The 57,671-nt window shown below is 69.2% G+C and carries 46 protein-coding genes (2 of these 46 only partly in view); 17 read left to right on the top strand and 29 right to left on the bottom strand.

Annotated features, from left to right (window positions below; translation table 11 throughout):
* From G578_RS0106450 to G578_RS0106440, 3 genes are all read right to left on the bottom strand, one after another.
* A protein-coding gene (locus G578_RS0106450) for a bifunctional sugar phosphate isomerase/epimerase/4-hydroxyphenylpyruvate dioxygenase family protein (RefSeq protein ID WP_028793535.1) crosses the window boundary here: on the bottom strand, nucleotides 1-449 show its beginning. It extends 1,444 nt beyond the left edge of the window; 449 of the gene's 1,893 nt are visible here — the first part of the coding sequence; it begins with the start codon at nucleotides 447-449; the stop codon falls past the left edge of the window.
* A gap of 11 nt (nucleotides 450-460) precedes the next feature.
* Nucleotides 461-1,321 carry a shikimate dehydrogenase gene (locus G578_RS0106445; RefSeq protein ID WP_028793534.1) on the bottom strand — a complete coding sequence of 287 codons (861 nt, stop codon included), beginning with the start codon at nucleotides 1,319-1,321 and terminating at the stop codon, nucleotides 461-463.
* Between the two features lie 123 nt (nucleotides 1,322-1,444).
* Nucleotides 1,445-2,020, bottom strand: coding sequence for a histidine phosphatase family protein (locus G578_RS0106440; RefSeq protein WP_051244151.1), 576 nt, complete (start codon nucleotides 2,018-2,020; stop codon nucleotides 1,445-1,447).
* 104 nt (nucleotides 2,021-2,124) lie between these two features.
* On the opposite strand from G578_RS0106440, the gene G578_RS0106435 reads away from it, so the two are divergent.
* Nucleotides 2,125-2,865: a polyamine aminopropyltransferase gene (locus tag G578_RS0106435; protein WP_028793532.1), complete on the top strand. Its 741-nt coding sequence runs from the start codon at nucleotides 2,125-2,127 to the stop codon at nucleotides 2,863-2,865.
* Nucleotides 2,866-2,887: 22 nt separating this feature from the next.
* Here the strand turns inward: G578_RS0106435 and G578_RS0106430 are convergent, their stop codons facing one another.
* The 3 genes from G578_RS0106430 to G578_RS28225 form a co-directional block, all read right to left on the bottom strand.
* Entirely contained in the window at nucleotides 2,888-3,358 is a 471-nt protein-coding gene (locus G578_RS0106430; protein WP_028793531.1) for a hypothetical protein, read from the bottom strand.
* Nucleotides 3,359-3,375: 17 nt separating this feature from the next.
* Nucleotides 3,376-3,780 carry a DUF6152 family protein gene (locus G578_RS0106425; RefSeq protein ID WP_211228874.1) on the bottom strand — a complete coding sequence of 135 codons (405 nt, stop codon included), beginning with the start codon at nucleotides 3,778-3,780 and terminating at the stop codon, nucleotides 3,376-3,378.
* Between the two features lie 109 nt (nucleotides 3,781-3,889).
* Nucleotides 3,890-8,509 (bottom strand): PAS-domain containing protein, encoded by a 4,620-nt coding sequence (locus G578_RS28225; protein WP_051244148.1) that lies wholly within the window; start codon nucleotides 8,507-8,509, stop codon nucleotides 3,890-3,892.
* 247 nt (nucleotides 8,510-8,756) lie between these two features.
* Here G578_RS28225 and G578_RS25070 point away from each other — a divergent pair, with 247 nt between their 5' ends.
* From G578_RS25070 to trxA, 7 genes are read left to right on the top strand one after another with little or no spacing between them, the layout of a single operon-like run.
* Nucleotides 8,757-10,709, top strand: coding sequence for a sensor histidine kinase (locus tag G578_RS25070; RefSeq protein ID WP_051244145.1), 1,953 nt, complete (start codon nucleotides 8,757-8,759; stop codon nucleotides 10,707-10,709).
* The gene (gene tsaE, locus G578_RS0106410) at nucleotides 10,706-11,197 is read left to right on the top strand and encodes a tRNA (adenosine(37)-N6)-threonylcarbamoyltransferase complex ATPase subunit type 1 TsaE (RefSeq protein ID WP_028793529.1); all 492 of its coding nucleotides are present in this window, start codon (nucleotides 10,706-10,708) and stop codon (nucleotides 11,195-11,197) included. The genes G578_RS25070 and tsaE overlap by 4 nt, the downstream gene beginning before the upstream one ends.
* A complete protein-coding gene (locus tag G578_RS0106405) occupies nucleotides 11,190-12,239 on the top strand; it encodes an aminoglycoside phosphotransferase family protein (RefSeq protein WP_028793528.1) in 1,050 nt (349 codons plus the stop codon). The genes tsaE and G578_RS0106405 overlap by 8 nt, the downstream gene beginning before the upstream one ends.
* A gap of 37 nt (nucleotides 12,240-12,276) precedes the next feature.
* Nucleotides 12,277-13,041, top strand: coding sequence for a nucleotidyltransferase family protein (locus G578_RS0106400; protein ID WP_028793527.1), 765 nt, complete (start codon nucleotides 12,277-12,279; stop codon nucleotides 13,039-13,041).
* A 32-nt stretch (nucleotides 13,042-13,073) separates the two neighbouring features.
* Nucleotides 13,074-16,085, top strand: a complete 3,012-nt coding sequence (addB, locus tag G578_RS0106395; protein ID WP_028793526.1) for a double-strand break repair protein AddB — start codon at nucleotides 13,074-13,076, stop codon at nucleotides 16,083-16,085.
* Nucleotides 16,082-19,561, top strand: coding sequence for a double-strand break repair helicase AddA (gene addA / locus G578_RS25065; protein WP_038013742.1), 3,480 nt, complete (start codon nucleotides 16,082-16,084; stop codon nucleotides 19,559-19,561). The genes addB and addA overlap by 4 nt, the downstream gene beginning before the upstream one ends.
* Nucleotides 19,562-19,616: 55 nt before the next feature.
* Nucleotides 19,617-19,937, top strand: a complete 321-nt coding sequence (gene trxA / locus G578_RS0106385) for a thioredoxin (RefSeq protein WP_028793525.1) — start codon at nucleotides 19,617-19,619, stop codon at nucleotides 19,935-19,937.
* Between the two features lie 123 nt (nucleotides 19,938-20,060).
* Here the strand turns inward: trxA and G578_RS0106380 are convergent, their stop codons facing one another.
* On the bottom strand, nucleotides 20,061-20,987 hold the full coding sequence (locus G578_RS0106380; protein ID WP_028793524.1) for a LysR family transcriptional regulator: 927 nt from the start codon (nucleotides 20,985-20,987) through the stop codon (nucleotides 20,061-20,063).
* A gap of 104 nt (nucleotides 20,988-21,091) precedes the next feature.
* Here G578_RS0106380 and G578_RS0106375 point away from each other — a divergent pair, with 104 nt between their 5' ends.
* Nucleotides 21,092-21,991 carry a TauD/TfdA dioxygenase family protein gene (locus G578_RS0106375; protein WP_051244142.1) on the top strand — a complete coding sequence of 300 codons (900 nt, stop codon included), beginning with the start codon at nucleotides 21,092-21,094 and terminating at the stop codon, nucleotides 21,989-21,991.
* Between the two features lie 28 nt (nucleotides 21,992-22,019).
* Here G578_RS0106375 and G578_RS0106370 read toward each other — a convergent pair whose 3' ends face one another.
* Genes G578_RS0106370 through trpB form a run of 4 tightly spaced genes read right to left on the bottom strand, consistent with a single transcriptional unit; the run spans nucleotide 22,020 to nucleotide 26,420 of the window.
* The gene (locus G578_RS0106370; protein ID WP_084618723.1) at nucleotides 22,020-23,411 is read right to left on the bottom strand and encodes a bifunctional folylpolyglutamate synthase/dihydrofolate synthase; all 1,392 of its coding nucleotides are present in this window, start codon (nucleotides 23,409-23,411) and stop codon (nucleotides 22,020-22,022) included.
* Nucleotides 23,380-24,330, bottom strand: coding sequence for an acetyl-CoA carboxylase, carboxyltransferase subunit beta (accD, locus tag G578_RS0106365; protein WP_028793521.1), 951 nt, complete (start codon nucleotides 24,328-24,330; stop codon nucleotides 23,380-23,382). The genes G578_RS0106370 and accD overlap by 32 nt, the downstream gene beginning before the upstream one ends.
* A 27-nt stretch (nucleotides 24,331-24,357) precedes the next feature.
* Complete coding sequence (gene trpA / locus G578_RS0106360; RefSeq protein ID WP_028793520.1) at nucleotides 24,358-25,194, bottom strand: tryptophan synthase subunit alpha; 837 nt, start codon at nucleotides 25,192-25,194, stop codon at nucleotides 24,358-24,360.
* Nucleotides 25,194-26,420 carry a tryptophan synthase subunit beta gene (gene trpB, locus G578_RS0106355; RefSeq protein ID WP_028793519.1) on the bottom strand — a complete coding sequence of 409 codons (1,227 nt, stop codon included), beginning with the start codon at nucleotides 26,418-26,420 and terminating at the stop codon, nucleotides 25,194-25,196. Before trpB ends, trpA begins: the two co-directional genes overlap by 1 nt.
* Before the next feature lie 322 nt (nucleotides 26,421-26,742).
* Between trpB and G578_RS25060 the strand changes: the two genes are divergently transcribed.
* Nucleotides 26,743-27,144, top strand: coding sequence for a GIY-YIG nuclease family protein (locus G578_RS25060; RefSeq protein ID WP_084618722.1), 402 nt, complete (start codon nucleotides 26,743-26,745; stop codon nucleotides 27,142-27,144).
* A 212-nt stretch (nucleotides 27,145-27,356) separates the two neighbouring features.
* Here the strand turns inward: G578_RS25060 and clpB are convergent, their stop codons facing one another.
* Nucleotides 27,357-29,972, bottom strand: coding sequence for an ATP-dependent chaperone ClpB (clpB, locus tag G578_RS0106345; protein WP_028793518.1), 2,616 nt, complete (start codon nucleotides 29,970-29,972; stop codon nucleotides 27,357-27,359).
* Nucleotides 29,973-30,219: 247 nt separating this feature from the next.
* On the opposite strand from clpB, the gene G578_RS0106340 reads away from it, so the two are divergent.
* Nucleotides 30,220-30,978 (top strand): MOSC domain-containing protein, encoded by a 759-nt coding sequence (locus tag G578_RS0106340; protein WP_028793517.1) that lies wholly within the window; start codon nucleotides 30,220-30,222, stop codon nucleotides 30,976-30,978.
* Nucleotides 30,979-31,279: 301 nt separating this feature from the next.
* Here G578_RS0106340 and G578_RS30350 read toward each other — a convergent pair whose 3' ends face one another.
* The 8 genes from G578_RS30350 to G578_RS0106300 all read right to left on the bottom strand — a co-directional run bounded on the left by G578_RS30350 (nucleotide 31,280) and on the right by G578_RS0106300 (nucleotide 42,267).
* Nucleotides 31,280-32,224: a DUF4167 domain-containing protein gene (locus tag G578_RS30350; RefSeq protein ID WP_084618721.1), complete on the bottom strand. Its 945-nt coding sequence runs from the start codon at nucleotides 32,222-32,224 to the stop codon at nucleotides 31,280-31,282.
* Nucleotides 32,225-32,437: 213 nt separating this feature from the next.
* Nucleotides 32,438-33,301: a peptide chain release factor N(5)-glutamine methyltransferase gene (gene prmC / locus G578_RS0106330; protein ID WP_038013737.1), complete on the bottom strand. Its 864-nt coding sequence runs from the start codon at nucleotides 33,299-33,301 to the stop codon at nucleotides 32,438-32,440.
* A gap of 10 nt (nucleotides 33,302-33,311) precedes the next feature.
* On the bottom strand, nucleotides 33,312-34,382 hold the full coding sequence (prfA, locus tag G578_RS0106325; protein ID WP_028793515.1) for a peptide chain release factor 1: 1,071 nt from the start codon (nucleotides 34,380-34,382) through the stop codon (nucleotides 33,312-33,314).
* Nucleotides 34,379-35,635 (bottom strand): glutamyl-tRNA reductase, encoded by a 1,257-nt coding sequence (gene hemA / locus G578_RS0106320; RefSeq protein WP_028793514.1) that lies wholly within the window; start codon nucleotides 35,633-35,635, stop codon nucleotides 34,379-34,381. The genes prfA and hemA overlap by 4 nt, the downstream gene beginning before the upstream one ends.
* Before the next feature lie 138 nt (nucleotides 35,636-35,773).
* A complete protein-coding gene (ispG, locus tag G578_RS0106315) occupies nucleotides 35,774-36,904 on the bottom strand; it encodes a flavodoxin-dependent (E)-4-hydroxy-3-methylbut-2-enyl-diphosphate synthase (protein WP_028793513.1) in 1,131 nt (376 codons plus the stop codon).
* 153 nt (nucleotides 36,905-37,057) lie between these two features.
* Nucleotides 37,058-38,392: a helix-turn-helix domain-containing protein gene (locus G578_RS0106310; protein WP_028793512.1), complete on the bottom strand. Its 1,335-nt coding sequence runs from the start codon at nucleotides 38,390-38,392 to the stop codon at nucleotides 37,058-37,060.
* A 375-nt stretch (nucleotides 38,393-38,767) separates the two neighbouring features.
* The gene (ptsP, locus tag G578_RS0106305; RefSeq protein WP_038013734.1) at nucleotides 38,768-40,978 is read right to left on the bottom strand and encodes a phosphoenolpyruvate--protein phosphotransferase; all 2,211 of its coding nucleotides are present in this window, start codon (nucleotides 40,976-40,978) and stop codon (nucleotides 38,768-38,770) included.
* A gap of 59 nt (nucleotides 40,979-41,037) precedes the next feature.
* Complete coding sequence (locus G578_RS0106300; protein WP_028793510.1) at nucleotides 41,038-42,267, bottom strand: aspartate kinase; 1,230 nt, start codon at nucleotides 42,265-42,267, stop codon at nucleotides 41,038-41,040.
* 164 nt (nucleotides 42,268-42,431) lie between these two features.
* On the opposite strand from G578_RS0106300, the gene ubiG reads away from it, so the two are divergent.
* Nucleotides 42,432-43,235 (top strand): bifunctional 2-polyprenyl-6-hydroxyphenol methylase/3-demethylubiquinol 3-O-methyltransferase UbiG, encoded by an 804-nt coding sequence (gene ubiG / locus G578_RS25050; RefSeq protein WP_084618719.1) that lies wholly within the window; start codon nucleotides 42,432-42,434, stop codon nucleotides 43,233-43,235.
* Nucleotides 43,236-43,244: 9 nt separating this feature from the next.
* On the opposite strand, the gene G578_RS0106290 is transcribed toward ubiG, so the two are convergent.
* The 7 genes from G578_RS0106290 to G578_RS0106260 all read right to left on the bottom strand — a co-directional run bounded on the left by G578_RS0106290 (nucleotide 43,245) and on the right by G578_RS0106260 (nucleotide 51,657).
* The gene (locus tag G578_RS0106290; protein WP_028793509.1) at nucleotides 43,245-44,480 is read right to left on the bottom strand and encodes a phenylacetate--CoA ligase family protein; all 1,236 of its coding nucleotides are present in this window, start codon (nucleotides 44,478-44,480) and stop codon (nucleotides 43,245-43,247) included.
* Between the two features lie 43 nt (nucleotides 44,481-44,523).
* Nucleotides 44,524-45,357 (bottom strand): ABC transporter ATP-binding protein, encoded by an 834-nt coding sequence (locus tag G578_RS0106285; protein WP_028793508.1) that lies wholly within the window; start codon nucleotides 45,355-45,357, stop codon nucleotides 44,524-44,526.
* A gap of 96 nt (nucleotides 45,358-45,453) precedes the next feature.
* Entirely contained in the window at nucleotides 45,454-46,767 is a 1,314-nt protein-coding gene (locus tag G578_RS0106280; RefSeq protein WP_028793507.1) for an ABC transporter substrate-binding protein, read from the bottom strand.
* A gap of 123 nt (nucleotides 46,768-46,890) precedes the next feature.
* A complete protein-coding gene (locus G578_RS0106275) occupies nucleotides 46,891-47,967 on the bottom strand; it encodes a branched-chain amino acid ABC transporter permease (RefSeq protein ID WP_028793506.1) in 1,077 nt (358 codons plus the stop codon).
* Nucleotides 47,968-47,969: 2 nt separating this feature from the next.
* Nucleotides 47,970-48,869 carry a branched-chain amino acid ABC transporter permease gene (locus tag G578_RS0106270; RefSeq protein ID WP_028793505.1) on the bottom strand — a complete coding sequence of 300 codons (900 nt, stop codon included), beginning with the start codon at nucleotides 48,867-48,869 and terminating at the stop codon, nucleotides 47,970-47,972.
* A 14-nt stretch (nucleotides 48,870-48,883) separates the two neighbouring features.
* Complete coding sequence (locus G578_RS0106265; RefSeq protein ID WP_051244139.1) at nucleotides 48,884-49,717, bottom strand: ABC transporter ATP-binding protein; 834 nt, start codon at nucleotides 49,715-49,717, stop codon at nucleotides 48,884-48,886.
* 11 nt (nucleotides 49,718-49,728) lie between these two features.
* Entirely contained in the window at nucleotides 49,729-51,657 is a 1,929-nt protein-coding gene (locus G578_RS0106260) for an AMP-binding protein (protein ID WP_038013732.1), read from the bottom strand.
* Between the two features lie 305 nt (nucleotides 51,658-51,962).
* On the opposite strand from G578_RS0106260, the gene G578_RS0106255 reads away from it, so the two are divergent.
* The 5 genes from G578_RS0106255 to G578_RS29410 all read left to right on the top strand — a co-directional run bounded on the left by G578_RS0106255 (nucleotide 51,963) and on the right by G578_RS29410 (nucleotide 55,478).
* Nucleotides 51,963-52,715 carry an alpha/beta fold hydrolase gene (locus G578_RS0106255; RefSeq protein ID WP_051244135.1) on the top strand — a complete coding sequence of 251 codons (753 nt, stop codon included), beginning with the start codon at nucleotides 51,963-51,965 and terminating at the stop codon, nucleotides 52,713-52,715.
* Nucleotides 52,716-52,797: 82 nt separating this feature from the next.
* On the top strand, nucleotides 52,798-53,325 hold the full coding sequence (locus G578_RS0106250; protein WP_028793501.1) for an RNA polymerase sigma factor: 528 nt from the start codon (nucleotides 52,798-52,800) through the stop codon (nucleotides 53,323-53,325).
* The gene (locus G578_RS0106245; protein ID WP_028793500.1) at nucleotides 53,315-54,151 is read left to right on the top strand and encodes an anti-sigma factor family protein; all 837 of its coding nucleotides are present in this window, start codon (nucleotides 53,315-53,317) and stop codon (nucleotides 54,149-54,151) included. Before G578_RS0106250 ends, G578_RS0106245 begins: the two co-directional genes overlap by 11 nt.
* A 5-nt stretch (nucleotides 54,152-54,156) precedes the next feature.
* A complete protein-coding gene (locus G578_RS0106240) occupies nucleotides 54,157-55,299 on the top strand; it encodes a 2OG-Fe(II) oxygenase (RefSeq protein WP_028793499.1) in 1,143 nt (380 codons plus the stop codon).
* Between the two features lie 11 nt (nucleotides 55,300-55,310).
* Nucleotides 55,311-55,478: a hypothetical protein gene (locus G578_RS29410; RefSeq protein WP_156907223.1), complete on the top strand. Its 168-nt coding sequence runs from the start codon at nucleotides 55,311-55,313 to the stop codon at nucleotides 55,476-55,478.
* A gap of 65 nt (nucleotides 55,479-55,543) precedes the next feature.
* On the opposite strand, the gene G578_RS0106230 is transcribed toward G578_RS29410, so the two are convergent.
* Nucleotides 55,544-57,247, bottom strand: a complete 1,704-nt coding sequence (locus tag G578_RS0106230; RefSeq protein WP_028793498.1) for a sensor histidine kinase — start codon at nucleotides 57,245-57,247, stop codon at nucleotides 55,544-55,546.
* A gap of 86 nt (nucleotides 57,248-57,333) precedes the next feature.
* On the bottom strand, nucleotides 57,334-57,671 hold the 3' portion of the coding sequence (locus G578_RS0106225) for a response regulator transcription factor (protein WP_028793497.1). It continues 358 nt past the right edge of the window; the window shows 338 of its 696 coding nt (coding positions 359-696); its start codon lies off the right edge, out of view; it ends in the stop codon at nucleotides 57,334-57,336.

Genomic DNA, 57,671 nt, shown 5'->3' with positions numbered 1-57,671 from the left:
TCCCAGGCATCGCGGTGGTCGTTGACGTGCCGTCCCCAGGCCAGCGCCTCGTATCCGACGCGCAGGCCCCGTTTGGCCGCCCGCTCGCCCAGCTCGGCTAGGTCGTCCGCCGCCCGGTCGATGCCGCCGAGTGCGGCCTGGGAGGTGTTGGAGCAGATCAGCATGAGGTCGGTGCCGAGCTCCTGCATCACGTCGAATTTCCGTTCGGCCCGGTCGAAGGCGCGCGCCCGGTGCGGTTCGGCCATGCCCTCGAAATCGCGGAACGGCTGGAACAGGGTGATCTCCAGCCCGGCGTCGCGGATCATCTGGCCGACTTCCTTCGGGCCGCCGTCATAGGCCAGGAAATCGTTCTCGAAGATCTCCAGCCCGTCATAGCCGGCGGCGGCGATGGAGCTCAGCTTCTCCTGGAAATCGCCGCTGATCGAGACGGTCGCGATAGACGTCTTCACCCGAATTCTCCTTATCCCGGCCCGAAACTGTCGAAGGTGACGCGCATGGCGTCCGGGTCCGCCGGCAGGCCGCAGAACAGCTCGAACGCCTTCACCGCCTGGAATAGCGCCATGCCGGCCCCGGTGGCCACCCGGCAGCCGGCCGCCTTGGCGGCGCGCACGAACTCGGTCTCCATGGGGAAGTAGATGATGTCCACCACCCAATGCCGCGCCTCCAGCAGGGTGACCGGCAGCGGGGTGCCGGGATGGTCGGCCATCCCGACCGGCGTGGCGTTGACGATGCCGTCCACCTCGCCGGCAACGGCCTCCGCGCCTGGCGCCACCGAAGCCCGGCCGCTGCCGAAGCGGCCTTCCAATGCGGCGACCAGCTTTTCGGCCCCGGCCCGGTTGGTATCGGCGACCAGCAGGGTTCCGACCCCGCAGTCGAGCAACGCGTTGGCCACCGCCGAGCCGGCGCCGCCGGCGCCGATCAGCACCACGCGATCCTTCCGCTCGCCGCCCATGGACCGCCGGAAGCTCTCGGCGAAGCCCCACAGGTCGGTGTTGTGGCCGATCCGCCGTCCGTCCTTCAGGACGATGGTGTTCACCGCGCCGACCGCCCTGGCCTCCTCGGTCATGTCGTCGAGGAACGCCACCGCCTCCTGCTTGTAGGGATGGGTGACGTTCACCCCGGCATAGCCGCAGATCTCGGCCGCCCGCAGCATGTCCTCAAAGGTCGGGGTCGCGGCCATCTCGGCCGGATCGATGCGGTGATAGACGTAGCGCAGTCCCTGGCGGGCGCCCTCGGCCTCGTGCATCCTCGGTGTCCGCGACAGCGCCGTGCCCCGGCCGATCAATCCGACCAGCACCGCACGCCCCAGCGTCCCCGTCATCGACCTCTCCCCGATCCTCGTTCTTGTTCGGGGCAGAGTGTCGGATCGCACGCCTCCCATCAAGAAGACCGTATCGGCCGCGCACGCCCAGCAGGCCGGGACGTCTGCGGCGCGGTTCCACGCTCACCGGCCGACCAGGACCTCGCCGAGAACCTCGACCTCGCCAGTTGGGGTCAGGTCGATGACGACGAACTCGCCCGACGCGGTTCCGCGACCGGTGAGCGCGGTGATGTTCACCTGATGGGTGACCAGGACCAGGCGGTGGTCCTCCGGACGGCTGCGCAGGAAGGCAAGGGTCGCCTCGGTCTGCTCCGCGCGGCGCTGCCGGGCATCGAAGAACGAGTTCAGCGACGGCATCGGCTCCGGCGTCCCCAGGCCGAGCAGCTCGGCCGTCTCCGCCGACCGGCACCACTGGCTGGTCAGCACCGCGTCCACCTCGATCCCGTTGCGTCGGAACGCCTCGCCGATCCGGCGGGCCTGGGCGCGACCCTCGTCGTTCAGGGTGCGCTGGGTCGAGCAGTCGCCAAGGGTGAAGTTGTCCGGATCGCCGGTTCCGGGCGCATAGGCGTGGCGCATCAGGGCGATCGCCCCGGGTCGGCGCATCGCCTCCCAGCCCTCGGCGCCGGCCCGCGCCACGGTGGGGAGCGCCAACGCGGCCAGGAAACAGATCGTGAGCAGGGCGGTCGCACTGCGGGTCATGATGTCCTCTCTCGAATTGCCGCCGGTCCCGGTCACCGAACCTAGGGCCGGCCGCGGCCGGGTCCAGTCGTCGCGCCGACGGCGCCGTCATGGTAGGAAGCCGTATGAACCCGATCTTCGAAGAGCTGGACTACCGCGTGACGCCGATCGGCGCGCTGAGCCTGCGCCGCCGCCACGACCTGCGGCTCGGCCAGGAGGTGCTGGAGATCAAGCTCGGCGACGCCTTCCTGATGTCGAGCCATTTCACCGCCTCGGAGGTCGCCCTGGCGCGGCTGGGCCTCGCCGATTGCCGCACGGCGGCGCCGGACGTGGTGGTCGGCGGGCTCGGCCTCGGCTACACGGCGGCGACGGTGCTGGAGCACGCCCACGTCGCCTCGCTGATCGTGGTCGACATGCTGGACGCGGTGATCGACTGGCACCGCGACGGGATGCTGCCCTTGGGCTCCGTGCTGACCGGCGACGCCCGCTGCCGCCTGCGGCAGGGGGATTTCTTCGCGCTGGCCGCCTCGGAGGCAGGGTTCGACCCCGAGCAGCCGGGCCGCAAGATGGACGCCATCCTGGTCGATATCGACCACGCGCCGGACTTCCTGCTCGACCAGGGCAGTGCCGGTTTCTACACGGCCGAGGGCCTCGCCGCCCTGAGCCGGCACCTGAAGCCGGGCGGGGTGTTCGGCCTGTGGTCCGACGATCCGCCCGACGCCGGTTTCACCGCCCGGCTCGCCGGTGTCTTCGCCGAGGCCCGGGCCGAGCCGGTGATCTTCGACAATCCCTATCTGGGCGACACGGTCACCCAGACCGTCTACATCGCCCGCGCGTCCGGAGCGGTGGCCCAATCGGACGGCTGAACCGGGGGGCTTGGCTGCCGCCTCACCCGCCGGTGAAGGCGATCATCCGGCCGGCGACCAGCGCTCCGACCCAGCACAGCATCGACACCGCGCCGAGCCGCGCCTTGGCGCGTGCCGAGGCCCGCTCAAGCCGACGCCCCCAAAGCCAGTGGGCGCAGAGCGCCGAGGCCACGCCGACCGACACCAGACCGATCTTGGCGAGGAAGGCCGGATTGGCGGCGTAGTCGAGCGGCCGGACGGCGAAGAGCAGCACACCCGACAGACCTGCCAGCACCAGCCCCGTCGTCGCCATCGGGATCAGAACCCGGATCAGGGCGGCCGCCTCGACCCGTGGCCACAGGCCGAGCATCCGCAGGTCCAGCGGCAGGATCCCGCCGACCAGCAGCGCGATGCCGAGGACATGGCCGGTATTCACCGCCGCGTAGCTCCATCGCGAGAAGCGCAGCGCGGTCGCGAGGTCGCTCGACGCCAGGCCGGTCAGCAGGCCTTCCACCGACGGGACGGACCCGGTCAGCTACGGTTCGGATAGAGCGGGTACTCCTTGCCGGAGATAATGATCATCTCGGCCTTGAGCAGCTTCTGGGCCATATCGGCCGAGGGCTCGCCGACGATGGTGATCTCGTTGCCGACGGCGAAATCGCTGTCGCTCAGGCCGGCCCGCTCGTTGCGCCAGGGCTGGCCGACCTCCACGGTCCAGACCTCTCCCTCGGCCTCAACCTTCAACTCCCCGTGGGGGTTGCCGAGCTTGGCCTCGCGGATGATACCGGTCAGCTCGATGTTGCCGCCGGTGGTCCAGCTCCAGCCGTGATGGGCGGCGGCCTGAGAGATCAGGAACGGCGCCAGCAGCAGGGCGGCAAGGGCGGCGAGGGGCAGGGTGGCGAAAGGCAGGGCGGCGGCACGCAGGTGTCGAATCATCTCGGCTCTCCCGGATCGGCGCACGGAACAATACTTCCCCTCAAGATGGGGGCCGACGACGTCATGCCCAGGGGTACCGAGGCCCGGCGGAGCAGAAACGCCAAACCGGTCAGTGTGTCCGCTTCAGGTGGGCGAGATAGTCGAAGACCTCGGCACTGCGGACCTCGACCTCCTCGAACAGCGCAGCGATCCGGTCGGCCTGCTGCGCCGCCGCCGCGCGTTCCAGGGCCTCCAGGGCGCGTCGGAGCCGGTTCGCGCAGGCGTTTGCCGCCGCCCCCTTGGCCGCATGGCTGGTGCCCCGCAGCAGGGCAAGGTCGCCGGCATCGATCGCCGACCGCATCTCCGCGTTCAGCTCCCTGAAGCTTTCGGCGAACAGGTCGAGCATGGAGGCGGTGAAACTCGGGTCGGCGCTGCCGAGGATCTCGCGCAGCTGGGCGAAGTCGATCGGCTCCTCCCCGGCCCGCTCGGCCGGGGCCGCGACGCCCTGCGCGGGAGTTCTACCGCGTGGGGTCGCCGTGCCGTCGAGCCATCGGGTCAGGGTTTCGCCCATGACGGCCAGGGTGACCGGCTTGGCCAGATAATCGTCCATGCCGGCCCGCAGGCAGCGCTCGGCCTCGCCGAACAGCGCGTTCGCCGTCAGGGCGACGATCGGGACACGGCGACCCGACGACCGCTCCGCCTCCCGGATCGCCGCGGTGAGCTGATAGCCGTCCATGTTCGGCATGTGGCAGTCGGTCAGCACCAGGCCGTAGGGCTTCTCGTGCCATTTGCGCAGGGCCTCCGCGCCATCCACCGCGGTTTCCGCCGCGAGACCCAGAATGGCGAGCTGGCTTTCCACCACCAGACGGTTGGTGGCGTTGTCCTCCACCACCAGGATCAGCCGGCCGGCCGCCGCCGCCGCCTCGACGCTCGGCACGCTCACCTCCCGCGGGGCCGGCGCGGCCGGCGCGGCCGCCGAGGTCTCCGGGCTGGCGCGGCCGAGGCAGACAGCGACCGCCCGCAGCAGCGGGCCACGCCGCACCGGCCGCGGAACGGCAAGCGGCGCCGCATCCGGTGCCCCGGCATTCGCGATCCAGAGCTCGCGCGCCTCCGACCCTGCCGTCTCGGCACCCCAGGCGCCTGTGGGGATCAGCCGGCGCAGCAGATCGGTCCCCAGCCGTCCGTCGACGATCGTCACGTCCTGGCGGTCGGCCGCCACCGCATCGTCGCTGGTTTGCGTCACCGCCATGCCCCAGGCGGTCAGCAGGTCCGCGACCTGCGTGCCGAGCGGACCCGGCCGGACGACCAGAAGGGCGTGGAGGCCGGACAGGTCGATGGCGTCGACCTCCGACCCGCCGGCCAGGATCGACGGCTCCACCGGGATCTCGAGCCAGAAGGTCGAGCCCTCGCCGGGCGTGCTGTCCACGCCGATCCTGCCCTGCATCATGCCGACGAGCCGCCGGCAGATGGACAGCCCCAGCCCGGTCCCGCCATAGCGCCGCGTGGTCGATATCTCCGCCTGACGGAACGGCTGGAAGAGCTGCTCCACCCGGTCCGGGTCGATCCCGACGCCGGTATCGCTCACCTCGATCCGCAGGCGCAGGCCGGAGGGGAGGTCGTCGTCCGGCCGGGCCGACGCGCAGATCGCCACCGACCCGGCCTCGGTGAACTTCACCGCGTTGCCGACCAGATTCATCAGGACCTGGCGCACCCGCGTGGGGTCGCCAACGAAGACCGGCGGCGCCGAGGTATCGATCTCCAGGACGAGCTCGAGATCTTTGGCATCGGCGGCCGGGGCCAGGGTGTCGAGCACGGATTCCGAGATCGCCCGGAGGTCGACCATTTCCGACTCCAGCTCCATGCGGCCGGCCTCGATCTTCGAGAAATCGAGGATGTCGTCGATCAGCCGGAGCAGCACCTGTCCGGAGTCCCGGATGGTCGCGATGATCGAGCGCTGTTCGTCGTCGAGGGCGGTCTGTTCCAGCACCTCGGCCATGCCGATCACCCCGTTCATCGGCGTGCGGATCTCGTGACTCATCGCCGCCAGGAAGGCGGATTTCGCCCGTGTCGCATCCTCCGCCGCGTCGCGCGCCTCGAGCGCGGTGCGTTCCGCCTGCTTCTGCTGGGAGATGTCGACGATCACGTTGACCCGACCGCCGTCCGGCAGCGACCCGACGATGTACTGGACATCCAGCCCGGTGCTGTCGAACAGGAACTCCGTGACGTGTTTCTCGTCGGATTCGTAGACCGCCCGGCGATAGTCGACGAATTTCTCGAGGCTCATGTGCCGGCGGCGGTCATGGGCGTCGTAGACGTAGCGCAGATACTCCAGGAAATGTGGCCGGTGGCTCAGGGCCGCGTGCGGAACGCCGGTGAAGTTGCAATACGCGTCGTTCCAGAACTCGACATGCATCCCGGGGTCGTAGACCAGCACGCCGACCGGGATCGACTGGAGGATGGCCCGCAGGCGTTCGCGGGTTCTCTCCGCCTCGTCCCGCGCGGCGACGGCCTCGGCCTCGTCCCACTTGCGCTCGGTGATGTCTGTCAGGGTGCGCACCGTCCCGCCGCCGCGCAGCTTGCGGCCATAGACCAGCATCCAATTGCCGTTCCGGAACTCGCGCTCATGGATGAAGATCTCGTCCGCGTCACCGGCAATCCAGGCGTTCCAGTTCTCCACGAAGGCGGCGACGTTCGGGTCGCTCATGTCGAATTCGCCGAGGCGCTGGCGCACCGCGCGCAGTTCCTCGGTGGTCGGCGCGGCCTCCAGCGTGCCCGCGGGCAGATCCAGGATCTCGCAGGCCCGGTCGTTCCAGAGCGTCACCTGGCCCCGGGCGTCGGTGACAAGCACCCCCTGCTCCATGGCGGCCAGCACGGCCTCCAGGAATTCCGTCTTCTCGATCAGCGCCTGCTGCGAGCGCCGCGCCTCGGTCACGTCGCTGAAGGTGCGGATCTGACGGCCGTCCGGCAGCGACTGGAAGACCCCGTGGATCCAGGTGCCGTTCGGTCCGAGACGGTCGTATTCCAGACGCTCGACCGCCTCCCCGCGCCGCCGCCGCTCGACCCAGTCGTCGATCCGGCGGTTCAGCTCGGGGTCGATCTCGACGTCCGACGCGGCGTTCAGGCGATCGAGCATGGCGACCGACGGGATGTTCTGCTCGTAGAACGCGCGCGGCACGCCCAGCAGTTCCGTCAGCCGGCCGTTGAACACCAGGATGTTGTCGTCGGCATCGCGCAAGATGACGCCCTGATCGATGCTGGCGAGCGTATGCTCCAGCAGGTCCCGGCGCTCGGCGGCCGAGATCTCCGCAAGCTTGCGGCTGGTGATGTCGGTGAAGGTGCGGACATGGCCGCCGTCGGGCAGACGGTTGGACACGATCAGCAGCCAGTTGCCGTTGGGCTGCCGGCGCTCGTAGACGAGGCGCGGCGACGGATCCTCGCCGCTCTCCCACCGGTCGATCCGGGCGGTGAGCTCGGGCGACAGGCCGACAAGCTCGCCCCGCGCCTCCAGCAGCTCGATCATCTCGCTCAGCGGCACGACGCGCCGAATGAACTCCTCGGGCAGGTCGAGCAGCTCGCAGTAGCGCCGGTTGGCGAGTACCTGGTCGCCCTTGGCGTCGATGAAGGACAGTCCCTGGTCGATGCTGTCGAGGGTGAGCTGCAGCAGGGTCGTCCAGCGCTCGGTCTCGCGCTGGGCGGCCCGCTCGTCGGAGACGTCGGTCCAGGACCGCACCCAGCCGCCTTCCGGCATCGGCCGGTTGTCGACCCGCAGCACCCGACCGTCCGACAGGGTGCGCTCGTATCCGAACGGCGGACCGGGCTCGCCGAGCCGCTCCCAGTTCTCGATCTGCTCCCGCATGGGGCCGGGCTCGAGATTGTCGAAATCGCCCCGGCTATGGCGGAAATCGTTGAACCCTTGGTGATCGAGCTCCCCTTCGAGCAGCGCGTCCGGCAGGTCGAACATCCGGCGGAACCGGTCGTTGTGATAGACGACCCGGCCGTCGGCCGCGATCACGGCGATCGCGCTGGGAATGGTCTGCATGACCGAATTCAGCACCGCGCCCTGCTGGGTCAGGCGTTCGGCCATGTCGGTATTCTCGAGCCGGCCGGTGATCTGGTCGATCAGGGCCCGCTGGAACCGCCGCGAAAACCGCAGGAAGAAGATCGGCGTGACCACGCAGAGGCCGGCGATGACGAGCACATCCATGCCGGCGGTCATGTGCCAGGACTGCAGCAGCCGCACGATCAGAGGCGCCGTCATGGCCAGCACGTAGTAAAGGAAGGCGCTCGAATAGGCCGACAGCGTTCCCAGCGCGCCCCCCGCCATGCCCGACAGGATCAGCAGGATCCAGGCGGTCGCCCTTACGTCGCCCGGGTCCAGGAACAGGACCGGCAGCAGCCCGAACATCCCGCCGGACGCAACGGAAATGATCTCGAACCGCCGACGCCACCGCCGCACCTGATCCGCCGACAGCGCGTCGCGCGGGAACCCGCGATAGATCGCCAGCCGCACCGCGGCGACCGACAGGGAGGCGACGAGCCAGCAGGCCAGCACAACATGGTCGACCGGCTCGTTCAGCAGCAGCAGAAAGGCGGCGATCGAGACCACCGTATGGCCGGCCACGGCGTCGCGGGTCTGACCGAAGAAGAACCGGAGCTGCTCACCGAGAACGCGGGTGGCCATGGCGCCATGGGGATCGGCGGGGTTCGCCCGGTCGGCGCCCCCCGCATCGACATCCTCGACCACCGTCATCGCGATTCTCCATCGGGCTCCGGGCACACGTCCCGTTTTGAACTCATGGCGAAAGATACGCCATTGAAGAGCATACGGCACCGCAGCACGGCTACGCTCAGTTGCACATTGTGGGACCGGCTCCGGCGAGCGTCGACTTGCCGATCACGGGCGGCTAGGCTTCGGATGTGAAAAAGGATTCTATTAAAACGCCGTACATCGGCGCGCGGTCCGGATCCGCCCGGCCGCCGGAGGGGAGTACGTGACCATGACCCCGCTTTCATGGGGCGCCATCGCGCTGCTGGGCCTGGTTGCCGGTCTCCTGGGTTGGGTGGCCCATCGGCGACGCCTGAGGATATCCGAGCTCGAATCGGAGGTTGAACAGGTTCGCCGGCTGGCCCCCGACGCCACCCTGGCGGCCCTTCCCAACCCGGCCTGGCGACGGGACCCGACCGGCGCGATCGGCTTCGTCAACGCTGCCGCCGTGCCCCTGGCCAGCGACCTGGAGCGCGGCAGCGGGCTGGCCACCCGCGCCCGCGAGACGAGTCGCGTCCAGAGCGAGAGCCGAAACCTGGTGATCGACGGCGACCGCCGGCTGTTCGAGATCTTCGAGACCGCGCTGTCGGCCAGCGCCGGCGGCGGCACGATCGGCATGGGCCGCGATGTGACCGGCCTGGAGCAGATCCAGTCCGACCTCGCGCGCCATGTCGATGCCCACGCGGAGGTGCTGGAGAAGCTGAACAGCGCCATCGCCGTGTTCGGCCCCGACCGCCGCGTGGTCTTCGCCAATACCGCCTTCGCCCTGATGTGGGAGATCGAGCCGGCCCGCCTGGAGGTCGGCCCGACCCTGTCGGAGGTGCTGGACATGGCGCGGGAGAGCCGGCGGCTGCCGGAGCAGTCCGACTTCCGGGCCTGGCGCGACGACTTCAACCGGCTGTTCACCACCCTGATCGACGCCCATGAGGAGCTGCTGTTCCTGCCCGACGACAGCACCATCCGCATGGTGGTCACGCCGCATCCGTTCGGCGGCCTGCTGATGACCTTCGAGGACGTCACCGACCGGCTGACCCTGGAGCGCTCCTACAACACGCTGACCGCCGTGCAGCAGGAGACCCTGGACAATCTCTACGAGGGCATCGTGGTGTTCGGCGTCGACAGCCGCATGAAGCTGTCGAACCCGACCTTCCGCACCCAATGGGGGCTGCGGGGAACGGAGGAGGAGCCGGTCTTCCTCGAGCCGGAGCCGCCGGCGGAGGTGGTGTTCCAGGCCATGCGCCCGAAATTCCCGACCGACCGGCCCTGGACCGACATCAAGGCGGAATGGATGAGCTACCTGGCCGGACGGGAGGCGACCAGCGGCACCGTGCACCTGACCGACGGCCTCGCCCTCGACTTCGCGGTCGTGCCCCTGCCGGACGGCGCCACCCTGCTGAACTTCCGCGACGTGACCGACACCCTGGCGGTGCAGACCGCGCTGCAGGAACGCACCGAGGCACTGGAGACCGCCGACCGCCTGAAGAGCGAGTTCCTGGCCAACGTCTCCTACGAGCTGCGTACGCCGCTGAACGCCATCATCGGCTTCTCGGAGGTGCTGGAGCAGGAATATGCCGGGCCGATGAACGAGCGGCAGAAGGACTATGCCAACGCCATCCTCGGCTCCTCCAACCGGCTGGTCCGCCTGGTCAACGACATCCTCGATCTCGCCTCCATCGAGGCCGGGTATCTGGAGCTGGAGCGCACGGCGATAGCGCCGGCCGACCTGGCGAGCGCGGTGGAGAACCTGGCCCGCGAGCGGGTGCGGGCGCGCGGCGTCGGCCTGTCGGTGCAATGCCCCGCCGACCTGGCGCCGATCGAGGTCGACGAGCGCCGCTTCACCCAGGCGCTGTACAACGTGGTCTCCAACGCCATCGCCTTCACCCCGGAGGGCGGCGACGTGATGCTGTCGGTGGAGGATCGCGGCGAGATGGTGGCGTTCATCGTCAAGGATACCGGCGTGGGCATCGCCCTGGACGACCAGACCCGGGTGTTCGAGCGGTTCGAGCGCCGCGGCCGCTCCAGTGGGGCCGGGCTCGGCCTCGCCCTGGTGAAGTCGCTGATCGAGCTGCATGACGGCGCCGTCACGCTGACCTCCGCGCCGGGCGAAGGGACGGAGGTGATCTGCACCGTGCCGCGCCATCCCCGCAGACGCGAGACCGACGAGGCCGGAGACGAGACCGAGTGACGTCGCTGCCGCCGCCCCTCTCCCTGGACGATCTGGAGGCCACCCATCGCCTTGCCGCCCTGCTCGCCGGACGGGCGGAGCCGGGCATGGCGATCCTGCTCACCGGGCCGCTGGGGGCGGGCAAGAGCGCGCTCGCCCGCGCCTTCGTGCGCGCCTGGCTCGACGACCCGCAGGCCGAGGTGCCGAGCCCGACCTTCACCCTGGTCCAGCCCTACGAGGGCGAGCGCGGCACCGTCTGGCACTGCGACCTGTACCGGCTCGGCGATCCGGGCGAGGTCGAGGAGCTGGGACTGGCGGAGGGGTTTTCCGAGGCAGTGGTGCTGGTCGAGTGGCCGGACCGGCTCGGCGCGGCCGTCCCGTCGGATCGGCTCGAACTGGCGCTCGAAATATGCCATGGAAGCGACCGGCGGATCGCGCATCTGACGCCCCATGGGCGCTGGGCCGGCCGCCTTGGCGACATCGAGACGGGAACCCTGCCGGGTGAGTGACCGCAAGACCGAGATCGAGACATTCCTGGAAAACGCAGGCTGGAGCGGGGCCGAGGTCACGCTGCTGGCCAAGGACGCGTCTTACCGGGTGTATCACCGCGTGGTGCGCGACGGCGCCCGCGCCGTGCTGATGGACGCGCCGCCGGCCCTGGAGGACGTGCGGCCGTTCCTGGACATCGCCGGACAGCTGCGCCGATTCGGCTATTCCGCCCCGGCGATCCTGGCCGAGGACGTGCCCGCCGGGCTGCTGCTGCTGGAGGATTTCGGCGACCGCACCTTCACCCGCATCCTGGCCGATCCGGACGAGCGGAACTGGAGCGAGGAGGCGCTGTACGCCATCGCGGTCGACCTGCTGGCGGACCTGCACGAGCGCGCGCCGCAGATCGGCTTCGCCGCCCCGCCCTATGACGGCGGCCGGCTGGTCGAGGAAGCCGACCGGATGCTGCGCTGGTACGCCCCGCTGACCCTGGGCGACGTCGTGTCCGATGACGTGGCCGAGGCCTATCGCGGCGCCTGGCGCGACGCCGTGCCGGTGATGACCCACGGCGCGGACACCCTGGTGCTGCGCGACTTCCACGTCGACAACCTGATGATCCTGGAAGGACGGGAAGGCTTGGCGCGCTGCGGCCTGCTCGACTTCCAGGACGCGCTGTCCGGCAGCCCGGCCTACGACCTCGTCTCGCTGCTACAGGACGCGCGCCGCGACCTCGCGCCGGGGCTGGAGGCGGCGATGCTGGCGCGTTATCGCGAGCGCCGGAAGGTCGCGGACTGGGACGCTTTCCTGCGCGCCTATCACGCACTGGGCGCCCAGCGGGCGATCAAGATCCTGGGACAGTTCGGCCGCCAGCAGGGCTTCTTCGGCCGCACCAGCTACATGGTCCATATCCCGCGCTGCTGGGCCCATATCGAGGCGGATGTCGACCGGGCCGGGTTGGACGGCGTGGCGGCATGGCTGGACCGGGAGATGCCGCGGTCGGTACGCCGCATCCCCGAGCCGGACAGGCGCCTGCCCAGCTCGATCAGCCCCGAAATCAAACGATAAATTGATCAAACGATGAAAGACCGGTGAGGACACACGCATGCTGCTGCCCGGACTGAGCCGCCGGCCCGACTGGCTGCCCGAGACCGCCATGGTGCTCTGCGCCGGCCGCGGGACCCGTCTGTCTCCGATCACCGACAACATGCCCAAGCCCATGGTCCCGGTCGGCGGCGTGGCGATCCTCGACCGAACGCTGGAGCACCTGAAGAACGCCGGTGTGCAGCGCGTGGTGGTCAACACCCACTACCTGTCGGACCACGTCGCCCGCCATGTCGAGCGCCGCCGCGACCCGTCGATCACCGTCATCCACGAGGACGCGGTGCTGGAGACCGGCGGCGGGGTGAAACACGCCCTGCCCCATCTCGGCGACGAACCGTTCTTCGTGGTCAACGGCGACAGCGTCTGGCTCGACGGCATGCGCAACGCCCTGCACCGCTTCGCCGATACCTGGGACTCGGAGAAGATGGACATCCAGCTCCTGCTCTATCCCTTCGCCCGGGTGCTCGGCTGGCACGGCTACGGCGACTACACCATGGACGAGATCGGCCGGATCTCCAGCCGTGACGAGGCGCGGGTCGCTCCCTACGCCTATATGGGCGTGTCCATCGTCCATCCGCGCATCTTCGCCGACGCGCCCGTGGGAGCGTTCTCCATGCGCGTGCTGTACGACAGGGCGGAAGAGCAGGGCCGGCTTTTCGGCGCGCTGCATGACGGGCTCTGGTACCATATCTCGACGCCGGCCGACCTGGAGCGCGCCAACCTGCGCTTCGCCGCCGGCCATCTCGCCGACGTGCCCTTCTTCTAGACGCCGCCAAGGGCCAACCACGACGGAGCCGGATGACCGACCGCGTCTACACCATCCCCATCGGCACGCCGTTCCTCGACCGGCTGGCCGCCGGTGTGTGGGAGCGGGTGGAAGGCGATCCGATCGCCCTGACCGACGTGCGCCTGCTGCTGCCGACCCGGCGCGCGGTGCGCTCCGCCGCCGACGCCTTCCTGCGCTTCGGCGACGGACGGCCGATGCTCCTGCCGAAGCTGTCCACCGTCTCCGACGTGGACGAGGACCTGCTGGACGTGGAGGCGGGCTCGGAGGCCGGCGCCGCCGGCGCGCTGGAGATCCCGCCGGCGATCCCCGACCTGCAGCGCCATCTGGAGCTGATGCGGCTGGTCACCGCCTTCCTGCGTGCCGATCCCGACAGTGCGACGCCGGACACCCCGGAACACGCCTACCGCCTCGCGACGGCCCTCGCCCGGCTGATCGACGAGGTGCAGATGCACGGGCTGGATTTCGCCGTGCTCAAGGATCTGGCGCCGGACGCCTATGCCGCCCATTGGGACAAGACCATCGCCTTCCTGAAGATCGTCACCGAGATCTGGCCCGGCCGGCTGGAGGAACTGGCGGCGATCGACCCGATGGCCCGGCGCGACGCCCTGATGCGGGCCGAGGCCGCCGCCCTGCGCGCCCATCCGCCGAGCACGCCGGTCATCGTCGCCGGCTCCACCGGCTCGATTCCGGCGACGACGGAACTGATGCGCGCGGTGCTGGCGCTGCCGGCCGGCGCCATCGTGCTGCCGGGGCTGGACCGGGACGGCGACGCGGCGAGCTGGGCCGCCATCGGCGACGACCCGACCCATCCCCAGCACGGGTTGCACAGCCTGCTGCGCACCCTCGGCGTCGACCGGGATCAGGTGCGCGAGTGGTCCCCGTCGGTGACCGGCGGCCGCGACCGGCTGATCCGCGAGACCCTGCGCCCGGCGGCCACGACCGAGGCCTGGCGCGGCCTGTCGACCGCCGCCGACGCGCCGACGCCGGCCGCCTTCGACGGCATCACCCGGATCGACGCCGCCTCGCCGCGCGAGGAGGCCGGGATCATCGCCCTGCTGATGCGCGAGGTGCTGGAACAGCCGGGCAAGACCGCCGCCCTGGTCACCCCGGACCGCCGGCTCGCCCGCCGGGTCGCGGTCGAACTGCGCCGCTGGCGGATCCAGGACGGTGACGGCGACCGGCTGGAGGTGAACGATTCCGGCGGCGCCCCGCTGTCCAACAGCGCGCCGGCGGTGTTCCTGCGCCTGCTGGCCCGCGCCGCGGTGGACTGCGCGCCGGTCGCCCTGCTCTCCCTGCTCAAGCATCCGCTGAGCGCCACCGGTCTGCCGCCGGATCGGTTCGAGCGGCTGGTGGAGCGCCTGGACCGGGATATCCTGCGCGGCCCCCGCCCCGCCGCCGGTCTCGCCGGGCTGCGCCGGGCGGCGGAAGCCTCCGGCCTCAAACCCGAGCCGCTTGGCGCCCTTCTCGGCTTCTGCGACCGGCTGGCCGATGCGCTGGCGCCCTTGGAAGCCGCCCTGTCCCAGCCCACCGTCGCCGTGCCGGAGATCCTGGACGCCCATCTGCGCGCCGCCGAGACGCTCGCCACCTCCAACGACACCCATGGCAGCCTGCGCCTGTGGGTCGGCGAGGCGGGCGAGGCCCTGGCCCGGCTGTCCAACGAGTTCGCCGACGGGGCCGCCGGCATGGAGCCGATCGGCGGCCGCGACTGGCCCGGCCTGTTCGACGCCCTGCTGGAGGGCCGGGTGGTGCGTCCGCGCTACGGCAGCCATCCGCGTCTGCACATCCTCGGCGTGCTGGAGGCCCGGCTGCTGGCCTTCGACCGGGTGATCCTGGGCGGGCTGAACGAAGGCACCTGGCCGGCGGAGCCGAAGCCGGACCCGTGGATGAGCCGGCCGATGCGCCGGGATTTCGGCCTGCCTTCCATCGACCTCGCCATTGGCAAGGCGGCCCATGACGTCGCCATGGCCATGGGCGGAAGCGAGGTGTTCCTCACCCGCGCCCAACGGGTCGACGGCAGCCCGACCATCCCGTCGCGCTGGCTGCTGCGGCTGGATACCGTCGCCCGCGCCCTGCACAGCGAGGAGACGCTGGCGTCGTGGAAGGCCCCCGGCCATTGGCATGCCTTGCTGGACACCCCCGCCGCCCCCGATCCCGGCCGGCCGCCGGAGCCGCGCCCGCGCCTGGATCAGCGGCCGCGCAGGCTGTCGGTCACCCGGATCGACACCTGGCTGCGCGATCCGTACTCGATCTACGCCCGCTACATCCTGGACCTGCGCAAGCTCGACCCGCTGGATATGGAGGTCGGCGCCATCGAGCGCGGCAACGCCATCCACGAGGCGCTGGACGCCTTCGTCCGGGACTACCCGCGCGACCTGCCGCCAAACCCGGCCGACATGCTGATCGAGTACGGCAAGCGCAGTTTCGCCGCCCATATGGACCGGCCGGGGGTCTGGGCCTTCTGGTGGCCGCGCTTCGAGCGGGTGGCGCGCTGGTTCGTGGAGGTCGAGCGCGAGCGGCGCAAATCGCTCGACTACTCCGCCACCGAACGCCAGGGCGCCGTCACCCTGGCCGGACCCGGCGGACCGTTCACGCTGTTCGGCACCGCCGACCGCATCGACAGGCGTGGCGACGGCACCTACGTCCTCATCGACTACAAGACCGGCGCCAACCCGAGCTTGAGCGATCTGAAGGCCGGCCGCGCGCCGCAGCTTCCGCTGGAGGCGATGATCCTGATGGCCGGCGGCTTTGCCGAGCAGGATCTGCCCGCGGCCGACGTGGCCTCTCTGGAATACTGGCGGGTCGGCGGCGGCACTCCGCCGGGCAAGATCGACGCGGTGGATGTCTCCGTGCCCGAGCTGGTGGAGACCGCCCGTGCCGGGCTTGAGGCGCTGATCGCCGCCTTCGACGACGAGAGCACCCCCTATCACGCCGCCCCGGACCCGCGTCGCAGCCTGCGCTTCAACGACTACGACCACCTGGCGCGCACCGGCGACTGGTCGGCCGGCGAGGAGGGCGAGGGATGAGCACTCTGGGTCCTCTCAGCGCCCCCGCTGGAAACGCCATCGAGGAAGCCACCCGCAACCAACGCGAGGCAGCCGATCCGTCCGTCTCCGCCTGGGTCGCGGCCTCCGCCGGGTCGGGCAAGACCAAGGTGCTGACCGACAGGCTGCTGAACCTGCTGCTGGCCGGCACGAAGCCGCAGCGCCTGCTGTGCCTGACCTTCACCAAGGCGGCGGCGGCGGAGATGGCGACCCGACTTTCGCGCACCCTGGCGAAATGGACCGTGCTCGACGCCGACGCCCTCGGGAAGGAACTCGAGACCCTGGACGGCCGGGTGGCGAGCCAGGACCGCATGGCCAAGGCGCGGCGCCTGTTCGCCGAGGTGCTGGACGCACCGGGCGGGCTGAAGATCCAGACCATCCACGCCTTCGCCCAGTCCCTGCTCGGCCGCTTCCCGTTGGAGGCCGGCGTGCCGCCGAACTTCCGGCTGGCCGACGACCGGGCGGCGGCGACCCTGCTGGAGGATGCCGAGCGGTCTGTCCTGGAGCGGGCGCGCGGCGGGGCGGACGGGGATCTGGCGGACGCGCTCGCCGTGGTCACCGAGCGGGCGGCCGAGCAGACCGTGCGCGACCTGCTGAAGACCATGCTGGTCCAGCGCACCCGGCTGACCCGGTCGCTGGAGGCCGCCGCCGGGATCGGCGCCATCACCGCCCGCCTGCATGCCACGCTGGGCACCGATCCGGCCGACACCGACTGGATCCTGCGCCGGGCGGCCAGCGACGACGCCGCCTTCGACCGCGATGCCCTGCACGCGGCGGCGAGCGCGCTGGCGGCGGGGGGAAAGACGGATACCAACCGCGCCGACACCCTGTTCGCCTGGCTCGCCCTGCCAGATGCCGATGCCCGCGCCAATGCCTGGGACGACTACAAGCGCGCCCTGCTGACCCAGGAGGGTGCGATCCAGGCCCGGCTCGCCACCAAGGGCGTGCAGGAACGCGCGCCGACCCTGCTCGATGACCTGACCCGGGAGGCGGAGCGCATCCTGGGTTTGGAGGAACGGCGCAAGGCGCTGGATACCGCCCTGCGCTCGGCCGCGCTGATCCGCCTGTCCGCCGCCATCATCGACGCCTATGGCCGTGCCAAGTCCCGCCGCGCCCTGCTCGATTTCGAGGATCTGGTGGAGCGCGCCCGGCGCCTGCTGACATCCCCCGGCACGGCGGCCTGGGTGCTGTTCAAGCTGGACGAGGGGCTGGAGCACATTCTCATCGACGAGGCCCAGGACACCAGCCCGGCGCAGTGGGAGATCGTGCGCGCCCTGGCCGAGGAGTTCTTCGCTGGCCTTGGAGCGATGGCCGAACGCGCGCCCGACCGGCCGCGCACCATCTTCGCCGTGGGCGACGTCAAACAGTCGATCTACAGCTTCCAGGGGGCCGACCCCGCCGGGTTCACCGAAGCCCGCGAATACTTCGCCGGACGGGTCACCGCCGCCGAGCAGACGTTCCGCGACGTGCAGATGCAGGTCTCCTTCCGCTCCACCGCGGCCGTGCTGAGCGCGGTGGACGCCGTCTTCGCCCGCGAGGACGCACGCCAGGGCGTGGCGGAGATCGTCGCCGGCGTCACCCGGGAGATCGCCCACCGGGCCAGCCGCACCGGTCAGGCCGGGCGCGTGGAGCTCTGGCCGGTGGTCGAGCCCGAGGACGAGGAGGCGGGCGATCCCTGGTCGCCGCCGCTGACCCGCGCCTCCATGGACGCCCCGGTCACCCGGCTGGCCCAGACCATCGCCGGCCGCATCGCCGGCTGGATTGCCGCGGGCGAGCCGCTGGAGGCCAAGAACCGGCCGATCCGCCCCGGCGACGTCATGGTGCTGGTGCGCCGACGCGGGGCCTTCGTCGCGGAACTGGTGCGGGCGCTGAAGGCGTCGGATGTGCCGGTGGCCGGCGTCGACCGCATGGTGCTGACCGAGCAGATGGCGGTGCGCGACCTGATCGCGCTGGGCGAGGCGCTGCTGCTGCCCGACGACGACCTGACGCTCGCCACCGTGCTGAAGAGCCCGCTGGTGGGGCTGAGCGAGGAGGACCTGCTCGACCTCGCCCAGGGACGCAAGGAGCGCCGCCTGTGGGCCGAGCTGTGGCGCCGGGCTGAGGAGCGGGACGTCTTCGCCCGGGCGGCCCGGCGGCTGTCCCGCTGGTCGGGGATGGCCCGGAACCTGCCGCCGCACGCGTTCTACCAGCAGATCCTGTCGGCCGAGCGCGGCCGCGAGCGGCTGGTCGCCCGTCTCGGCCCCGACTGCGAGGACGCGATCGACGAGTTCCTGGCCCAGGCCCTGGACGACGAGCGCGAGAACCCGCCCTCGCTGCAGAGCTTCCTGCACGCGGTCGTCGCCGGCGAGCAGGAGGTCAAGCGCGAGCTGGAGGGCGGCGAGGTCGACCAGGTCCGGGTGATGACCGTGCACGGGGCCAAGGGCCTGCAGGCGCCGATCGTCATCCTGCCCGACACGGTGCGGCCGCCACAGCTCCGCGATGCCGTGGTCTGGCATGGCGACGGGCTCGACCTGCCGCTCTGGGCGCCGTCCAGCGCCAGCGCCGATGCCGTCTCCGCCGGTGCGCGGGCGAAGGCGCGCGAAGCGATGGAGCAGGAATACCGCCGGCTGCTCTACGTCGCCATGACCCGGGCCGAGGACCGGCTGATCGTCTGCGGCTGGAAGGGCAAGCGCGATCCCGTGGACAAGGGCTGGTTCGGCCATGCCCGCGCCGGCCTGCCCGCCATCGCGGCGCAGGACGAGGACGGCACGCTGGTGCTGGCCACGCCGCAGGAAGCGGCGGCCCCCGCCGCGCGTGCCGGCACGGCCGCCCCGGCTCCGGCGTCGCTGCCCGGCTGGGCCGGTAGCGCCGCTCCGCGCGAACCGACCCCGCCGCGACCGCTCGCCCCGTCGCGCCCGGCCGCCGACGAGCCGCCGGTGCGCTCACCGCTGCAGCGCGACGGCACCGACCCGTTCAAACGCGGCGTGCTGCTGCACCGTCTGCTCCAGCTTCTCCCCGACATGGAGCCCACCCGCCGCCACGAAGCCGGCCGCGCCCTGCTGACCCGCCCGGTCCACGCCCTGAGTCCCGACCAGGTGGAGTCCTGGCTGGCGGAGGTGCTGGCGGTGCTCGACGACCCCGAGTTCGCGCCGGTCTTCGCCCCCGGCTCCCGCGCCGAGGTGCCGATCGTCGGCCAGGTCACCGGGCCGGAGGGCCTGCAGATCGTCTCCGGCCGAATCGACCGGCTCGCCGTCGGCCCGGACGCGGTGCTTATCGTCGATTACAAGACCAATCGGCCGCCACCCTCTTCAATTGATGCCGTGGCCGACACATATATGCGCCAGATGTCCACATATCGCTCGCTGGTGGCGTCCCTATATCCCGGCCGGGCGGTGCGATGTGCGCTGCTTTGGACCGACGGTCCGACCCTGATGCCCATTCCGGACCCGTTGCTTCAAGGGTTTGGCGCATTGCCTTGACCATGACCGGCGGCGTTCCTAATCTCCGCCGGAGGAACCGCGAAAGGATGAATCGATGACGACGAACCCGGTTTCCGACGCCTCGTTTGACGAGGACGTCCTGAAATCCGACACCCCTGTGGTCGTCGACTTCTGGGCCGAGTGGTGTGGCCCCTGTAAGATGATCGGCCCGTCCCTGGAGAAGATCTCCGACGAGCTCGGCCAGCAGGTGAAGGTCGTCAAACTGAACATTGACGACAATCCGAAGACCCCGGCCGCCTATGGCGTGCGTGGCATTCCGACCCTCATGGTGTTCAAGGACGGCCAGGTGCACGCCCAGAAGATCGGCGCCCTGCCGGAGACCCAGCTCAAGCAGTGGATCGAATCCTCGATCTGAGCCTCGATCCGAGCGCCCCGATCCGAGCGACGAGCGACACAGTTTGCCTATCAGGACGGCCCCGCTTCGGCGGGGCCGTTCGTGTTTGGCCGTCCCGCCGTCCGTCCCTAAACCCATCCCCCCTCAACCCAGCCCGAGACGAAGGTCGAGGCGTCGTTCGAACGCAGCCAGCGACCGCTCGAACCGGTCCAGGATCTCAGTCACGATCGGTGACGGCTCGCGCCGCGCGGCAGACACCGCCATGACCTCCAGCGCCAGTCCGTCAAGGTCGAGCGGCCGCACGCACATCGCCGCGCTGTCGATCTCCGGCGCCACCATGACAGCCGGAACGATGGTCACGAAATCGCTGTTCTGAACGAACTCGAGGGTGCCGAACATGCTGTCCATGTCCATCAGCGCATCCAGCTCCACCCCCCGGGACCGCAGGTAGGCCAGCACCCGGCGGCGGCGGATGCTTCCTTCCGACTGGAGGATCAGCCGCATCGGCGACACCGCCCGGACGTCGACCGGACGCATGTGGAGGCCATCGCCCGCCGGTCGGGCGATCAGGGCCTCCCGCGATCGGCCGAGCAGGCGGCAGCGAAGCGAGGGCGGGGCGTCGAAGACCGGGACGATGGCTACATCCAGCCTGTCGCCCACCACCTCGTCGATGAGTTCTGAACTCGCCCGCTCCACGAGGTTGATCGTGACGTTCGGGTTCTCGGCCAGATAGCGCCTCAGGACGGGACCGGCCTCCGAGCGGGTCAGGGCCGGCATGACGCCGAGCGTGACGCTGCCGGTCGCCCCGCGCCCGAGATCGACGATCCCGCGCTCGACGGTCGAGATCTCCCGGAGTAGCGCGATCGATCGGGCATAGAGCTGCCTGCCCGCCGGCGTGGCGACGGCGCCGCGCGCGCCGCGTTCGAGCAGCTGCGTGCCGAGCGCCCGTTCCAGTCGGGCGATCTGCTGCGACACGCCGGACTGGGTGGCGTTCAACCGCTCCGCCGCCGCGGTGAAAGACCCCTCCTCGAAGACGGCGGCAAAGACGCGCATCCGGTCGATGGACAGCATCACATCACCAAATATGATGAAGATTAGAAATTAGTATAATTTCAAATTCTACCCGGTGCCAAGCAAGCTTCCCTGAAGGACACAGAACCAGGGAGACCACCGCCATGTCCGTCGCTCACGCGCATTCCGACAGCATCACCGCCGAAAAGCGCCATCCGCATATCGGCGCCACCGTCCGGGGCGTCGACCTCTCGCAGCCGCTCGACGGCAGCACGGTCGAGGCCATCCATGCGCTCTGGATGGAGCACCTGCTGCTCGTCTTTCCCGACCAGCGGATCACCGACGAGCAGCATATCGCCTTCGGCGAGCGGTTCGGCCGGCTCGAGATCCATCCCTCGGTCGCCCACCGGTCGTCGCGCAACAAGGCGATCTACCGGGTGTCGAACGTGGACGAGAGCGGAAACATCGTGCCGCCGACGGATACGGCCTGGCAGTACCTGAACCAGTCCTGGCGCTGGCACACCGACAGCTCGTTCCGCGAGATCCCGAGCAAGGGCTCGATCCTGCACGGCATCGAGATCACCCGCGAGGGCGGCAGCACCCTGTTCGCCAACATGTACGCCGCCTATGACGCGCTGTCGGAGGCCATGAAGGCCCGGATCGAGGGCCTCTGGGTGATCCACGCCCACGACTACATCCTCCGCACCGCCCCCGAGCTCGCCGGCAAGGTCGATCAGGGCACGTATGACGACCTGCCGCCGGTCCGCCACCCGCTGGTCAAGCGCCATCCGGTCACGGGCCGCAAGAGCCTGTTCCTGTCCCCGCACACCATGGTCACGATCGAAGGCATGGAGGAGAACGCGGCACGGGCGCTGCTGGACGACCTCACCGCCCATGCGACCGACGCCGCCTTCGTCTATCGCCATGTCTGGGAGCCGCACGACGTCATCATGTGGGACAACCGCTGCACCATGCATTCGGTCGAGCCGTTCGACAACCGGACGACCCGCCGGATCATGCATCGCGTGACGCTGGTCGGCGAGGACGCACCGACCCCGGCTTGAGCCGAACCGACGCTGCGGGGAACGGTGCCTACCCGTTCTCCGCCAGCACCCGGCCGGCGAGGTACAGCGAGCCGGCGATCAGCACGCGGCCCGACGATCCGCCGCCGGCGACGATGCCGGACAGCGCCTCGGCGACACTCTCCCGCGCGGCCGCCGCGACGCCCGCGGTGCCGGCCATCGCCGCCACCGCCTCGGCCGACAGGCTGGCCGTCTCGCCGGGAATGGCCACCGTGGACACGCTGGCGGGCAGGCCGGCGAAGGGGCGCAGGTAGTCGTCCGCCGCCTTGGTGTTCAGCATGCCGACGATCAGGTGCACCGGCTCGTCCGGCCGCTCCCGGCGCCAGGCCGCGACCTGGGCGGCGACCGCACGGCCGGCATCGGCGTTATGCCCGCCGTCCAGCCACAGGCTCCAGCCCGCCGCCAACAACTCCACCAGCGGACCGCGCGTCAGGCGCTGCATCCGGGCCGGCCAGGAGGCGGTACGCACCCCCTCGGCCCGGTGCACGGCGGTATTGGCGAGCGAGCCGGACACCGCTGTCGCGACGGCGACCGCCACGGCCGCATTGTCGATCTGATGCGCCCCCGGCAGGGACGGCAGCGGCAGGGCCTCGGTCTCGCTCCCGGTCTCGACCACCAGCCCCTCGCCTTCGCGCCGGACCGAATAGTCCCGCGCGAATACGGTCATCGGCGCCTCCAGCGCGGCCGCCCGGTCGGCGATAACCCCGAATGCGCGCGGATCCTGCGGCCCGACGATCACCGGGACGCCCGGCTTGACGATCCCGGCCTTCTCGAACGCGATCTTCTCGATGGTGTCGCCGAGGAACGCCACATGGTCGATCGAGACCGGCGTGATGACGCAGGTCAGCGGCCGGTCGATCACGTTGGTGGCGTCGAACCGGCCGCCGAGCCCGACCTCCAGCAGCAGCACGTCGGCCGGTACGCGCGAGAAGGCGAGGAAGGCGGCGGCCGTGGTGATCTCGAACAGGGTGATCGGCTCGCCGCCGTTCGCCGCCTCGCATTCCTCCAGCACCGCGGAGAAGGCGGCGTCGTCGATCAGGTCGCCGGCCAGGCGGATACGCTCGTTGAACCGCACCAGATGGGGCGACGTGTAGACGTGGACCCGATGGCCGGCCGCCTCCAGGATCGCCCGCAGATAGGCGATTGTGGAGCCCTTGCCGTTGGTGCCCGCCACATGGATGACCGGTGGTACGGCGCGCTCGGGATTGCCGAGGCGGTCGAGCAGGGTCTGCAGGCGGCCGAGCGACAGGTCGATGGCCTTGGGGTGCAGGGTCTGCAGGCGCGCAAGGATCGCGTCCGGAGCCTGGGTGTCGGCGCTGGCGACGGGCGACGGGGCGGTTATGGCCGTATCCTCCGAACGGAGCGGGCGATCAGGTCTTCTGGGCGTCCGCCATCTCGGCATCTTCGGCCTCGTCATCCCGGCCGGGAATGTCGAGATCGGGCTGCGGCAGGGCGACCACCTCGGCCGAGGGCTCGCGGAACATCATCAGGCCGAGCAGACGGCCCAGCATGGCCTTCAGCTCGCGCCGATGGACCACCGCGTCGACCATGCCGTGCTCGCGCAGATACTCGGCCTTCTGGAAGCCCTCGGGCAACTGCTCGCGGATGGTCTCCTGGATCACCCGCTGACCGGCGAAACCGATGATCGAGCCCGGCTCGGCGATGTGCAGGTCGCCCAGCATGGCGAAGGACGCGGTGACGCCGCCGGTGGTCGGGTCGGTCAGCACGACGATGAAGGGCAGCCCCTTCTCCTTCAGCCGCTCGACCGCGGCGACGGTGCGCGGCATCTGCATGAGGGACAGGATGCCCTCCTGCATGCGCGCGCCGCCGGAGGCCGGGAACACGACAAGGCCGGCGTCCTGGGTCTCGGCCAGCCGCGCGGCACGGACCAGGCCGTCGCCGACGCCAGTGCCCATGGACCCGCCCATGAAGGAGAAGTCGAACACCGCGCAGACCGCCGGCGCGTTCTCGATCGTGCCGTGGGCAACGATGATCGCGTCGTTGCGCCCGGCCTTCACCTGGGCCTCGCGCATGCGATCGGTATAGCGCTTGCGGTCGCGGAACTTCAGCGGGTCGGCTGCCGTCTTCGGCAGCTCGATGGTCTGGTACTCGCTCTTGTCGAACAGCATGGCGAGCCGGTCGACGGCGTTCATCCGCAGGTGATGGTCGCAGGCGGTGCAGACCTGGAAGTTCTCCTCAAGGTCCCGGTGGAACAGCATCTGGCCGCAGGACGGGCACTTGTGCCACAGGTTGTCGGGCACCTCGCGGGCGCCGACCCAGGCCTTGATCTTCGGCAGGACCGAGCTGGTGAGCCAGTTCATTTCCGCCTCTCTACTCCGCTTCCAGGATCAGGTGCGCGCGCCGCGCACGCCGTCGGCCAGTGTCTTAACAAAATCCAGGGTCGTCGGCACGGTCTTGTCGGTCGCCCGGCCCTCGCCGTCGAGGGAGTCCTTGATCGCGTTGACCACCGCGGTGCCGACGATGGCCCCGTCAGCGACCTTCGCCACGTCCGCCGCCTGCTGCGCCGTCTTGATGCCGAAACCGACGCAGACCGGCAGGTCGGTATGGCGCTTCAGCCGCTCGACCGCGCTGGTGATCATATCGTTAGACGCCGAGGCGGTGCCGGTAATTCCCGCGATGGAGACGTAATAGACGAAGCCGGCTGTGTTGGTCAGCACCTTGGGCAGCCGCTTGTCGTCGGTGGTCGGCGTGGCCAGCCGGATGAAGGCCATGTCCTTCTTCAGCGCCGGGATGCACAGCTCGTCGTCCTCTTCCGGCGGCAGGTCGACGACGATCAGCCCGTCCGCCCCGGCATCCAGCGCGTCGGTCAGGAAGGCGTCCACGCCGTAGGCATAGATCGGGTTGTAGTAGCCCATCAGGATGATCGGCATGTCCTGGTTGTCCTGGCGGAACTCCCGCACCAGGGCGAGGGTGCCCTTCAGGGTCATGCCGCCCTTCAGCGCGCGCTGGCTCGCCTCCTGGATCGCCGGGCCGTCGGCCATCGGATCGGTGAACGGCATGCCGAACTCGACCATGTCGGCCCCCGCACCCGGCAGGCCCTTCAGCAGCGCCGCACTGGTCTTCGCGTCCGGATCGCCGGCGGTGATGAACACGCCCAGGCCGGCCCGGCCCTGTTCCTTCAGCGACGCGAACTTGGCGTCGATGCGCCCCACACCAGCACCCATCAGACCAGACCCTTCGCCTCGAGCTTCGGAATGACCGCGTCGACGTCCTTGTCGCCGCGCCCGCAGAGATTCATGACCACGATATGGTCCTTCGGCAGGTCGCCGATCATCTTGGCCACATGCGCCAGGGCGTGGGACGGCTCCAGCGCCGGGATGATGCCTTCCTTGCGGGTGCAGAGCGCGAAGGCCTCCAGCGCCTCGTCGTCGGTGACCGAGACGTAGTTCACCCGGCCCAGCTCGTGCAGCCAGGAATGCTCCGGCCCGATGCCCGGGTAGTCGAGGCCGGCGGAGATCGAGTGGGCCTCGGTGATCTGGCCGTCCTCGTCCTGCAGCAGGTAGGTGCGGTTGCCGTGCAGCACGCCCGGACGCCCGCCGGTGAGCGAGGCGGCGTGCTGGCCGGTGTCGATGCCGTAGCCGCCGGCCTCCACGCCGACCAGAGCGACGTCGGTGTCGTCCAGGAACGGGTGGAACAGGCCCATGGCGTTGGACCCGCCGCCGATGGCGGCCACCAGCGTGTCCGGCAGCCGTCCCTCGGCCTCCAGCATCTGTTCCCTGGTCTCGATGCCGATCACCGACTGGAAGTCGCGGACCATGGCCGGGTACGGGTGCGGTCCGGCGACGGTGCCGATGATGTAGAAATGGGTGTCCGGCTTGGAGACCCAGTAGCGCAGGGCCTCGTTCATCGCGTCCTTCAGGGTCGACGAGCCGGAGGTCACCGGATGGACCTTGGCGCCGAGCAGGCGCATGCGGTCCACGTTCGGCTTCTGGCGCTCGACATCGACGGCGCCCATGAAGACCTCGCACTCCATGCCGAACAGGGCGCAGGCGGTGGCGGTGGCCACGCCGTGCTGGCCGGCGCCGGTCTCGGCGATGATCTTGGTCTTGCCCATGCGCCTGGCGAGCAGCGCCTGGCCGATCACGTTGTTGATCTTGTGCGCGCCGGTGTGGTTCAGCTCGTCGCGCTTGAAGTACAGCTTGCCGCCGCCGAAGTGGTTGGTCAGCCGCTCGGCGAAGAACAGAGGGCTCGGCCGGCCGATGTAGTGCTTCTGGTAGTACTCGAACTCGCGCTGAAACTCCGGATCCAGTTTGGCGGCGGTATAGGCCTCTTCGACCTGCAGGATCAGCGGCATGAGCGTTTCGGCAACGTAACGGCCGCCGAAGATACCGAAATGCCCGTCCTTGTCGGGACCGGATCGCAGGCTGTTCGCAGGAGCTGGGCTGGCCATGCCGAAACCTCGTGAAAGCGTTGGTGAGGCACGGTCTTAAGGCCGCAGGCGGGGGGATGCAAGGGAGGAGCGGGGGCCGCGGTAGTGCCGGGGGGTGCGGTGGGGCTCGGGTTACCGCATTTGGGGTTGCGCTGAGTGCAGCGGGCGCGTTGTTGCTCGGTCCCGGGCAGCTCCCGGATCAGGTCCGGGTTCTCCCGGGATGACGACCGCCTGTGTTTGTCCCCCTCTTAGCCCGTCATCCCGGACGAGACCGGGCTTGATCCGGGCTCGGGCCGGGACCCAGCGACTCGGAAAACAGCCCTGGCACGTCCATACCCCGACCATGCGCGATCCGATCCGGCCCTGCGTCTACATCCTCGCCTCCCGGCGCAACGGGACGCTGTATACCGGCGTGACCGGCGACCTGGTCAGGCGGGTTGCCCTGCATCGCGCGGCGACGGCAGGCTTCTGCGCAACCTACGGCGTCCACCGGCTGGTCTATTTCGAACTCCACGGCCGGATGGAGGACGCGATCCTGCGGGAGACGCGGGTGAAGCGCTGGCGCCGGGCCTGGAAGCTGGCGCTGATTGAGGGGGTGAATCCCGGGTGGGAGGATCTTTATCAGTCGCTTAGGACCGGAGATCTGAACCTCGCACCCTTCGCTGCGCCACCGATCAGGGGCGACCGGAGGGATGCGCTGGGTCCCGGCCCGAGCCCGGATCAAGTCCGGTCTCGTCCGGGATGACGCAAGAAGGAAATATTGAAAACAAATTCAGTATCTTAGCCCGTCATCCCGGGCGGCTCCGGACTTGATCCGGAGGCGGCCCGGGACCCAACTCGCGGCAGGGCGCAAGAGAACGACACGAAAGAGAGAACCATGCGAAACGGATAAAGGGACGGCCGAAACCGTCCCCCTTCCGAAACGAAACGGCGTATTAGCGAGACCCGGCGGCAGCTCTACTCCGCCGCCTCGATCGCCACGTCGCCGTTTGCCGCGGTCTCGCCGTCGATGACCAGCGCGCCGTCGACAGCCGACACGATCACCACGTCGCCGTCCTTGATCCGACCTTCCAGGATGCGGTTGGCGAGCGGGTTCTGCAGCGAGCGCTGGATCACCCGCTTCAGCGGCCGCGCCCCGTAGACCGGGTCGTAGCCGGTCTCCGCCAGCCAGGCCAAAGCCGCGTCGTCCAGGGCCAGCTTGATGTCGCGGTCGGCGAGCATCTGGCGCAGGCGGCCGAGCTGGATGTCGACGATGCCCTTCATGCTCTCCCGCGCCAGGCGGGTGAACAGCAGCACCTCGTCGATCCGGTTCAGGAATTCCGGCCGGAACGACGCCCGCACCACCTCCATCACCTGCTCGCGCACCGAGTCCACGCCCATGCCGTCCGGCATCGCCGCCAGAGCGTCGGCGCCGAGGTTCGACGTCATGATGATCATGGTGTTGCGGAAGTCGACGGTGCGACCCTGACCGTCGGTCAGGCGGCCGTCATCCAGCACCTGCAGCAGCACGTTGAACACGTCCGGATGCGCCTTCTCGACCTCGTCGAACAGCACGACCTGGTACGGCCGGCGGCGAACCGCCTCGGTCAGGGTGCCGCCCTCTTCGTAGCCGACATAGCCCGGAGGGGCGCCGATCAGACGGGCGACGGCGTGCTTCTCCATGAACTCCGACATGTCGAGCCGCACCATGGCGTGCTCGTCGTCGAAGAGGAACTCCGCCAGCGCCTTGGTCAGCTCGGTCTTGCCGACACCGGTGGGGCCCAGGAACAGGAACGAGCCGATCGGCCGGTTCGGATCCTGCAACCCGGCGCGCGCCCGGCGCACCGCGTTGGCGACGGCCGTGATGGCCTCGTCCTGGCCGACCACCCGCTTGTGCAGGTTGTCCTCCATCGCCAGCAGCTTGTCGCGCTCGCCCTCCAGCATCTTGTCGACCGGAATGCCGGTCCAGCGCGACACCACCGAGGCGATGTCGTTGTCCGACACCTCCTCCTTCAGCATGCGCTTGGACGAGGCGTCCTCGGCATGGGCCAGGGTCTGTTCCAGCTGCGGAATGACCGAGTACGTCAGCTCGCCGGCCCGGGTCAGGTCGCCGGCACGCTTGGCCACCTCCAGATCCTGGCGGGCCGCGTCCAGCTTCTCCTTCACCTTATGGGCGCCGGTCAGCATCTCCTTCTCGCCCTGCCAGCGGGCGGTCAGCTCGCCCGAGCGCTCCTCCAGACCGACCAGCTCCTCCTCGAGCGTCTCCAGACGATCGCGGCTGGCCTTGTCGTCCTCCTTCTTCAGGGCCTCGCGCTCGATCTTGAGCTGGATGATCTTGCGGTCCAGCTCGTCGATCTGCTCGGGCTTGCTGTCGACCTCCATGCGCCGCCGGCTCGCCGCCTCGTCCATCAGGTCGATGGCCTTGTCGGGGAGGAAGCGGTCGGTGATGTAGCGGTTGGACAGGTTGGCCGCCGCCACCAGGGCGCTGTCGGTGATCCGCACGCCGTGGTGCAGCTCGTACTTCTCCTTAAGCCCGCGCAGAATCGACACGGTCTCCACCACGCCCGGCTCGGACACCAGCACCGGCTGGAAGCGCCGGGCCAGGGCGGCGTCCTTCTCGATATGCTTGCGGTATTCGTCGAGGGTGGTTGCACCCACGCAATGCAGTTCGCCGCGCGCCAGGGCCGGCTTCAGCATGTTGGAGGCGTCCATCGAGCCTTCGGCCGCACCGGCCCCGACAAGGGTGTGCAGCTCGTCGATGAACAGGATGACCTCGCCGTCGGTGTTGCCGAGCTCGTTCAGCACCGCCTTCAGGCGCTCCTCGAATTCGCCGCGGAACTTCGCGCCGGCGATGAGCGCACCCAGGTCGAGCACCAGCAGCCTGCGGTTCTTCAGGCCCTCCGGCACGTCGCCGTTGACGATGCGCTGGGCCAGGCCCTCGACGATGGCGGTCTTGCCGACGCCGGGCTCGCCGATCAGCACCGGGTTGTTCTTGGTGCGCCGGGACAGGACCTGGATGGTGCGGCGGATCTCCTCGTCGCGGCCGATGACCGGGTCGATCTTCCCGTCGCGCGCCGCCTCGGTGAGGTCGCGGGTGTACTTCTTCAAGGCGTCGAAATTGCCTTCCGCATTGGCACTGTCGGCGGTGCGGCCCTTGCGCATGTCCTGGATCGCCTTCTCCAGGTTCTGCGGCGACAGCCCCGCCTCGGTCAGCGCCTTGGATGCATCGGTTCCCGACGCCAGCGCGATCGCCAGCAGCAGCCGCTCGACGGTGACGTACTGGTCGCCCGCCTTCTTCGCGACCTCCTCGGCCTGGGTCAGGATCTTCGCCAGTTCCGGCGACATGTAGACCTGACCGGCGCCGCCGCCCTCGACCTGGGGCATCTTGTTCAGGATTTCGTCGACCCGCGCCAGGGCGGCCTTGGAATCGCCGCCGGCGCGCTGGATCAGCGTGGCCGCCAGGCCCTCCGAATCCTCGATGAACACCTTGAGCAGGTGTGCCGGCATCAGCCGCTGATGACCGCGGCCGAGCGCCATGGTCTGCGCCGCCTGCAGGAAGCCCTTGCAGCGGTCGGAAAGCTTCTCGAAATTCATGTCCCAATCTCCACGAGTACCGCGTTTCGCCAGTACGACCGCCGACGCCCCATCAGGCGACCTCGACGGCCTGGTCCGATCCAGGAGAAGAGTACTCCCGATCGGCATTTCAAGGCGGCCCAATGAGGCACCGCCCCTCCTCGGATCAGAGATAGGTGTTGCACTGCGGCAACACAAGAGACCGGCCGGCGGATATCGGCGGCACGCCCGCGTTGACAGCGACCTTTGACGGGCGTTCTGTCAGGTCATGAACGCGCGCGTCACATCGATCCATCGCTATCCGGTGAAAGGCCTGTCGCCCCAGGCGCTTGACTCCGTCGAGCTCGCGGCGGACCGGCTGATCCCGTTCGACCGCCGCTTCGCCATCGCCCACGGCTCGGCCCCGGTCGATCCGGCCGCGCCCGACTGGCACTCCAAGGCGCATTTCCTGCAGGTGATGAGCGTGCCGAAGCTGGCGGCGCTGGAGACCGTGTTCGACGATGCGACGACCACCCTGGAGATCCGTCGCAACGGCCGGCAGATCGCCCGCGGTGACCTGACGAGCCGCACCGGCTGCGCGGTGATCGAGCAGTTCTTCGCCGCCTATGCCAAGAACGACCTGCGCGGCGCGCCCAAGGTCGTGGACCTGGGCAAAGGCGGCTACACGGATGTGGACGCACCGTTCCTGTCGATCATCAACCTGGCCTCGGTGCGGGATCTGGAGCGGGTGGTCGGCAAGCCGGTCGACCCGATGCGGTTCCGCGGCAACCTGCTGGTCGACGGACTGGAGCCCTGGGAAGAGATGGGCTGGGTCGACAGCAGCCTCACCATCGGGACAGCGCGCGTGCGGGTGGAGGAGATCACCGGGCGCTGTGCGGCCACCAACGCCAATCCGGCGACGGGCCAGCGCGACCTGACCATCCCACATGACCTGCAGCGCGGCTTCGGCCATACCCAGTGCGGTATCTATGTCCGGGTGACCGAAGGCGGCCGGGTGGCGGCGGGTGATGCGCTGAGCGTGGATTGAGGGTCCCGGACCCTTCTTCTGCTTGCTCCGCCATCCCGGGCGAGCCCGGACCTGCACCGGAGTCGGGCCGGAGTCGGGCCGGAGTCCGGCGGATGGTTCGGCGGCCTGGTCCTGACATGCGTCAGGATCGAGCCGCGGGCGGCGGAACCGTCCGGTAGGTCCGGTGCCCAGCCGGAGCCCTCGTTCCGCTCGGAGCCCGGATCCAGTCCGGGATGATGAAGAGCGGTGGACTGGAATCACCCCGAAAAGAAGAAGGCCCGGTCGCGCGACCGGGCCTTTCTTATGCTTTAGGGGGAGACGGTCAGCTCGCCGCGGCGGCGCCGTCGTCGTCGGTATTGGCCGGCTGGTCGGCGCTGGCGGCGCGGCGGCGGCGGCGCGGACGCGGCTGCTCCTCCTCACCGGACGCCTCAGCGGACGCCTTGGCGGAGGCAGTCTCGCCGCCGTCCTTGTTGGCGCCGTCCTTGTTGGCACCGTCCTTGTTGGCACCGTCCTTGTTGGCACCGTCCTTATTGCTGGCGACCCGAAGCGTGCGGCGGATGCCATCCTCCTCGACCGCCGGAGCGGCATCGTCGGAGGCGGCTGCACGGCGCGGACGGCCGCGCGGACGGCGCGCCGGAGCGGCCTCTTCCTCGGCCTGCGGCTGGGTCTGCGGCTGGGTCTGGGGCTGAGCCTGCGCCGGCGCGGCGGACGGCTCGTCGGCGCTGTTGTCGTGACGGTCGGAACCGGAAGACTGATCCTCCGCCGCCCGGCGCTCGCCTCGACGGTCCTCGCGCTGGTCGCCGCCGCGGCCTCCGCCCTGGGTGCCATCGTTCGACCGGTTACCGTCCTGGGAGCGGTTGCCGCCCTGATTGCCGCCGCCGGAGTTGCCGCCACCATTGCCGCCGTTGTTGCCGCCGGCGCGATAGTCGTCGCCGTCGTCATCGTCGTCGTTCCAGTCGCGCGGGCCGCCATTGGGCTGCTGGCCCTGGCCGCTGCGGTTCTGGCGATCGGCGTCGTTGTCGGCGAAGGCGCTGACGATCCGGTAGTAGTGATCGGCGTGCTGGAAATAGCTTTCCCCAAGCACCCGGTCGCCGGCAGCCGTGGCGTCCCGGCCGAGTGCCAGATACTTTTCGTAGACCTGATTGGCGTTGCCGCGGATGCGGACGTCGGGCCCGTTGCTGTCGAAGGTCTGATTGCGGTTCGGCGTGTTCGGGCGACGGTTGTTACCCCGTCCGCGACCACGCTTCTGGTGTGGGCCTTGTCTCATGCCAACCACATTTCCTGTTGTTTCGAAGCGGACCCCGTGTCCGGTTCGCAGGCCACATGTTCAAACAATTCAGCCAGTGTCCCCTGGGGCACCGGGTGGACCGCGCTCTGCGATCACCATGTTGAATGTGGCTTCGGCTTGGGCCAAATGAGCCCCCCGCCTGAACTGCACACTATCTTGCTTCCCCATGTATTCCAAGCGGTTTTCCGACTGCTAGGGGGTACCCGAACGGGTGTCATTCCATTTCAGAACCAGTGTTCTTTCAATGCCGGCCAGATCGGCTTTCCGAGCGACCTCCGCCAGGCCGGCGCCCACCATGATCGCGGCGACCGCATCGCCCTGCCCGATCCCCAGTTCCAGAACCGCCAGCCCGTCCGCCGCCAGCATGCGGGCCAGCACCGGCGCGAGCGCGCGGTAGGCGTCGAGCCCGTCCGGGCCGGCGGCCAGCGCGCCGATCGGATCGTGATCCCGCACCTCCTCAGCCAGCGTCGGCACCTCGGCTTCGGCGATATAGGGCGGGTTGGACAGGATCAGCTCGAACCGGCCGTCCTCGGCGATTTCGTCCCAGTCCTGGCAGCGGATCTCCACCCGGCCGGCGAGGCCGGTCGCCCCGGCATTGCGCCGCGCCACCTCGGCCGCCGCCGGCGAGCGGTCGATGCCGATGCCGGTGGCGCCCGGAAACTCCGACAGGGCCGCCAGCAGCAGGCAGCCGGTGCCGGTGCCGAGATCGAGAATACGCCGGGGCGGAGCGCGGCCGCGGAACGAGTCCAGCGCCGCCTCGATCACGGTCTCGCTGTCCGGACGCGGATCCAGCGTGTCCGACGTCACCGCCAGGTCCAGCGTCCAGAAAGACCGCCGACCGATGATCTTGCTCACCGGCTCGCGGGCGATGCGGCGCGCCACCAGCGACCGGTAGCGCGCCAGCGCCGCGTCGTCGAGCGGCACCTCCTCATGCGGCCAGACCTCACGCCCCAGCACATGGCCGAGCAGCAGCCTTGCGTCCAGTCGCCCGCCCTCGATCCCGGCGCGGGAGAGCTCCGCTGCCGCGGCCTTCAGGGCTTCGCGAATGCCGGTCACCGCCCGGCCGTCAGGTCAGCGTCGCCAGACGCTCGGCCTCGTCCTCGGCGATCAGCGCGTCCAGCACCTCGTCCAGGGCCTCGCCGGTGATCACCCGGTCCAGCTTGTAGAGGGTCAGGTTGATGCGGTGGTCGGTGACCCGGCCCTGGGGGAAGTTGTAGGTGCGGATGCGCTCCGAGCGGTCGCCGGAGCCGACCTGGCTCTTGCGGTCGGCAGCGCGGGCATCGTCGGCGGCCTGGCGCTGCAGGTCGTACAGCCGGGCGCGCAGGATGCGCATGGCCTTGGCCCGGTTCTTGTGCTGCGACTTCTCGTCCTGCTGGGTGACGACCACGCCGGTGGGGATGTGGGTGATGCGCACGGCGCTGTCGGTGGTGTTGACGTGCTGACCGCCGGCGCCGCTGGAGCGGTAGACGTCGACCCGCAGGTCCTTGTCCTCGATATGGATGTCCACCTCCTCGGCCTCCGGCAGCACGGCCACCGTGGCGGCGGAGGTGTGGATACGGCCCTGGCTCTCGGTCACCGGCACCCGCTGCACCCGGTGCACGCCGCTCTCGAACTTCAGCCGGGCATAGACCCCGCGTCCGGTGATGGAGGCGACCGCCTCCTTGTAGCCGCCGACTTCGTTCTCGGAGACCTCCATGACCTCGACCCGCCAGCCGTGGTTCTGGGCATAGCGCTGGTACATGGCGAACAGGTCGGCGGCGAAGAGCGCCGCCTCGTCGCCGCCGGTCCCGGCGCGGACTTCCAGGATGACGTTCTTCTCGTCCGCCTCGTCCTTCGGCAGCAGCAGGACCTGCACCTCGCGCTCCAGATCCGGCAGGCGGGATTCGATCTCGTAGATTTCGGCCTCGGCCAGCTCCTTCATCTCGGCATCGCCGCCATCGGCCAGGGCCCGGGCCTCGGCCAGCTCGGCCCGGGTGCGCTTCAGCGCCTCGACCTTCGCCACCACCGGCGCCAGTTCCGACAGCTCGCGCGACATCTTCTGGAACGCGCTGGAGTCCAGCTTCTCCGGGCTGGACATCAGCGATTCCAGCTCCTTCGCGCGATCGACCACCCGGTCGAGGGTCGCCTCAAGGCTCACGTCTCGTCTCCTCCCTGCGGGTCCGGCATGTCGAACAGCCGGAACACCATGTCTTTCGTCTGCCGGTCGAGCCGGCCCTGTTCCGCCAGGTCGCGCAGCATCACCGACGGCGCGTGCGCCAGCCGGGCGGCGATACGCCGGGCGAGATCCTCGTCCGCGCCCGTGACCTCGGCCACCATCGCCTCCACATGGGCGCGCAGGGCGGCGATATCCGGGGCGGCATCCCGGCCCGACCGGTCGCGGGTGAAGGCGGCGACGGCCTCCTCCACCATCATCTCCGCCCGGGCGGCCTCGCCGGCGCGGTCGGCCAGCCCGGCACGGGTGATCGCCTCCAAGTCTCCGACATCATAGACGTAGGCCTCGTCCAGCCGGTGGACCGCAGGCTCTACATCGCCGGGCACCGACAGGTCGAGCAGGAAGAACGGACGGCGGCGCCGGCGGCGCAACGCGGCCTCGATCATCTCGGCAGTGATCAGGTACTGCCCCTCGCCCAGGGTGGTGACCACCACATCGGCCCGGTCCAGGGCGGCGCCGAGCTGATCGAGCCCGCCGTGATGCGCCTCGAGGTCGCGCGCCGCCAGGGCCGCGCGCCGGGGGAAGCGGTCGAGCACCTCCATCCCCTCCATGCCGGCCGACGCCATGTGCTCGGCGATCAGCAGGCCGAGCTCCCCGGTGCCCGCCAGCAGGCCGCTGCGCCCGTCGAGATCGCCGAACAGGTCGCGCACCCGGGCGACGGCGGCGGCGGCCAGCGAGACCGGCCCCTCCCCGATTCTGGTCTCGCTGCGCACCCGCTTGGCCACCGCGTAGGCGGCGCGCATGGTGTCCTCCACCACCGGACCGGTGCCGCCGAGATCGCGGCACAGCCGGTGGGCGGCGCGGACCTGGCCCAGAACCTGGGGCTCGCCGACCACCTGGCTGTCCAGCGAGCAGGCGACGCGGAACACATGGCGCACCGCCTCGTCGCTGTCATGGGCATAGAGCAGCGGGCGCAGCACGGCGCCGTCGAGATCCACCGGGCGGCCGAGTTCGGCGGCAACGGTGTCGGGGGAGATCCGCGGGTCCTGGAAGCGCCCGATCACCTCCACCCGGTTGCAGGTGGACAGCACCAGCGCCTCCCGGGCGCCATGGGCCTTCAGCGCGTCGAGCATGGCCGGCATCTCGGCATCGTCGACGAACAGCTTCTCGCGCACCCCGTCGGGGCAGGTACGATGATCGACGCCGATCACCTGGAGCGGCGGAGGGGCGGCGGGCATGGCGCGGCCCTAAAGCGCGGGGGTCCGCGTCCCGTCGGTCCGGTCGAGTCCGCGCTCCAGAAATCGTCGTGCCAAATTCCGGCTCCCACCGCGACCGGGCGTGCCGCCCGGCTTCCGGTCCAGTCTTCTCGGGCGAGTCTACTCCGCCGCGACGCCCGCGTCCGCAGCCGCCTGTTCGGCTTCGATCTCCGCCGCTTTCTTCTCGATCAGCTCGACCATGTGGTCGACCACGTCCTTGCTCTTCAGGCGGTGGTCCGGCTGGCCGGCGATATAGACCATGTGGGTCCCGTTGCCGCCGCCGGTGATGCCGATATCGGTCTCGCGCGCCTCGCCGGGGCCGTTCACCACGCAGCCGATCACCGAGACGGTCATCGGCGTGGTGATGTGGGCCAGCCGCTCCTCCAGCACGCGCACGTTCTCGATGACGTCGAACTGCTGGCGGGCGCAGGACGGGCAGGAGATCACGTTGACGCCGCGGTGGCGAAGGTTCAGCGACTTCAGGATATCGAAGCCGACCTTCACCTCTTCCTCCGGCGCCGCCGACAGGGAGACGCGGATGGTGTCGCCGATGCCGCTCCACAGCAGCATGCCGAGCCCGATGGAGGACTTCACCGTGCCGACGCGCTGGGCCCCGGCCTCGGTCACGCCGAGATGCAGCGGGTAGTCGCAGGCATCCGCCAGGCCCTGATAGGCGGCGGTGGCGAGGAACACGTCGGAGGCCTTCACGCTGATCTTGAAGTCGCGGAAGTCGTTGTCCTCGAGAATTTTGGCGTGGTCGAGTGCGCTCTCGACCATCGCCTCGGGGCAGGGCTCGCCGTATTTCTCCAGCAGGTGCTTTTCCAGGCTGCCGGCGTTGACGCCGATCCGCATGGAGCAGCCATGGTCCTTGGCGGCCTGCACCACCTCGCGCACCCGCGCCGCCGAACCGATATTGCCCGGGTTGATGCGCAGGCAGGCGGCACCGTTCTCGGCCGCCTCGATGGCCCGTTTATAGTGGAAGTGGATGTCGGCGACGATCGGCACGGACACCTGGGCGGTGATCTGCTTCAGCGCCCGGGCGGAGTCCTCGTCCGGGCAGCTTACCCGCACGATGTCGGCGCCGGCGGCCTCGCAACGCTGGATCTGCGCCACGGTCGCCTCGACGTCGGCCGTCAGGGTATTGGTCATGGTCTGGACGGTGATCGGCGCCCCGTCGCCCACCGGCACGGATCCCACATTGACGCGGCGGGATGGACGCCGGTGGATGTCGCGGTACGGTCGGACACTCATGGTGGCCTCGGCTGTCGGTGCAGTGGGGGGTTCTGCTTCGCGCCCCTTATAGACGATGACCGGCCGCCACGAAAGCCGGGCCCGACTCCGGGCGGCCGCGACCGGCTGCCGATCCCGGCCGCTACCCCCTCTGCTGCCCCCTGCGGATCGGGGCTAGTTGCGTCCGGCGATCGCCGTGCCGGCGGCAAGCCGCGAGGGGTCGAGGGCGATGTTACGCACCACTTCGCCGAAGGTGCCCAGGCTCGGGGCCGGCGCGCCGTCGACCACGATCTCCAGCGCACCGGCATTGCCGGTCGCCAGGGTCAGACCGGGACGGTCCGGCACCCGATAGACGTCGCCGTTGCGCAGAACGCGGGTGAACAGGGTGGTGCCGTCGCCGGCGCGGACCTGCACCCAGCTCTCGCCGGTGGCGCGAACCACGACCCGCTCGATCGCAGCCGGGGTTCGCTCGGCGGCACCCGCACCAGGAACCGCCGCTTCGGAGGCGCCGATCAGTCCGCTCAAGCGCGGCGCGCTGGGCACCGGGTTGGACGGCTGGCCTGCGGTGCCGGTAGTGTCGGCGGTCGCCAGGGGCTGACTCGCCGCCAGGGCCTGGGTCGGCTCCGGCGCGGCGGAGGCTAGGGCGGTCGCACTCGGCTCCGGATCGGCCGCCTGGGTGTCCTCCGCCGTGGCGGCGGGTGTGTCGGCAGGAGCGGCAGTGGTTTCCGGCGCCTGAGCGGCGGTCACCGTGACCGGGGCGACGGGCGCCGGGGTCGCCGCCGGCGCGTCGGTCGTCGGCCGGGTGATCGCGGAAGCCGGTGCCGCCGCCGACTGAGCGGTCTCGGCGGCCGGCGCGGTGGGCGTGATCGGCGCGAGTCCCGTGGCCGGCGCTTCGCCACTGCTCGACCGGGCCGTGACCGGAACGCTGGTCGGGTTGGCGGCGGTATAGGTATCGGCAGGCGCCGCCGAGGACGTCCCCTGGGAGTCGGTCGCAGCCGAAGAAGTCGCCGTCGGCGTGGCGGGCGGCGGTGCCGGCATCGTCGTCTGCGCGTTCTGCCCCTCGATCAGGGCGGCGAGCCGCTCGGGCACGTCCGGAACCATGTCGTAGACCGACATGCCGCGTTCGGACAGCCAGTACCAGCCGCCATAGGCGAGGCCGGCGAGCAGGACGGAGGCGAACATCAGGCCGACGCCGGGGACGCGCCCTTCCGGTGCCGGCGACGGGAACACGAGCTGGGTGCGCTGGTCGAGGCCGGCGGCCTCGTGCTTGAAGCGGGTGACCGCGCGCTCGACATCGAGGCCGAGGAAGGCGGCGTAGGTGCGCACATAGCCGATGGCGTAGGTCGTGCCGGGCAACACGTCCGGCCGGCCCTCTTCCAGGGCGGCGAGGAATTCCTTGCGGATGCGGAGTTGGGCGGCGACATCGTCGATCCCCAGACCGGCGGACTCGCGCGCCTGCATCAGTTCCTGCCCGATGGTCGGGTCCGATCCGGAGTCTCGATAAGGCATCGCGTCTCCCTCCTGGGCGGACGACCCTTCCGCAGGCCGGCCAAACCCGATGCCGGACACCGGACGGGCACTCCCACTGCCCGTGCCCCGGGATCCGGCTTCGTTCGCGGCCTCCCGGGTTCGGGCCCGGCCGGCTTGCGTCAGCGACTCGATCTCGGTCAGCCGCAACTTTGTCCGTGCCGTCTTAAGCGTCATGGTCGCCTCGGCCAAGTAGCGGTATGGCACTTTCCGGCTCGCGTCTCCGCCCCCGCGCGAACCGCTCTCATCACCGGGCGACGATACTTCAATGTTTTATGTAATTCAATTACCTATTCAGGAGAGCCGCCTTGACGTCTTAGAAAGGCGACGGAAAACCTCGGCCGGAACCCGCGGGTTTCAGCGATGGTCCGACAGGTAACTCTTCAAGTGATTTCGTAGGGAACCTGTCTTTTTTTTCATCGAATACAAAATAAAGTCTGATAACTGATTGATATTCGAAGAAAGTATGGCCTCCTTTACCGGACCGATCGAGACGGCGGACATCGAGAGTGTGCGGTAACCGAGTGCCGACAGGGCGAGCGCCTCGAGCGGCCGGCCCGCCATCTCGCCACAGACGGACACGTCGATGCCGGCCCGCTTTCCGGCCTCCACGATACGTCGCATGGCATCGAGAAATAACACCGAAAGCGGGTCATACCGATTCGCCGTCCGCTCCCCGCTTCGGTCGGCGGCGAACAGGAACTGCAGCAGGTCGTTGCTGCCCACGGACAGGAAATCAGCCTCGCGCGCCAGCTCGTCGATCGCCAGCAGGGCGGACGGCACCTCCACCATCGCGCCGACGGAAATCGTGCTGGGCATGGCCTCGGGCCGGGCGGCGGCGCGGGCGATCTCCAGGTCGACGATGGCGCGGGCGGCGCGGAACTCGTCGACGGTGGCGACCATCGGCACCATGATCCGCACCGGCCGCTCGCCGGCCGCCTGGATCATCGCCCGGACCTGCTGGCGCAGGATCGCCGGCTGGTCGAGCCCGATGCGCAACGCCCGCCATCCGAGTGCGGGGTTCTCCTCCACCTCATGGACGAAGGAATGCAGCCGCTTGTCGCCGCCGGCATCCAGGGTGCGGAAGGTCACCGCGCGCCCGCCGGCGCTGTCGAGAATGCGGCCGTACAGCTCGGTCTGGGCGTCCACGTCGGGATATTCCCGGCGCACCAGGAACGGGATCTCGGTGCGGTACAGGCCGATGCCCTCGGCGCCGACCGCCTCGAGCTGGGAGACGTCCACAAGCAGGCCGGCATTCATCTGCAGCGACAGCCGAACCCCGTCGCGGCTGACCGCCGGGGTGTCGCGCAATGCGGCGTAGCGGGCGCGGGTGGCCTCGCGGACCGACAGGCTCTCGCGGAACTGGGCGCGGGCGTCGTCGCCCGGCCGTACCAGCACCTGGCCGTGGTCGCCATCGACGATCAGCGGGTCGCCCGGATCGACCTCCTCGATCAGATGGGCCAGCCGCCCGACAACCGGAATGTCGAGGGCGCGGGCCACGATGCCGACATGGGCGGTGGCGGAGGCCTCTTCCAGCACCAGCCCCTTGAGCTGGGCGCCGGCATAGTCCAGCAGCTCGGCCGGCCCCATGGAGCGGGCAACCAGGATGAACGGCTCGTCCGGCGTCGCCGGTTCCTCGGCGGCCTCCCCGGCGGCCAGGCGGCGCAGCAGGCGCAGGGCCACGTCCTCGAAATCGGCCAGCCGCTCGCGCAGGTACTCGTCCTTCACCGCCGCCATGCGCGACCGGGTGTCGTCGCGCACCTTCTGCACGGCGGCCGCCGCGGTCAGGCCGCTGTCGATGGCGTCGCGGATGCGGCCGATCCAGCCGGTGTCCCGTGCGATCAGCCGGTAGGTCTCCAGCACGTCGCGATGCTCGCCGGCCGCCGACAAGGCCTCCGACTCCATCACCCGGTCCAGGGACTCGTGCATGTCGGCCAGCGCCGCCCGCAGCAACTCGTGCTCGACGGCCGAGTCCTCGGCCACGACGCCGCCGATCACCACCCGCGGCTGATGCAGCCGCGCCCTGCCGATCGCCACCCCGTCATGGATACGGATGCCGTGGATCACCAGCGGCCCGCGGTCGCGGCTCGGATCGCCGCCCGGCAGGCTCATGGTCGTCAGCACCTCGGCCAGGACCATGGCCAGGGTCTCCAGCGACTCCACCTCCTCCTCGTCGAGCTCGCGCATCGACACGTGCTGCACGACCAGCACGCCGAGCACCCGGTCGGAGCGGCGGATCGGCACGCCGGCGAAGGACTGGAACGCCTCCTCCCCGGTCTCCGGGCGGTAGGCGAATTTCGGATGCCTCTGCGCCTCGGCCAGGGTCAGCGGCAGACGGGTCTCGGCGATATGGCCGACCAGGCCTTCGCCCGGCTGGAAGAACAGCCGGTGGACCGCCTGCGGGTTCAGGCCCTGGGTGGCGCAGAGCTCCAGCACCCGGCCCGGGCGCTGGACATAGATCGAGCAGACCTCCGCGCCCAGCTCGTGGGCGATCACCTGGACGGTGCTGTCGAGGCGCTGCTGCGGCGTGCCGACCCCCGCCATGACGTCGCGCAGACGGCGCAACATCTCACGGGGACCACCCCCCGGTCCGGTTTCACGGGCTCCGGTGGGTGCGTTCATGACACTTAGCCGTCACCGTCGGCGTCGAGGCCGTAGGCGGTGTGCAGGGCGCGCACGGCGAGCTCCGTGTAGTCGGCGGAGATCAGCACGCTGACCTTGATCTCGGAGGTGGAGATCACCTGGATGTTGATGCCCTTGGCGGCGAGCGTCTGGAACATGGTCTTGGCCACGCCCGGCTGGCTGCGCATGCCGACGCCGACGACCGAGATCTTGCACACACCCGGATCGGAGACGATGTCGGAATAGCCGAGTTCGCCCTTCAGACCCTCGAGCACCTGGTGGGCGCGGTCGAGATCGGTGGACCCGACCGTGAAGGTCAGGTCGGTGGACTTACCGTCCTGGCTGACGTTCTGGACGATCATGTCGACATTGACCGCGCTGTCGGCCAGCGACCCGAAGATGGCGCCCGCCACACCCGGCCGGTCCGGCACGCCGACCAGCGTGACCTTCGCTTCATCGGGGCTGTAGGCGATACCGGTGACGACTTGCTGCTCCACGATTTCTCCCTCGTCGACGACCATCGTGCCGGGCTTGTCCTCGAAGCTGGAGAGGACCTGCACGCGCACGCCGTGCTGCATGGCCATGGCGACCGACCGGGTCTGAAGCACCTTGGCCCCCTGGGAGGCCAGCTCCAGCATCTCCTCATAGGTGATGCGGTCGATCTTGCGCGCCTTGGCGGTGATACGCGGATCGGTCGTGTAGACCCCGTCCACGTCCGTATATATGTCGCACCTGTCGGCGTCCAAGGCGGCGGCAAGCGCCACCGCCGAGGTGTCCGACCCGCCTCGCCCGAGCGTGGTGATGCGGTTGTCCGGGCCGATGCCCTGGAAGCCGGCGACGACGGCCACCTGGCCCTGAGTAAAGCGCTCGCGCATGAGGGTGGTGTCGATCTCGCCGATGCGGGCCTTGCCGTGGATGCCGTCGGTGCGGAACGGGATCTGCCAGCCGAGCCAGGAGCGGGCGTTCACGCCGAGATCCTGCAGCGCCAGCGCCAGCAGGCCGACCGTCACCTGCTCGCCCGACGCGACGACGACGTCATATTCGCGGGCGTCGTGCAGGCGCGCGATCTCGTTGGTCCAGGCGACGAGCTGGTTGGTCGTGCCCGACATGGCCGAGACCACCACCGCGACCTCGTTGCCGGCATCGACCTCGGTTTTGACGCGGCGCGCCACGTTCTTGATCCGGTCCGTCGTGCCGACGGACGTGCCGCCGAACTTCATCACGATGCGCGCCATCGTCTGTCCGCTCCGAGTCGTCTGGATGCCCTGTCTCTTCAGGGTGCCCTGCCCGATGCGCCTTTCGGTCGCAAAGCCTTGCCGGACAAGGGCGGCGCTATCCATAGTATGGGGACTCCCAAGGAGCAAGCGGCAGGACCGCTTAATGATGTGAGGATTCTATCATGCTGAGGTCTCTGTTGCGCCGGACGGCGGATGCACGGGCCGAACGGGCGGCACGCGCCGGTCGACCGGCCCCGGCACAGGGCACTGTCGACCGGGCGGATATTGACCGTTTCGCGCAGCTCGCCGAGCGTTGGTGGGACCCGGACGGACCGCACGGGCCGCTGCACCGCTTCGTGCCGGTGCGCATGCAGGTGATCCGCGACGCCCTGGCGCCGCTGGCCAAGGGGACCACGGGGCGGCAAGTGCTGGCCGGGCTGACGGTGCTGGATATCGGCTGCGGCGGCGGGCTGCTGTCGGAGCCGATGAGGCGACTCGGCGCCACGGTGACCGGCGTGGATGCCGACGCCGCCGGCATCGCCGCCGCCATCGCCCATGCCGGCGAGATGGGGCTGGAGATCGACTACCGCGCCGGCGCGGCGGAGGATCTGGCCGCCGCCGGGCTGCGCTTCGACGCGGTGGTGGCGAGCGAGGTGGTCGAGCATGTGGCCGACAAGCCGGCCTTCGTGGCGGCGCTGGCGGCGCTGCTGAAGCCGGGCGGGGTGCTGGTGCTGACGACGATCAACCGCACCGCCAAGTCCCGCGCCCAGGCGATCGTGGCGGCGGAATACATCCTGCGCTGGGTCCCGCGCGGCACCCATGACTGGACACAGTTCCCCACGCCGGCGGAGCTGACCGCCTTGCTGCAGGACGCCGGTTTCGAGGTGGATCCGGCCCTGGGCCTAGTGTTCGACCCGATCGACGGGACCTTCGCCCTGTCGGCGGATCCGCGGGTGAACTACGCGCTGGTGGCGCGGAAGGTTTAGGCGCCCGCCCTACTCGTAACTCCGCTGGTCGTCGATCACCTTGCCGTCGTTCGGCAGGCTGCCCGGCGCCACCAATGTCACGCCGCCGCGCATCTTGGTGACCGCCTGCAGGCTCTCGGCGATCCTCACGCGCAGGGCCTCGCCGCCGCCGGAGACCTCGACCGACAGGGCCATGGCGTCCACACCCTTCTCCCCCGTCACCGTCAGCCGGGCGCGGGCGATCTCCTTGTGCCGGGCGGCGATGGCGGCGACCTGGGAGGGATGCACGAACATGCCCTTCACCTTGGTGGTCTGATCGGCGCGGCCCATCCAGCCCTTGATCCGCAGGTTGGTGCGCCCGCACGGGCTCTCGCCCGCCAGCACGGCCGACAGGTCGCCGGTGGCGAACCGCACCAGCGGATAGTCCGGGTTCAGCACGGTCACCACCACCTCGCCGACCTCGCCGTCGGGGACCGGGTCGCCGGTGCCGGGGCGCACGATCTCGATGATCGCACCCTCGTCGGCGATCATCCCCTCGCGCGCCGGGCTCTCATAGGCGATCAGGCCGAGATCGGCGGTGGCATACGCCTGGGCGCAGCTCACCCCGAGCGCCTCGATCTCGGCGCGCAGGCTCGGCGGCAGCGCCCCGCCGGAGACCAGCGCCTTGGTCAGGGACGAGACATCCGTGCCCACCTCGGCCCCCTTCTCCAGCAGGGTCTTCAGGAAGGCCGGTGTGCCGACATATGCCACAGGCTTCAGGGCGGCGATGGCGTCGAGCTGCTGTTCGGTATTGCCGACCCCGGCCGGGATCACCGGACAGCCCAGCGCCTCGGCCGCCGACTGGCCGATCCAGCCGCCCGGTGTCAGGTGATAGGCGAAGGTGTTGATCACCAGGTCGCCGCGCCGGAACCCGGCGCCGAACAGGGCGCGGGCGAAGCGGTAGTAGTCGGCCGAATGCCCCTCCGGCTCGAAGATCGGCCCCGGCGAGATCAGCACCCGCGCCAGGTCCGACAGCGGGGTCGCGTTCAGCCCGCCGAAGGGCGGCATCTTCTGCTGCAGCTCGATCAGATCGGATTTGCGCAGGACCGGCAGCCGGGCCAGGTCCGTCCGGCTGCGCACCGTATTGGCGTCCACGTCGGCCAGGGCACGGGCGAAATAGGCGGTGTTGGTCTTGGCATGGGCGATCTGCGCCGGCAGGCATTGCGCCAGCGACGCCGCCCGTTCGTCGGCGCTGCGGGTCTCCAGCGCGTCGTAATGGTCGGCCATGTGTCCTCCGACGGATTGAGTATGGCGACGGGCGAAACCCGGATCAGCCGATCCAGCGCTTGCGGCGGCGGTAATGCTTCACGTCGCGGAAGCTCTTGCGGCCCTCGCCGCCGAGGCCGAGATAGAACTCCTTGACGTCCTCGTTGTTGCGAAGCTGCTCGGCCTCGCCCTCCATGACCACCCGGCCGCTCTCCAGGATGTAGCCGAACTTCGCGTAGCGCAGGGCGATGTTGGTGTTCTGTTCGGCCAGCAGGATGGTCACCCCCTCCTGCTCGTTGATCTGCTTGACGATCTCGAAGATCTGCTCGACCAGCTGCGGGGCGAGGCCCATGGACGGCTCGTCCAGCAGGATCATCTTCGGCCGGCTCATCAGCGCCCGGCCGATGGCGACCATCTGCTGCTCGCCGCCGGAGGTGTAGCCGGCCTGGCTGGTGCGCCGCTCGCGCAGGCGCGGAAAGTAGTTGTAGACCATCTCCAGGTCGCGCTGGATGCCCTGGCGGTCGCCGCCGCGGGTGAAGGCCCCGGTCAGCAGGTTCTCCTCCACCGTCAGGTGCTCGAAGCAGTGCCGGCCCTCCATCACCTGGATACAGCCGCGCTTGACCAGCGCATTCGGGCTGGAGGATTCCACCGACACCCCGTCGAATTCGATGCTGCCCTTGGTGACCTCGCCGCGCTCGGTGCCGAGCAGGTTAGAGATCGCCTTCAGGGTGGTGGTCTTGCCGGCACCGTTGGCGCCGAGGATGGCGACGATGCCGCCCTTGGGCACCTCCAGCGAGATGCCGCGCAGCACCAGGATCACGTGGTCGTAGATGACCTCGATGTTGTTGACCTTGAGCAGCGGCTGGGCCGCGCCGGGGGCCTCGGAAACTACGCTCATGGCTTCTCGTCCTGGGTTCGGGTCGGCTCGGAGTCGGGCTTGGGAGAGGCGCCGGGCGGTGCCGGCGCCTCTCGGTTCGTGTGCGTCGTCAGCCGTTTACGAGCAGCTGCGCGGGGTGATGCTGCTCTCCTTGGCGTACTGCTCGGCGTCCTGCTCGATCAGCGGACGGGTCAGGGCGGTGTCGGCCTTGATCCAGTCGGTCTTGATCTCCCATTCCTTGCCGTTCCACTGCTGGATCTTGATCGCCGGATTCTGACCCTCGTGGTTGTCGCAGGTGATGCTCACCGGCGGCATCAGGCCGGTCATGCCGAGCTCCTCGATCCGCGCGTCGGTGACGTCCAGGTTCTCCATGCCCCAACGCATCTCCTCGCCGGTGATCACCCGGTTGCCGTACTCCGCCTGGGCCGTGCGGATCGCCTCGACCACATAGGCCGCCGCCGCCATGCCGCGGGAATACAGCACGCCGCCGATCTCCTCGCGGTTCCAGGACCCCTTGCCCGCGTCGTAGAGGGCGTTGATGTCCTCGTAGACCTTGAAGTCGGTGCCGACGCCGTTGAACGTGGCGCCCTTGTAGCCGATCGCGCCGTCACCGGCCGGGATGACGTCCGGCTCGGCCGCCGCCCACCAGTTGCCGATGAACTTCTCCATCGGATACTTCACGTTCGAGGCCTCGTTGATGGCGGTCGAGTTCATCGCCCCCCAACCCCACATGATCATGTAGGCCGGACGGGCGCGGCGGACCTGCAGCCAGATCGACTTCTGCTCGGTCATCGCCGCCGGCGGGACCGGGTACTTGTCGTAGGTGAAGCCGTACTTCTCGGCCAGGATATCCAGGGTCGGGATCGGCTCCTTGCCATAGGGATGGTCGAGATAGATGAAGCCGAGATTCTGGCCCTTCAGCTTGTCGTACCCGCCCTCCTGCTCGGCGATGTACTTGATCACCGCCGTCATCTGGTTCCAGTAGGTCGAGGGGAAGTTGAAGACGTAGGGGAAGACCCGGCCGTCGGCCGCCGAGGTGCGGCCATAGCCCATGGACAGCAGCGGGATCTTGTCCGCCGTCGCCTTTTCGATCAGGGCGTAGGTGATGCCGGTCGACCACGGGTTGATGACCGTGGCGCCACCGTGTTGGTTCTTCACGCGGTCGTAGCACTCCACGCCGCGGTCGGTCTTGTAGCCGGTCTCGCACTCCTCGTAGATGATCTCGACACCGTTGATGCCGCCATCGCGGTGATTGACCATCGCCAGGTAGTCGGCGAAGCCGTGAGCCGTCGGGGTGCCGCTCGGCGCGTAGGGGCCGGTCTTGTAGACCAGGTTCGGGATGAACTGGCCTTCGGCCTGCGCGGCGCCGGTCAGCCCGAAGAGGCCGACCGCGGCGGCTGCCATGGTCATGGTAACGGAACGGAAGTTCATCTTCCTATGTCCTCCCTGTTTGCAAAGCGGTGCTTTGCTTCTGTTGGCGGCGGCCGGAGCGGTGTCTCCCGCCCTTTGCCGTCGCCGAAACGACACGCCCGCGCGTTTTCCCTACCAGTTGGCCTAGTACGGGAACGGCCACAGGCGCAGTTTCTCCTTCGTGATCGCCCAGAGCCGGGCCAGGCCGTGGGGCTCGACGATCAGAAAGAAGACGATGAGCGCACCGAACACCATGAACTCCAGGTGGCTGATGAGTTCGGTGGGCACTTCCAGGCCGACCCATCCGGGCGCGCTGTTCAGGAAGATCGGCAGCAGGAAAATGAAGAAGGCGCCCAGGAAGCATCCCAGGATGCTGCCGAGCCCGCCGATGATCACCATGAACAGCACGGAGAACGACCGGAAGATGTCGAACGCGGTCGCCTCGACGGTGTTGATGTAGCAGAACGACCAGAGCACGCCGGCGACGCCGCAGTAGAACGAGCTGACGGCGAAGGCCGAGAGCTTGGTCGGCAGCGGCTTGATGCCGATCAGCTCGGCGGCGATGTCCATGTCGCGGATCGCCATCCAGGTCCGCCCGATCCGCCCGCGCACCAGGTTGGCGGCGATCAGCGCCAGCACCACGGTGAAGGCGAGGATGAACAGATAGCGTGCCTCGACCGTGGCCTCGGCCCCGGTGACCAGATAGCCGAACATCTCGCGCGGCGGCGCCGTCGGCACGCCGGCGATCGAGTAGTTCACGAACCACGGCACCTTCTGGAACAGCCAGAGCAGGAAGAACTGCGCCGCCAGCGTGGTGACCGCCAGGTAGAAGCCCTTGATGCGCAGGCTCGGCAGGCCGAAGGCGACGCCGATCAGTGCCGCGGACAGGCCGCCGAGGATGACCACCGCCCAGATCGGCATCCACGGGAAGGCGGTCGCGATCTTGTAGCCGAGGAAGGCGCCGGCGGCCATGAAGGCCCCGGTGCCGAGGCTGAGCTGGCCGCAATAGCCGAGCAGGATGTTCAGTCCGATCGTGGCGATCGCCATGATCAGGGTCGGAATCAGGATCGAGCCGAGCCAGTACTCGTTGCCGATCACCGGGATCACCAGGGCGGCGAACAGCACCACGGAGATCACGAAGATGCGGTCCAGCGGGATGCGGAACAGGGCCTGGTCGGCCGCGTAGCTCGTCTTGTAGATGCCGGCTTCGCGATAGAACATCCTCAGACCCTCTCGATGATCTTGTCGCCGAACAGGCCCTGGGGCCGGTACAGCAGGAACAGCATTGCCACCACGTAGGCGAACCATTCCTCGATTCCGCCGCCGATATACGGGCCGAGATAGATCTCGGCGACCTTCTCCCCGACGCCGATGATCAGCCCGCCGACGATGGCGCCCGGCACCGAGGTGAAGCCGCCGAGGATCAGCACCGGCAGCGCCTTGAGCGCCAGGATCGACAGCGAGAACTGCACGCCGAGGCGCGAGCCCCAGATGATGCCGGCGACCAGCGCCACCAGCCCGGCGACCGCCCAGACGATGATCCAGATCTGGTTCAGCGGGATGCCCACCGACAGCGCCGCCTGGTGGTCGTCGGCCACCGCGCGCAGCGCCCGGCCGATCCGGGTATAGGTGAAGAACAGGGCCAGCACCGCGACCAGGCCGCCGGCGATCACGGCGGCGGCGACGTCGAACTGCTGCACCATCATCACGCCGTCGGGACCGACGAACCACGCGCCGTCGGGGATACCGATATCCAGCGGATGCACGTCGGCGCCCCATAACAGCTCGCCGAAGCCTTCCAGGAAGAAGGCGATGCCGATCGTCGCCATGAACAGGATGATCGGCTCCTGGTTGACCAGATGGCGCAGGACGAAGCGTTCCACCGCGAAGGCCCAGGCCACCATGATCGCGGCGGCGATCACCAGGGCCAGAATCAGGGGCACGCCCATCTCCAGGAAGCCGACGAAGCACAGGGCCGCGAACAGCACCATGAATCCCTGGGCGAAGTTGAACACCCCCGACGCCTTGAAGATCAGCACGAAGCCGAGGGCGATGAGCGAATACATCGTGCCGGCGAACATCCCGTTCAGCACGACCTCGATGAAGAACCAGAACTCCAGCATGCCGTCTCCGCCCGTCAGTCTTCGTGGGGAACGCCGAGATAGGCGTCGATCACGTTCTGGTTTCTGCGCACCTCGTCCGGGGTGCCGTCGGCGATCTTGCGGCCGTAGTCGAGAACGACGACCCGGTCGGAGATGTCCATGACCACACCCATGTCGTGCTCGATCAGCACGATCGTGGTGCCGAACTCCTCGTTCACATCGAGGATGAAACGGGACATGTCCTGCTTCTCCTCCACGTTCATGCCGGCCATCGGCTCGTCGAGCAGCAGAATGCTCGGCTGCATCGCGAGCGCGCGGCCGAGTTCCACCCGCTTCTGCAGGCCGTAGGGCAGTCGGCCGACCGGCGTCCGGCGGATCGACTGGATCTCCAGGAAGTCGATGACGGTCTCGACGAAAGCGCGGTGTTCGATCTCTTCGCGCTGTGCCGGGCCCCAGCGCAGCGCCTGCCAGAAGAACCCGCGGTTCATCTTCAGCACCCGGCCGGTCATCAGGTTGTCGAGGGTCGACATGCCGCGGAACAGGGCGATGTTCTGAAAGGTGCGGGCGATGCCGTTGGATGCGGCGAAATGCGGATCCATGGCGGACATGGTCTTGCCGGCGAAGGTGATCGTGCCCTTCTGCGGCTTGTAGAAGCCGTTGATGCAGTTGAGCATCGACGACTTGCCGGCGCCGTTCGGCCCGATGATCGCGCGGATCTCGCCCTTGCGGACCTCGAAGCTCACATCGTTGATGGCCTTCACGCCGCCGAAGCCCAGCTCGATATTCTCCAGCTTCAGGACGACCTCACCCACCTCCCGGTCCGGCAGCTCCGCCTCGTCGGAGACCGTCTCCGGTTCGAACCCTTGCACTGCAGCCACGGTCAGCCCGCCTTTCTGAGGTCGCCGGACGGCGCATCGCCGCCGACTTCCATGATCGTCATGTCCGCCTGGACCCGCGTGCGCCGGCCGTCCTCGAACATCACCTCGGTATCGAGACGCGCGGTACCCGCGTCGCCGTACAGCGCGTCGATGAGCTGGCCGTAACGCTCGGAGACCACGCCGCGGCGCACCTTGCGGGTGCGGGTCAGCTCGCCGTCATCCGCGTCCAGCTCCTTGTAGAGCAGCAGGAAGCGGCGGATCCGCTGATGCTCCGGCAGACCGGCATTGACGTGCTCCACCTCACCGCGAATCAACTCGTAGATCCGCTCGTCGGCAGACAGGCCGGTATAGGAGGTGAAGCCGACCCGGTTCTTCTCCGCCCATTTGGAGACGGTGGAGAACCGCACGCAGATGATCGCGGTCAGGTACGGATGGCCGGATCCCAGGATCACCGCCTCGCCCACATAGGGCGAGAATTTCAGCTTGTTCTCGATGTATTGCGGCGAGAACTTCACTCCGGTGGAGGTCTCGGCCATGTCCTTCACCCGGTCGATCACCGTCAGACGGCCCTTGGCGTCGAAATACCCGGCATCACCGGTATGCATCCAGCCGTCGCGCAGGTCCGAGGCCGTCGCCTCCGGGTTGTTGTAGTAGCCGGTGAACATGTTGGGATGGCGGGTGACAATCTCGCCCACGCCCTCCGGATCCGGGTTCTCGATCTTCACCTCGCAGCCCTCGAACGGGATGCCGACCGTGTCGACGTCGAGCTCCTTGCCGTCCTGCAGGGTGTAGGCGCCCAGGGTCTCGGTCTGGCCGTAGAGCTGCTTCAGCGGAACCCCCATGGCGAGGAACAGCTTGAAGGTGTCCGGCCCCATCGCGGCACCACCGGTCGCCGCCGACGTGACATTGCCGAAGCCGAGCCGGTCGCGCAGGGCGCCCATCACCATCATGTTGGCCAGGGTCGAATGCCGGCCGTGCTCGACCGCGTCGACCGCGATCTTCAGCCCCTTGTCGAACAGCCACTGGTTCAGGGAGGAGGCATCCATCATCCGGGCGCGCATGTCGGCGGCGATCTGTTCCAGCACGCGCGGGGCCAGCAGCAGGAAGGTCGGACCGATCTCCCGCAGGTCGGCGAAGCTGGTCTCCTCGCTCTCCGGGAAGTTCACCTTCATGCGCGAGACCAGGCCGAAGCCGAAGACATAGACCTGCTCCATGATCCAGGGCAGCGGCAGCACCGAGACATATTCGTCGTGCGGGCCCTTCGGATCGGCGGCCAGGTAGGTGTGGATGTGCCGCACGAACCGGCCGTGGGGCAGCATCGCCAGCTTCGGATTGGAGGTGGTGCCCGAGGTGGTGCACAGGATCGCCACATCCTCGGCCTTGGTGGCGGTGACCATCTGGTCGAAGGCGCCCGGCGCCTTGCGGTCGGCCTCGGTTCCGGCGGCGATCAGCGTCTCGAGATGGACCAGCCGCGGGTCGGAGCGTTTGCGCATGCCGCGGTCGTCGGCATAGACGATGTGCTTCAGCGTCGGCAGCCGGTCGCCTAGGGCCAGGAACTTGTCCACCTGCTCCTGGTTCTCGGCGTAGACCAGGGCGACCTCGGCGTATTCGGCCAGGTAGCCGACCTCCTCCTCGAGCGCGTCGCGGTAGATGCCCATGGTCATGGCACCGGCCGTATGCGCCGCGATCTCGAACGCCGTCCAGTCGCTGTCGTTGTCGCCGATCATCGCGACCACGTCGCCGCGCGTCACCCCGAGATCGCGGATCGCCAGAGCGATGTGCTTCACCTTGGCGCCGTACTCGGCCCAGGTGCACTCATGCCAGATGCCCAGATCCTTCTCGCGCACCGCGATGTCGGAGCCGTGGTGATCGACGTTGTACCGCAGCAGCTTCGGAAGCGTGTCGTAGACCGCCGGATCGGGATAAGACATCAGCCCTTCGTCCTCCACGTCGCACGCAGGGACTAACGGCCTGTCACTCCGCACGCACGACTCCCTGTTCGGCAGTCGCAAGCGGACGCGTTCCCGGATCCATCCCTGACCTTGCCCCGCCCTTTTGTCCTCCGCTTTGCGCGGATGGCCGGATCGGTGGCTTTATTTTTTCGACCCGCCGAAGCAGGGTCGTGATTTGGATACGCGAATTCCTGTTTCCCCGCAAGACACAAGCCATTGCCAAATCCGCACTAGACAACCCTTGCTGCGCTGCAACAACGACGGCATCTCCAGGAATGGTAAGCATGAGCGAACGACCTCTCGCCCGCATCGACGGCCCCGCACCGGAGATCGTGTTTCTGCACGAAGGACTGGGTGCCGCGACCATGTGGCGGGGGTTTCCCGACGCCCTGTGCGCGGCCCTCGGCCGGGGCGGAATCCTGCCCGACCGGCGGGGCCACGGCACCGCCCCACCCTTCGACGGTCCGGTGCGCGGCGGGCACCGGCTCGACTATCACGAGCGCGAGGCCGAGGCGCTGATCGCCCTGCTGGAACGGGAGCGAATCGTCCGTCCGATCCTGTTCGGCCATTCCGATGGCGGGACCATTGCCCTGCTCGCCGCGGCCCTGGCCCCGGACCGGATCGCCGGCTGCGTCACCGAGGCGGCCCATGTCTTTGTGGAGGAGGTCACGCTCGCCGGCATTCGAGACGCGGTCACCGCCTACGAGGCGCCGGACAGCCGACTGAAGGCGGCCCTGCTGCGCCACCACGGAGCCGAGCGCGCGGACAAAGTGTTCTACCGCTGGGCCGACGCCTGGCTGTCGCCGCCCTTCGCCGCGTGGAACATGGAGCACCGTTTGCCGGAGGTCCGGTGCCCGGTGCTGGCGATCCAGGGACTGGACGACGAGTACGGCACCCCGGCCCAGGTCCGGGCCATCGTCGACCAGGTCGCCGGCCGCTCCGAGCCCCTGCTGATCGAGAACAGCGGTCACGCCCCGCATCTCGACAGCCAGGACGCGGTCATCGATGCCGTGCGAACGTTCGCCGCAGCGCTCTGAGCAGAAATTTATTTTGATGGTGCCGGGATAAACACGGAACGCGGCGGCGTATACCCTTCGTTACCTTCTGGAGAAGGCCGCGATGGTCACCAGTTCCGAGATCCTCGATCACGTCCATCAGCTTCGGCGATACGCGCGGCTGCTCTGCGGCAGCCCGGTCGACGCCGACGACCTGGTCCAGGCGACCCTGGAGAAGGCCGTGCGCAATGCCGGCCGGTTCGTCGACGGGCGGAACCTGCGGGTCTGGCTGTTCTCCATCATGCACAACACCTTCCGCTCGACGATCCGCGAGAGCCGGTCGCGGCGCGACCGCGAGACCTCCTGGTTCGCGCACGCGGCCAGCACCGTCGCCGGAGGCCAGGAGGCGAGCGTGGAGCTGAGCCGCGTGCTCGGCGCGATCGCCCAGCTTCCGCCGCAGCAGCGCGAGGTGCTGCTGCTGGTCTCGGTGGAAGGCTTCGGCACCGACGAGATCGCGCTGGCCATGGACATTCCGGTCGGCACCGTCCGCTCGCGCCTGGCGCGCGGCCGCGAGGCGCTGCGCCGGCTGCTCGAAGACGACGACTCATCTGTCACCCCCTTCACCGTGGTTGGAGGACGCGATGTCCACTAGGAACGGCAACGGTAAGAACGGCTCCGGCAGCATCGAAGACTGGGAAATCGGCGCCTATGTCGATGACGAGTTGTCCCCGCAGCGGCGCCGCGAGATCGCCGCGGCTGCCGGGGCTTCGCCGGAACTGGCCGCCAGGATCGAGGTCTATACCCGACACAAGTCCCTGCTCGCGGGCCTGGCAGGCAGGCCGGTCGACGATGAGATCCCCGAGCAGATGCGCGCCGCCGCGACCCGGCTCAGCCGGGCCACCACGTTCCATGGCTGGATGCGGCGGGGCCGTCAGGTCATGGTCGCCCAGGCCCGGATCGCCGCCGTGCTGGTGATCGGCGCGGTGGTCGGCTGGACGGCGCAGGAGATCCTCGCCCCCCGTCCCGGCAACGCCACCGACGGGCCGCTGGCCTTCATCGACGAGGCGACCGAGGCGCACCGGACCCTCGCCCTGGCGCCGATGTTCGCCACCGATGTGGGCTCGGTCGATTTCGCCAAGCTGTCGGAGATGTTCTCCGAGGGGATCGACCCGGCGGGTCTGAGGGCCAACGGACTGATCCTGTCCAAGGTCGACATGGCCTCGACCGATCAGGGCCCGGCCGTCCAGTTCCTGTTCTTCGACCGCGAGGCCCGCCCGGTTTCGCTGCTCCTGTCGGTCAACAGCGCCAGCCTGCATTCGGTCGGCGTGCCGGACGGGGAGATGGTCGTCACCAGCTACAACGACTTCGCCGTCGCCTTCGGCCGACGCGACTCCATCGCCTTCGTCGTCACCGCCGCTCTGCCCGAGCGGCGGGTCGGCGAGATCGCCCGCCAGCTCGTCGCCTCCGCCGGATTCTGAGACCCATGACCGCGCACCAGCATCCAACCTTCCGCCCCGGCGACTTCCTGCCGACCTTCATCGCCGACACGCCGATCAATCCGCGCTTCGAGTTCGACGCGGTGGCCGGCCGCACTGTGCTGCTCTGTTTCCTCGGCAGCGGCACCAGGGGCAAGGCCGCCGAGGCGGTGAACCTCTTGCGCTCCATGGAGAAGACCCTGCATCGGGCCGGGATCCTGATCTATCTGGTGACCGCCCATCCGCAGGACCGCCAGGCCGACACGCTGATGTCCGACGACCGGCGGACGCTGCCGTTCTGGGACACGGACCTGAAGATCCATCGCGCCTACGGCATGGTCGAGGACGCCCGCACGCCGGACCAGACCTATCGCGTCGTCCGCAACGGCTGCTTCGTGGTCGGCCGCAATCTGCGCATGACCGATTTCCTGAGCTTCGCCCCGCTCGACACCTTCCTGGACCGGCTGGCGGCAGCGGTGTCCAGGATCCCCGCCGCCCCGCCGGTGGCGCAGGTCGGCGGCCACGCCCCCGTGCTCTACGTCCCGGACGTGTTCGAGCGCGATCTGTGCCGACGGCTCATCGACGAATACGAGGAGAACGGCGGCGGCCCCAGCGGCGTGATGCGCGACGTGAACGGAGTCACCACCGGCTTCTTCGACGACTCCGTCAAGCGCCGGCGCGATGCCCCGATCCGCAACCGGGACACCCTGGCGTGGATCCGGCGCAATCTGATCAACCGGCTCACCGGCGAGATCAAGAAGGTCTACAACTTCGACGCCACCCATATCGAACGCTTCATGGTCGGCTGTTACGACAGCGGCGACAGCGGGTTCTTCAGCGCCCACCGCGACAACGGCGGATCCGGCACCGCCCATCGCCGCTTCGCCGTGTCGATCAACCTGAACGCCGAGGAGTTCGAGGGCGGGGAGCTGTGGTTTCCGGAATACGGGCCGCATCTCTACAAGCCGGCGACCGGGGGCGCGGTGGTGTTCTCCTGCTCGATGCTGCACGAGGCCCGCAAGGTCACCGCCGGCCGCCGCTACGCCTTCCTGCCGTTCCTGTTCGACGCCAAGGCGGCGGCGATCCGCGACGCCAACCGAGGGTTCCTGAGCCAGGTCCCGCCGGTCCAGGTGAAACACTCGGCGGCCTGACGCCTGGTTCCATGACCGTGCTCACCCTGTCCCTGGATGCCGATCAGCTCGACCGGCAGATCGGGGATCTCCGGGTCATCCTGAGGCTGCCCAGACTGTCCCCCCGGTCCCGGGCAGACCTGACCCAGCTTCTGATGCTGCTCCTGATCCTGAAGCGGGCAGTGTCGGAAGCAGGGTGAGCCGCAGAGGTGGGGCGGAGAGGCCCGCTCCGCCCCACCTCATTTGTTCCGCCGAAGCCGCTGCCTCAGTCGTCCGCCGCCGGCAGCCGGATGAGGAAGCGCGCGCCCAGCGTCCTGCCGTCCGGGCTCTTGCGGTTCTCGGCGCGCACCGTGCCCTCGTGGGCCTCGATGATCTGGCGCGAGATCGACAGGCCAAGGCCGGAATGGGTTCCGAACTTCTCGCCCTCGGGCCGCTCCGAATAGAACCGGTCGAACACCGCGTCGAGCTTGCCCTCCGGCAGGCCGGGGCCATCATCCTCGACCACGATCACCACCTCGCCGTTCTCGCGATAGGCGCGCAGCCGCACCGAGCCCTCCGACGGCGAGAAGCTGACCGCGTTCTCGATCAGGTTGCGCAGCACCTGCACCAGCCGGCCCTCGTGGCCGTTGACGAACAGCTTCTCCGGATCGGTCAGTTCGGCGCGGACCGGCGGGCCGCCGTGATCCTCCTGGGCCGCCTTGTAGACTTCCGCCAGGGCGCCCAGCAGCCCGCCGACATCGACCCGCTCCTCCTCTTCCCGGCTGATCTCGGCGGCAATGCGGGAGGCCGAGGAGATGTCGGTGATCAGCCGGTTCAGCCGCTCCACGTCGTCGACGACGACGGCCAGCAGACGGCGCTGACGCTCCGGATCGTCGATCCGCGCCGCCGTCTCCACCGCGCTGCGCAGGGAGGTCAGCGGGTTCTTGATCTCGTGGGCGACGTCGGCGGCAAAACCCTCGATGGCGTCGAGCCGGCGCCACAGTTCCTCGGTCATCGAGCGGATCGAGCGCGACAGGTCGCCGATCTCGTCCTTCCGGCCGCCGAAGTCGGGAATCTGGATCCGTCGGTGCCGGCTGTTGCGCACCAGCACGGCGGCATGGGCGAGGCGCTGGATCGGCCGGGTGATGGTGCCCGCCAGGTACAGTGACAGCAGGATGGTGACCAGCAGGGTGAAGGCGAAGATCGACAGGATCTCGAACCGGACCTCGCGCACGGCGGTGTCGATCTCGTCGCCGTCCAGCGACAGCATCAGCGCGCCGAGCACCTGCTTGTAACGCTGCACCGGCACCGCGGTGGACAGGATCAGCCCGCCCTGCTCGGTCTTGCGGACGGCCCGTTCGGTGGTGCCGGCGAGCGCGGCGGTGACTTCCTTCAGCACGCCGCCGTCCGACGGCTGCTCGCGCCAGATCGGGAGCTGGCCGCGGCGCGGCAGCCAGTTGACCATGGCGTTGTAGAGATCGATGGCGAGCCGGGCCAGGGGCTCGTTCTCCATGGGCGGGGGCAGCGGGACGATGCGCACGGTGCCGGCCGGCCCGGCGAGCCGTCGGCTGTCGGCCAGCATCGCGCCGGTGGGGTGATAGACCCGGATGCGCGAAGAGGTGACGACCGACAGGCGCCGCACGATGCGCTGCACCCGCACCGGATCGAGGCCCTCGTCCTGGATCACGTTCGGCTCTATGCCGAGCTCGCCGATCGCCCGGGCGATCACCTCCGCCTGACGGGTCAGCGCGTCCAGCTCGCCGCGGATCAGGGCGTTCTGGTAGCGGTCGAGATAGAGTACGCCGACGAAGAGGATGGCGATCGACACCAGGTTGATCGCCAGGATGCGCGCGGTCAGTCCCGATACCGACGGCCAGCGCAGAGCGAAGACCTTGCGTCGCCTGGGGGTCGCCCGGCGGGTCCGCCCCGCGTCGGACGCGCCGCGCCCATGGCCTGTCGATTGCGGCTGATCGCTCGGATCGGCCCGCAAGCCGTGTCGGCTCCCGTCATTTCGGCCCGTCGCCGCCATCGGTTCCCCTTAGTCCCCGTCATCCCCGGCCCGTCGCCCGGCCCGGGTCACTCCCGGTACCGGTAACCCACGCCGTAGAGGGTTTCTATCTTGGAGAACTGGTCGTCGGCCGACTTGAATTTCTTGCGTATCCGCTTGATGTGGCTGTCGATCGTGCGGTCGTCGACATAGATGTTGTCGCCATAGGCCGCATCCATGAGCTGGTCGCGGCTCTTCACGTGGCCCGGCCGCACCGCCAGCGCCCGCAGGATCAGGAACTCGGTCACCGTCAGCGGCACCGGCTTGCCGGCCCAGGAGCAGATGTGCCGGGCGCCGTCGAGCACCAGCTCGCCGCGCACCAGCGGCGCCTCCGACTGTGGATTGAACTCGTCCTGGGCCAGGTCCT

The sequence above is a fragment of the Thalassobaculum salexigens DSM 19539 genome, assembly GCF_000423805.1.
GTDB classification, from domain to species: Bacteria; Pseudomonadota; Alphaproteobacteria; order Thalassobaculales; family Thalassobaculaceae; genus Thalassobaculum; species Thalassobaculum litoreum.
The sequence above is the reverse complement of the archived record's forward strand: the minus strand, read 5'-3'. Positions and strand labels throughout refer to the sequence as shown.

Excerpts from the sequence above, each read along its gene's own strand:
- G578_RS0106445 (WP_028793534.1), bottom strand. The coding sequence starts at position 1,321 with ATGACGGGGACGCTGGGGCGTGCGGTGCTGGTCGGATTGATCGGCCGG.
- G578_RS0106440 (WP_051244151.1), bottom strand. The coding sequence starts at position 2,020 with ATGACCCGCAGTGCGACCGCCCTGCTCACGATCTGTTTCCTGGCCGCG.
- G578_RS0106435 (WP_028793532.1), top strand. The coding sequence starts at position 2,125 with ATGAACCCGATCTTCGAAGAGCTGGACTACCGCGTGACGCCGATCGGC.
- G578_RS0106425 (WP_211228874.1), bottom strand. The coding sequence starts at position 3,780 with ATGATTCGACACCTGCGTGCCGCCGCCCTGCCTTTCGCCACCCTGCCC.
- G578_RS28225 (WP_051244148.1), bottom strand. The coding sequence starts at position 8,509 with ATGACGGTGGTCGAGGATGTCGATGCGGGGGGCGCCGACCGGGCGAAC.
- G578_RS25070 (WP_051244145.1), top strand. The coding sequence starts at position 8,757 with ATGACCCCGCTTTCATGGGGCGCCATCGCGCTGCTGGGCCTGGTTGCC.
- G578_RS0106400 (WP_028793527.1), top strand. The coding sequence starts at position 12,277 with ATGCTGCTGCCCGGACTGAGCCGCCGGCCCGACTGGCTGCCCGAGACC.
- addB (WP_028793526.1), top strand. The coding sequence starts at position 13,074 with ATGACCGACCGCGTCTACACCATCCCCATCGGCACGCCGTTCCTCGAC.
- addA (WP_038013742.1), top strand. The coding sequence starts at position 16,082 with ATGAGCACTCTGGGTCCTCTCAGCGCCCCCGCTGGAAACGCCATCGAG.
- trxA (WP_028793525.1), top strand. The coding sequence starts at position 19,617 with ATGACGACGAACCCGGTTTCCGACGCCTCGTTTGACGAGGACGTCCTG.
- G578_RS0106380 (WP_028793524.1), bottom strand. The coding sequence starts at position 20,987 with ATGCTGTCCATCGACCGGATGCGCGTCTTTGCCGCCGTCTTCGAGGAG.
- G578_RS0106375 (WP_051244142.1), top strand. The coding sequence starts at position 21,092 with ATGTCCGTCGCTCACGCGCATTCCGACAGCATCACCGCCGAAAAGCGC.
- G578_RS0106370 (WP_084618723.1), bottom strand. The coding sequence starts at position 23,411 with ATGCCGAGATGGCGGACGCCCAGAAGACCTGATCGCCCGCTCCGTTCG.
- accD (WP_028793521.1), bottom strand. The coding sequence starts at position 24,330 with ATGAACTGGCTCACCAGCTCGGTCCTGCCGAAGATCAAGGCCTGGGTC.
- trpA (WP_028793520.1), bottom strand. The coding sequence starts at position 25,194 with ATGGGTGCTGGTGTGGGGCGCATCGACGCCAAGTTCGCGTCGCTGAAG.
- trpB (WP_028793519.1), bottom strand. The coding sequence starts at position 26,420 with ATGGCCAGCCCAGCTCCTGCGAACAGCCTGCGATCCGGTCCCGACAAG.
- G578_RS25060 (WP_084618722.1), top strand. The coding sequence starts at position 26,743 with ATGCGCGATCCGATCCGGCCCTGCGTCTACATCCTCGCCTCCCGGCGC.
- clpB (WP_028793518.1), bottom strand. The coding sequence starts at position 29,972 with ATGAATTTCGAGAAGCTTTCCGACCGCTGCAAGGGCTTCCTGCAGGCG.
- G578_RS0106340 (WP_028793517.1), top strand. The coding sequence starts at position 30,220 with ATGAACGCGCGCGTCACATCGATCCATCGCTATCCGGTGAAAGGCCTG.
- G578_RS30350 (WP_084618721.1), bottom strand. The coding sequence starts at position 32,224 with ATGAGACAAGGCCCACACCAGAAGCGTGGTCGCGGACGGGGTAACAAC.
- hemA (WP_028793514.1), bottom strand. The coding sequence starts at position 35,635 with ATGCCCGCCGCCCCTCCGCCGCTCCAGGTGATCGGCGTCGATCATCGT.
- ispG (WP_028793513.1), bottom strand. The coding sequence starts at position 36,904 with ATGAGTGTCCGACCGTACCGCGACATCCACCGGCGTCCATCCCGCCGC.
- G578_RS0106310 (WP_028793512.1), bottom strand. The coding sequence starts at position 38,392 with ATGCCTTATCGAGACTCCGGATCGGACCCGACCATCGGGCAGGAACTG.
- ptsP (WP_038013734.1), bottom strand. The coding sequence starts at position 40,978 with ATGTTGCGCCGTCTGCGCGACGTCATGGCGGGGGTCGGCACGCCGCAG.
- G578_RS0106300 (WP_028793510.1), bottom strand. The coding sequence starts at position 42,267 with ATGGCGCGCATCGTGATGAAGTTCGGCGGCACGTCCGTCGGCACGACG.
- ubiG (WP_084618719.1), top strand. The coding sequence starts at position 42,432 with ATGCTGAGGTCTCTGTTGCGCCGGACGGCGGATGCACGGGCCGAACGG.
- G578_RS0106290 (WP_028793509.1), bottom strand. The coding sequence starts at position 44,480 with ATGGCCGACCATTACGACGCGCTGGAGACCCGCAGCGCCGACGAACGG.
- G578_RS0106285 (WP_028793508.1), bottom strand. The coding sequence starts at position 45,357 with ATGAGCGTAGTTTCCGAGGCCCCCGGCGCGGCCCAGCCGCTGCTCAAG.
- G578_RS0106280 (WP_028793507.1), bottom strand. The coding sequence starts at position 46,767 with ATGAACTTCCGTTCCGTTACCATGACCATGGCAGCCGCCGCGGTCGGC.
- G578_RS0106275 (WP_028793506.1), bottom strand. The coding sequence starts at position 47,967 with ATGTTCTATCGCGAAGCCGGCATCTACAAGACGAGCTACGCGGCCGAC.
- G578_RS0106270 (WP_028793505.1), bottom strand. The coding sequence starts at position 48,869 with ATGCTGGAGTTCTGGTTCTTCATCGAGGTCGTGCTGAACGGGATGTTC.
- G578_RS0106260 (WP_038013732.1), bottom strand. The coding sequence starts at position 51,657 with ATGTCTTATCCCGATCCGGCGGTCTACGACACGCTTCCGAAGCTGCTG.
- G578_RS0106255 (WP_051244135.1), top strand. The coding sequence starts at position 51,963 with ATGAGCGAACGACCTCTCGCCCGCATCGACGGCCCCGCACCGGAGATC.
- G578_RS0106250 (WP_028793501.1), top strand. The coding sequence starts at position 52,798 with ATGGTCACCAGTTCCGAGATCCTCGATCACGTCCATCAGCTTCGGCGA.
- G578_RS0106245 (WP_028793500.1), top strand. The coding sequence starts at position 53,315 with ATGTCCACTAGGAACGGCAACGGTAAGAACGGCTCCGGCAGCATCGAA.
- G578_RS0106240 (WP_028793499.1), top strand. The coding sequence starts at position 54,157 with ATGACCGCGCACCAGCATCCAACCTTCCGCCCCGGCGACTTCCTGCCG.
- G578_RS29410 (WP_156907223.1), top strand. The coding sequence starts at position 55,311 with ATGACCGTGCTCACCCTGTCCCTGGATGCCGATCAGCTCGACCGGCAG.